This window comes from Pseudomonas sp. ITEM 17296, from assembly GCF_028895205.1.
In the GTDB taxonomy this organism is placed as follows: domain Bacteria; phylum Pseudomonadota; class Gammaproteobacteria; order Pseudomonadales; family Pseudomonadaceae; genus Aquipseudomonas; species Aquipseudomonas kermanshahensis.
In genome coordinates this window covers 57,162-113,640 of sequence record NZ_WJRS01000008.1, presented here as the reverse complement: position 1 = coordinate 113,640, position 56,479 = coordinate 57,162, and the positions used below count along the sequence as shown (strand labels likewise).

The following is a 56,479-nucleotide window of genomic DNA, read 5'->3' as shown; positions in this document are numbered from 1 at the left end:
ACCACCGGCAAGGCCCGCTGGAACTACCAGTTCACCCACCACGACCTGTGGGACATGGACGTCGGCAGCCAGCCAACCCTGGTCCACCTGAAGACCGCCGATGGCGTGAAGCCGGCGATCATCGTGCCGACCAAGCAGGGCAGCCTGTATGTGCTGGACCGCCGCGACGGCACGCCAATCGTGCCGATCCGTGAAATCCCGACCCCGCAAGGCGCCGTGAAAGGCGACCACACCTCGCCGACCCAGGCCCGCTCCGACCTCAACCTGCTCGGCCCTGAGCTGACCGAACAGGCCATGTGGGGCGCCACACCGTTCGACCAGATGCTGTGCCGCATCCAGTTCCGCGAACTGCGTTACGAAGGCCAGTACACCCCGCCGTCCGAGCAGGGTTCGCTCATCTACCCAGGTAACGTTGGCGTGTTCAACTGGGGCAGCGTGTCGGTCGACCCGGTACGCCAGTTGCTGTTCACCTCGCCCAACTACATGGCCTTCGTGTCGAAGATGGTGCCGCGCGAGCAAGTGGCCGCCGGCAGCAAGCGCGAAAGCGAGACCAGCGGCGTGCAGCCCAACACCGGCGCACCGTACGCGGTGACCATGCACCCGTTCATGTCGCCGCTGGGCGTACCGTGCCAGGCGCCTGCCTGGGGCTATGTGGCGGCCATCGACCTGTTCACCAACAAGGTCGTGTGGAAGCACAAGAACGGCACCACCCGCGACAGCACACCTGTGCCAATCGGCCTGCCGGTAGGCGTGCCGAGCATGGGCGGTTCGATCGTTACCGCAGGCGGCGTCGGCTTCCTCAGCGGCACCCTGGACCAGTACCTGCGTGCCTACGACACCAACAACGGTAAAGAGCTGTGGAAAGCCCGCCTGCCGGCCGGTGGCCAGGCCACGCCGATGACCTACAGCGGCAAGGACGGCAAGCAGTACGTGCTGGTGACCGCTGGCGGCCACGGCTCGCTGGGCACCAAGATGGGTGATTACATCATCGCTTACAAACTCGCCGACTAAGCTTCTAGCGGCAAGCTACAAGCCACAAGAGAAAGCGGGGCCTGCAGGGCCCCGTTTTTTTTTGCAGCTTGCACCTTCTAACGCAAAGCTTGAAACCCATCCCCCCGCGCCCCATCTAAGCACCATAGTCATTCACGCAGGTGCCCCATGAGCAACCAGCAGGATTTCCCCGAACACCCCGACGAACACAGCGAAGTCGAGCACGCCGATACCCAGGCCACACCCGGCCACGCCCTCGCCCTGCCCGGCCAGCAACTGCCGGACAAGGTCTATGTGATCCCGATTCACAACCGCCCGTTCTTCCCGGCACAAGTGTTGCCCGTGATTGTCAACGAAGAGCCCTGGGCAGAAACCCTCGACCTGGTCGCCAAGTCACCCGACCACTGCCTGGCGCTGTTCTTCATGGACACCCCGCCCGAAGACCACCGCCATTTCGACACCTCCGCCCTGCCGGAGTACGGCACCCTGGTCAAGGTGCACCACGCCAGCCGTGAGAACGGCAAGCTGCAGTTCGTGGCCCAGGGCCTGACCCGGGTGCGCATCCGGACCTGGCTCAAGCACCATCGCCCGCCCTACCTGGTCGAGGTGGAATACCCGCGCCAACCCACCGAGCCTACCGACGAGGTCAAGGCCTACGGCATGGCGCTGATCAATGCGATCAAAGAGCTGCTGCCGCTCAACCCGCTGTACAGCGAAGAGCTGAAAAACTACCTCAACCGCTTCAGCCCCAACGACCCGTCACCGCTGACCGATTTTGCCGCAGCCCTTACGTCGGCCACCGGCAGCCAGTTGCAGGAAGTGCTCGACTGCGTGCCCATGCTCAAACGCATGGAAAAGGTCCTGCCGATGCTGCGCAAAGAGGTCGAGGTGGCGCGCCTGCAGAACGAGATCTCGGCCGAGGTCAACCGCCAGATCGGCGAGCACCAGCGCGAGTTCTTCCTCAAGGAGCAGCTCAAGGTCATCCAGCAGGAGCTGGGCCTGACCAAGGACGACCGCAGCGCCGACCTCGAACAGTTCGAGCAGCGCCTTGAGGGCAAGACCTTGCCCGCCCAGGCGCAGAAGCGCATCGACGAAGAAATGGGCAAGCTGGCGATCCTCGAGACCGGCTCGCCAGAATACGCCGTGACCCGCAACTACCTTGACTGGGCCACCGCCCTGCCGTGGGGCGTTTACGGCAAAGACAAGCTCGACCTCAAGCACGCGCGCAAAGTGCTCGACCAGCACCACGCCGGCCTTGATGACATCAAGGAACGCATCCTCGAATTCCTCGCCGTGGGCGCCTGGAAAGGCGAGATCAGCGGCTCGATCGTGCTGCTGGTGGGCCCACCGGGTGTGGGCAAGACCAGCATTGGCAAGTCCATTGCCGAATCGCTCGGCAGGCCGTTCTACCGCTTCAGCGTCGGCGGCATGCGCGACGAAGCCGAAATCAAGGGCCACCGCCGCACCTACATCGGCGCCCAACCGGGCAAGCTGGTTCAGGCGCTGAAAGACGTCGAAGTGATGAACCCGGTGATCATGCTCGACGAAATCGACAAGATGGGCCAGAGCTACCAGGGTGACCCGGCTTCCGCGCTGCTGGAAACCCTCGACCCCGAGCAGAACGTCGACTTCCTCGACCACTACCTGGACCTGCGCCTGGACCTGTCCAAGGTGCTGTTCGTCTGCACCGCCAACACGCTCGACTCGATCCCCGGGCCGTTGCTTGACCGCATGGAAGTGATCCGCCTCTCCGGCTACATCACCGAAGAAAAGCTGGCCATCGCCAAGCGCCACCTGTGGCCCAAGCAGCTGGACAAGGCCGGCGTGGCCAAGACCAGCCTGAGCATCACTGACAGCGCGCTGCGCACCGTGATCGAGGGCTATGCCCGTGAGGCAGGGGTGCGGCAGCTGGAGAAGCAACTGGGCAAACTGGTGCGCAAAGCCGTGGTCAAGTTGCTGGAGGACCCGGATGCCAAGCTCAAGATTGGCAGCAAAGACCTGGAGGCCGCGCTCGGCATGCCGGTATTCCGCAGCGAGCAGGTGCTGGCCGGCAAAGGCGTGATAACGGGTTTGGCCTGGACCAGCATGGGCGGCGCCACGCTGCCGATCGAGGCCACCCGCATTCATACCCTCAGCCGCGGCTTCAAGCTGACCGGCAAACTGGGGGATGTGATGAAAGAGTCCGCCGAGATCGCTTATAGCTACGTCAGCTCCAACCTCAAACAGTTTGGCGGTGACCCAGGCTACTTCAACGAGGCGTTCATCCACCTGCACGTGCCCGAGGGTGCTACGCCCAAGGATGGCCCAAGCGCGGGGGTGACCATGGCCAGCGCGCTGCTGTCGCTGGCGCGGGACCAGGCGCCGAAAAAGGGCGTGGCCATGACCGGTGAACTGACCCTGACCGGCCAGGTGCTGCCCATTGGCGGGGTGCGTGAGAAGGTGATTGCCGCCAAGCGGCAGAAGATCTTCGAGCTGATCCTGCCCGAGGCCAACCGCGGCGACTTCGAAGAATTGCCAGACTACCTGCGTGAAGGGCTGACGGTGCATTTTGCCAAGCGCTTTGCCGACGTGGCGAAAGTGCTGTTCTGATCAGTCCTGGCCTGTTTGCGGCATTCGCCGTGAACAGGCCTGTACCGGTGGCACAAATTTGCACGTGCTTCGGTTATCCTCAGGTCATCGCCAGCCTACGGAGCCAACATGACCGCCCCTCGTCTGCTCGTTCCTCTGAGCCTTACCCTGCTTGCAGCCTGCGCCCAGCACCCCCTGCAAACCGTCGAACTGGACGCCGAAAGCGAATGCCCCCAGCGTTTGAAGGTGGGCCAGGCACTCACCCTGACCCTTCCAGGAAACCCCTCAACCGGCTACCGCTGGCGCATTCAGAACCCTGCCGCGAGCATCCTGCAAAGCCTCGGCCCCGAGGTCTACAGTGCCCCCGATGACACCGACGTGGTCGGCAGTGCCGGCTCCTCCACCTGGCGCTACCTTGCCAGCAGTGCCGGAGAAGCCCAACTGGTGCTGGTGTATCAACGCCCCTGGGAGGCTGAAGTCGCACCGGTGCAGAGCTTCGAGTGCAAGGTCATCGTCCGCTGACCGCGCTTAACGCCTGTCGCTGGCAACCTTGACTGCCTACTGGTACGTGCACGGGCCCCGAAGCCCTGCCATGGCAAGATGCTCCGCCTTTGGCTAAAATGCGTCTCCGTTTCACCCCGTATCGAGCCCGCCGTGAGCAAACAACCCGACCGCCTCTTCGCCCAACCTCTGGAGCAGGTACCCGACTTCGCCTTCAACGAAGACGTGGTGCGCGTGTTCCCGGACATGATCAAGCGTTCGGTGCCAGGCTACCCGACCATCGTCGAAAACCTCGGCGTGCTGGCCGCACGCTTCGCCCAGCCGAACAGCACGCTGTACGACCTGGGTGCCTCACTGGGCGCTGTCACCCAGTCGTTGCGCCGTCATGTACGCATCGACGGTTGCCGCGTCATCGCCGTGGACAACTCCGCTGCGATGGTCGAGCGCTGCCGCCAGTACCTCACCGCGCAGGACTCGATGTTCCAGGAGCTGCTGCCGGTCAACGTGCTGGAAGCCGATATCCTCGCCCTGCCCTTCGAGCCGGCCTCGGTAGTGGCGATGAACTTCACCCTGCAATTCATCGCACCCGACCAACGCCTTGAGTTGCTCGGCCGTATCCGCCAGGCCCTGCTGCCGGGCGGCGCGCTGATCCTCTCGGAAAAACTGCGTTTCGCCGACGATGACGAGCAGAACCTGCTGAATGAACTGCACCTGGACTTCAAACGGGCCAACGGCTATAGCGAACTGGAAATTGCCCAGAAGCGCAGTGCCATCGAGAACGTGATGAAGCCCGACACCCTGGATGCGCACAAGGCGCGCCTGCGCGCTACGGGTTTCTCCAAGGTCGTGCCGTGGTTCCAATGCCTCAACTTCGCCTCGCTGATAGCCCTGCCATGATCGATCTGTCTCCTCTGGTCCGCCGCCTGGCGGGCACCCCCCTGGCTTCCTGGTCGCAAGGCCTGCAAGCGCAACTGGAAGCCAAGCTGGAAAAAGGCCACGGCGACCTCGATCGCTGGCGCGGCGCGCTGGATGCCCTTCCCGCCCTGCAACCCAGCGAAATCGACCTGGTCAACGGGTTGCGCCTGGATTGCGACTGCGACGACGCCACCCGCGCGCAAATGCGTGAGGCGCTGATGGGCTTGTCGCCCTGGCGCAAAGGGCCGTTCGACCTGTTCGGCGTGCACGTGGACACCGAATGGCGCTCGGACTGGAAGTGGTCGCGGGTCAGCCCGCACCTGGACCTCAAGGGCAAGCGCGTGCTCGATGTCGGCTGCGGCAACGGTTATTACCAATGGCGCATGCTCGGTGCCGGTGCCGATATGGTGATCGGGGTCGACCCCAACTGGCTGTTCTTCTGCCAGTTCCAGGCCGTGCAGCAGTACTTGCCCGAGCTGCCAGCCTGGCACTTGCCGTTCGCCCTGGAAGATTTGCCGGCCAACCTTGAAGGCTTCGACACGGTGTTCTCCATGGGCGTGTTCTACCACCGCCGCTCCCCCATAGAGCACCTGCTGGCGCTCAAGGATTGCCTGGTCAAAGGCGGCGAGCTGGTGCTGGAGACGTTGGTGGTCGAAGGCGACGAGCAACAGGTGCTGGTCCCAGAAGACCGCTACGCACAAATGCGCAACGTCTGGTACCTGCCCTCGGTACCCGCTCTGGAGCGCTGGTTGCGCCGTGCCGGCTTCAGCGATGTACGCTGCGTCGATGTCAGCGTCACCAGCATCGAAGAACAGCGCAGCACCGACTGGATGCGCTACCAGTCACTGAGCGACTTCCTCGACCCCAATGACCAAAGCCTGACCGTCGAAGGCCTGCCCGCGCCGCGGCGCGCAACGATCGTGGCGCGCAAGTAGCGCCTAGTTGAAGACCTTCGCCATCTCCCGGGAATGTTCGCGTATCCCTGCCCACTGGGCGAGAAACTGCCTGAAGTAGTAAATGAACACCGCCAGTTGCTGGCGGGTGTTCATCTTCCCTAAGTGGCCTGCCGCGCTTTCCAGGTAGGCCTCGATGGTTTGCCAGGCCGTGTGCAGGTGACCCGCCGCAAGCACCACATCCCACAGGTCGAGCTCCAGCTGGCCCATGTTGGAGTTCACCTTCTGTACGCGCCCTTCCACCCGACGAAACTCGCTCAACTGGTGGCTGACTGCGCTGCGCCGATGCTCCAGGCGATGAAGTTCTGCGCGCGCTGACTTGGCTTTGGAGCCATATATAGAATTGCCGATCAACGCGCCGAAAGGGCCGCCGATCCAGCCGAGTGAGGATTGCCTGGAGTAACGCTCATACTCACTGCGCACCGCCTTGATGTCCTCATCCAGGCTGGCCAGCTCCCAGGCCAGGTTTTCGCCATCCGGGGCCTGTGAAAAGCGCGCTGCCGCTCGGCACTTCTCCACCACTTCCGGGCGTAGCTTGAAACGCGCCTCGTCGCGAAAGCGCTCGAAGCCTATCCGCACTTGATCGAGCTGCAGGTCGAAATCGTCGATCAGCGCATGCAAGCCCATCAGCCGGTCAGCCATCGAACTGATCAACGTGCGGTCATGCTCATCGAGCGGCACATCGGGCGCCTCGCGCAGGCTGTCCCACGAAGGTCGATTGGGCCCCAGCGCACGCGTGCGCGCGACCAGTTGCACGACCTCGGCCCCGCAATCCTCGACCTGGCTGGCGTGCGCCTCGAGCTGAAGGGTGACCGCCTGGGTGCTGCGCTCCAGATGGCTCCAGCTTTGCCCGTGTGCGCGCAACCGCTTGAACATGGCGAGCATACGCTCAGGCGTCAACTCTGGCTCGGCAATGCTGGTGTAGCCAAGCCAGCGCAAGGTCTGCGTGCGATCGCCCGGCAGCGCCAGCATGCGCTGGCTGTAGTCGCTGAGGGTCTGGCGTGATTCGCGGGTCAGGATCAGGCCCGCCCGGCCCTGTCCTTCACGATCATCCATTGCGCCGATCAAGGCGCCAGGCAGGACTATCGCCTTTTGTTGCTGCTCTTGGAAACTCAATGTCCGGGGATTCATTGTTCGACTCTCATCCACTTGGATATGGCGCAGCCGACCGCGCCCGATGAGCACGGTCGGCCTAAGCCGTTACAGCCCGCGACGGTGCTGCTCGAGCAGTTGTCGCTGATAGGCCAGCAGTTGCTTGAAGGTGTCGTCCAGGGCTTGCACCTGCGCAACGTTGCTGGGGGCCGCAGTGCCTATTCGCGGCACGAAGTTGGCCAGGGTCTGGCGCACGACATTGATGCCGGCGTCCCACTCGGAGCGTTGCTCGTGCAAACGCGGCATCGTTAGCAGTGCCGCCAGTTGCGCGCTCACCACCTGCTGACGCTGATCGAGTTCGCGCACTTGCCGCACCAGGTTCGCCACCCGCTCGCGGGCAGCCCGCCGCGCCTGCTGCAACTGGGCGTAGCGCATGCCTTCGACGACATCGCCAAGCAGGGTTTGCAGCTGCTCCACCGCCGTGTTCATGGCGTCGGCTATCGCTGCGGCTTCAGCGCCAGGCACGGCCAGTTTGGCCAGGTCTTGCGCCGAAGGTACGACACCGCCGAAGCGGGTCTGCAAGCCATTGGCCTCCAGGGTGGCAATGGCCTGCTCGATCGCCGACTGGCTGTGTACCTCGCGATCATGCTCGGCGCTTACCTGGGTGTGCAGGTTGGCCAGATCCTGCTGTTGCTTGAGCAGCCGCTGTTCGTCGCGGGCCCACGCCAGCGCTGCCAGGGTGGCCAGCGCCTGCTGTTCCTTGCCCAGGTGGGCCACCTGGGTGCCCAGTAGAGACTTCACCGTGTTGGCGACTTCTGCAGCAATTGCCAGCAGCTCCTCATCATCGCCATCCTCCAGGGCGTCGAGGATGTCGCGCAGTGGTTCATTGGAGATCTCCGCGACAACGCGCTGGGCGTTGCGCACCATCACCTCGGCGCAGTTGATGAACAGCTTCATATGGCGCTCCAGCGACTCGTGGATCACCGGCTGAAATTTCAACTCGCCGCGCTGCCAGGCTTCGGTGAAGCTTCGCGTTGCACCCAACACGCTGCCCAATTCAGGCGGATTGGCGCGGGTATGCAGCACACTGATCTTGTCATTCATGGTCATTCACCTGTTAATGGGCCGAAGCGGCGTCGTCGAAGATGCGGGTCAGTTGCAGGGAGGTCTTTTCGATCTGGATCCACTGCGCCAGGAACTGCCGGAAATAAATGACAAACCTGGCCAGCGCGCGGTTGTCGGAGATCTGTTCGAGCTTGCCGATCGACGCGTCGATGTACGCACCGACGATTTCCCAGGCGGTCTGCAGGTGGGACGCCGCAGTCACCACATCCTGCAAGCGGGTATCGAGCTCGTCGACGAAGGTCGCCATCTCTTCCATGCGGCCCTCCAGGTTGACCCGCACGCGCAGTTGCTCGCTGGTAGCACGCCGCTCTGCCTGGCGACGCTTGCGCTCCTTGCGAACCTTCTCGGCCTTGCTCCCGTATATGCCGCCGGTGATTACCGCGCCGATCGGCCCTGCGACCAGGCCGCTGAGGGCCTGCTTGACGTACTGGTCATACTCTTTGCTCAAGGCAGCGATCTCGTCGTCCAGCTCCTTGAGCTGCACGCGAAGGCGCTCCACCACACCGTCACCCTTGGTGCGCTCGACCGCTTGACCTTTCTGTTTCACCGCCGGGATCAGCTTGAAGCGCGCGGCATCGCGGAACGTCTCGGTTTCGCCGCGCACGGTGGCGACCCGCACCGCGTAGCGCTGCACATCCTCCTGAAGGATCTGCAGGTAATCGACCAGCGACGAAACCGCCCGCTGGTCGGCACGGTCCAGTTTCACCGGGGTACCCAGCACGACCTTGTCCCACGCCTTGATGTCGGAGCCCAACGCGCGAATCTGCCGGCACTCATCGACGATGGTTTCCCCGGCAGCGTTGATCGACGCGGCCGTGGACGCCAGTTCGCTGGCGAGCTTCTTGTTGCTGTCGGAAAGCGGGCCCCAACTGCGCGCATGGCCACGCAACGCATCGAACAGCGTGGTCATGCCGGCGGGGGGCCAGTTCGGGTTCGTCGATCTGCGTGTAGCCCAGCCAGCGCTGCAGGTTGTCGGGGGTCGACGGCAGGCCGAAAACAAAATTGACATACCGATTGAGGGTAATGATGTGCTCGCGGCTGAGGGTCAGCCCGCCTTCATCCTCACCATCGCGCTCGGCCATGGCCTGGATCAGCTTGGCCGGTGTCTTTGCCGCCTCCGCCTGTAGCTGATCGTACTCAGCCGTTTGTGTACTCATGGTCGTGTCTCCTCGAGTCAAGCCCTGGGAAGGCTTGGTCCGACCACGCTAAGGCAGCGACAGGAGGCACAGCAGCGGGCAGTTTTTCCGCCATTTGCAGCGGTGCACCGGGCGTTGCGCCTGGCACACGCAAAACAGGCGCCCACCTGGGGCGCCAAACGAACCGTCGTTGCGGGAGCACGCAAAGGCGGAGGTCGAAGTCAGTCCCTGGCCTAATGCCAGTCAGTTAGGGCTTAGGGGGCCGCTGCGCGGTCCATCGCAGGCAAGCCAGCTCCTACAGGAATAGTGTAGTTATTGTGAATCTCGCTCACCTGTAGGAGCTGGCTTGTCGGGGCGCCGAACCGCTGCGATGGGCTGCACAGCAGCCCCAATTACAGCCGATGACGCTTAACTGACTGGTATTAGTCCTTGGCCAGTTTTTCGGTGGCTTGCTGGGTTTTGCGCTGGCGTTCCGCCAGCGCCTTGTCCGGCTGGCCATGCAGGCGTTGCTGGTCTTCGCGGAACGCCTCCCAGAACTGCCGCGAGCGTTCTGCGCCGCCCTCCGCCAGCGCGCTGGTGCTGCCCAGCGCCAGTAGCACCCACAACACATACCGAGTCAGGTTCATCAGGGTTACCTCATCGAGTGGTTCAGATGAGGCCATCCTGGGGCACGCCAGCTAACACCAAGGTGAGGCGGACATTACAGTCCTGCAAGCTGGGCGGCAGCTGACCGGCACATGGCGACATGATTACAAATCTGTTATCCAGCGATGTGCGGGGCCCGCATGGCGTAACATTCCGGCGCTTGACCCTGTTCCCACTACAGGGCCGAGAATCGCCGTCTTTCATTCAACCGAGCCCTACCATGCGTCTACTGATCATCGAGGACGAACTGCGCACCGCCGATTACCTGCAGCAGGGGCTGCGTGAGAACGGCTACGTGGTCGACTGCGCCCACACCGGCATCGACGGCCTGCACCTGGCCCGTCAACAGGCCTACGACCTGGTGATCCTCGACGTCAATTTGCCCGAGCTGGACGGCTGGAGCGTGCTCCAGCGGCTGCGCGCCGAATCCGCCACGCGGATCATGATGCTCACCGCCCACGGTCGCCTGGCAGACCGGGTCAAGGGCCTCGACTTGGGCGCCGATGACTACCTGCTCAAGCCGTTCGAATTCCCCGAGCTGCTGGCGCGCATCCGCAGCCTGCTGCGGCGCAATGAGCAGCCGCTGCAACCCACCACCCTGCGGGTCGCCGACCTCGAACTTGACCCAGGCCGGCATCGGGCCTGGCGCGGCGCCAAGCGCATCGACCTGACCGCCAAGGAGTTTTCCCTGCTGCACCTGCTGATGCGCCAGAGCGGTGAAGTGCTGTCGCGCACGCAAATCATCTCGCTGGTCTGGGACATGAATTTCGACTGTGACACCAATGTGGTCGAGGTTTCCATCCGGCGCCTGCGGGCGAAGATCGACGACCCCTTCGAAGACAAGCTGATCCATACCCTGCGCGGCGTCGGCTATGTGCTCGAGGCGCGCCATTGAAGACTGCCAGCCTGTCGTTGCGCCTAGGCCTGAGCGTGACCCTGATGGGCGCCCTGCTGGTGCTGCTGCTGGCCTGCCTGGCGGTGTTGGCGCTCGACCACGAGCTCGACAGCCGCGCGCGCAAGGACCTCGCGCGCAAGATGTTGCAGGTGGAACATAACCTGCGTGTCGACCTGCGCAGCGAGGACCTGGGCAGTCGCGCCCACCCCCTGCTCGACCTGGTCATGGGGCACGACAACCTCAGCCTCAGCGTGCTCGCGCTCGAGGGCCGCCACCCGCACCTGCTCAGCCTGGGCCCAGCCCTGGAGTCGAGCGTGGGCGCGCTGGCGACCGGCGCCCGGCTGACGTTTCACGAATGGCGCGACAGCCGTGGTAACCAAATGCTGACTGCGACACGCCAGATGCGCTTGCGCGACGAGACACCAGTACGGGTGATGATGACGCTCGACCGCGCCGACGACAACGCCCTGCTCCAGGCCTACCTGCACTCGACCCTGCTCGCCCTGCCCTTGCTGTTGATACTGATCGGCATCGGCGCCTGGAAGCTGGTGCAACGCAGCCTGAAACCCTTGCGCCATTTTCGCCGGGTGGCCGGCCAGGTTTCGGCCCAGGACCTCAGCCACCGCCTGCCCGACAGTGGCCTGCCACAAGAGCTTGGCGAGCTGGCCAGGGCCATCAACGTGATGCTCGACCGGCTCGACCAAGGCGTGCAACAGTTGTCGCAGTTTTCCGACGACCTTGCCCATGAGTTACGCACGCCGCTAAGCAACCTGATGGGCAAGGCCCAGGTCACCCTCAGCCGCGAGCGCGACAACGCCAACTACCGGGAAGTGCTGGAGGACAGCATCGAAGAGCTCACCCGGCTCAACCGCATCATCAACGACATGCTGTTTCTCGCCCAGGTTAGCCAGCCTCAGGCGCAGGTGGCGCTCAAGCCCCTGGCGCTTGCCGATGAGGCTGCACAGGTGGTGGAGCTGTTTGCCATCAGCGCGGAGCTCGAGGACATCGAGCTTCACCTTCAGGGCTGGGGCACGGCCTTGGGTGATCGGCTGATGTTCCAGCGTGCGTTGTCGAACCTGTTGAGCAATGCCATTCGGCATGCGCCGGCAGGCAAGCGCATAGACCTCGGTATCGAGCGCCACGCAAGCGATGTCAGGGTCTGGGTGGAAAATGAGGGCGTAGGGATTGCCGCAGAGCATCAGCCGCAGTTGTTCGAGCGTTTCTATCGCGTGGGCGCTGGGCGCTCACGGCTTGAGGGGGGCACCGGGCTGGGGCTGGCGATCGTGAAGTCGATCATGCAGTTGCATGGTGGGCGGGTCGAGGTGATGAGCAGCCCGGCAGGGCCAACCCGGTTTACCCTGGTGTTCAGAGCCGAGTGACCGGCTGCTGGTACCGTCCTCATCGCCGGCACGCCGGCTCCCACATGAACTGCGTAGGCTTCAAGGCTAGCGCTGTACCTGTGGGAGCCGGCTTGCCGGCGATGAGGCCAGTTCCGTCAACCTGCGATCAGCGCGAAGCCGCCACAATCAACGCCTTCATCTCCGCCACCGCAGCCTTGAAGCCGACGAACAGCGCATGGGCCACCAACGCGTGGCCGATGTTCAGCTCATTGATGCCCTTGATCGCCGCGACTGCCTCGACGTTGTGGTAATGCAGGCCATGGCCGGCATTGACGATCAGCCCTTGGCCCACCCCGAACGCAACACCGTCCGCGATGCGCTTGAGCTCTTCAGCGACTTCAGTCGGCGTCTGTGCATCGGCGTAACGGCCGGTGTGCAGTTCGATGGCCGGCGCGCCTACGCGATGCGACGCTTCGATCTGCCGCTCGTCGGCATCAATGAACAGCGACACTTCGGCACCGGTGCGGGCCAGGCGCTCGACTGCTGCCTTGATCCGTGCCTCTTGCCCCGCCACGTCCAGGCCGCCTTCGGTGGTCAGCTCCTGACGGGTCTCGGGCACCAGGCAGATGTGCGCCGGGCGGATCTTCTCGGCGAAGGCCATCATCTCTTCGGTGACGCCCATTTCGAAGTTCATGCGGGTCTGCAGTACATCCTTGAGCACCACCACATCACGCTCCTGAATGTGCCGGCGGTCTTCGCGCAGGTGCACGGTGATGCCGTCGGCACCCGCCTCTTCGGCATCCAGGGCAGCCTTGACCGGATCAGGGTAACGCGTGCCCCGGGCCTGGCGCAGTGTCGCCACGTGGTCGATATTTACGCCGAGAAGCATGCGGTTGCTGTGAGTCACGAAAGGCTCTCCTGAAGATTAAGCCCCACAGCATACGACGTGATCAGCGCTTGCGAAACAGTTCCCGGCTGACCAGGGGTTTGGCGCCCAGGTGAACGGCCAGTGCCTGACGCATCAACCGCTTGGCTGCGAGCAGCGCCCCCGGGGCTTCCCAGTCGGCTTGCGCCAGGGCCAACAGCTCGCCCCCCAGGAACAACCCGGGCTGCAGCAACTCGACCCGCTCAAGCCCGGCATCCACGCGCAAGCGGTAGCGGCCATCGGCGGCGATCGGCAAGTCGTTCACGTCATGCTGCAACGAAAACGCATAACCGAGCTCGTCCAGCAGGCGCCATTCGAAAGAACGCAACAACGGCTCCAGAGGGCGCCCGGCGGCCAGCGCCTGCAATGTCAGGGTGTAGTGCTCGAACAGTGCAGGGTGAGGGGCTTCGGCGGGCAGCAAACGCATGAGCAGCTCGTTGAGGTACAACCCGCTGAACAGCGCATCGCCGTGCAACCAGGCGGCGATGCCAAGTGTCTCCAGGCGGCCGACATTCTTCAGCTCGCCGCGCCCGCGCAGCTCCACTTCCAGCGGCACGAACGGCCGCACCAGGCTGCCACCTTTGCCCCGCGCACGGCGCAACACGGCCCGCACACGGCCTTGCGGCGTGAGGAAGTCCACCAGTGCGCTGGTTTCCTTGTAGGCACGACTGTGCAGCACATAGGCCGGCTGGCCGACAGGTTGTTCCATGGGAGTGGCCCGAAAGCAGAGCGGCCCGGAGAGATCCGGGCCGCTATAGGGTTACAGGTCGCCGTAGCCCAGCGAGCGCAGGGCGCGCTCATCGTCGGACCAACCGCCTTTGACCTTGACCCAGAGGTTGAGCATGACCTTGGCGTCGAACAGCACTTCCATGTCCTTGCGCGCGTCGGAGCCAATGCGTTTGATACGCTCGCCCTTGTCACCGATGATGATCTTCTTCTGGCCATCGCGTTCGACCAGGATCAGCGCATGGATGTGCAACACGTGCCCTTGCTGCTTGAACTCTTCGATCTCTACGGTGATCTGGTACGGCAGCTCCGCACCTAACTGGCGCATGATCTTCTCGCGCACCAGTTCAGCGGCCAGGAAACGGCTGCTGCGGTCGGTGATCTGGTCTTCCGGGAAGAAGTGCTCGTTCTCCGGCAGGTGCTTGGCGATCAGGCCTTCCAGCGCCTCGAGGTTATGCCCCTGTTGCGCGGAGATCGGTACCACTTCCGCGTTCGGCAGTTGCTCCTGCAGCCATTGCAGGTGCGGAATCAGGTCGGCTTTTTCTTCCAGGCGGTCGGTCTTGTTGACCGCCAGGATGACCGGGCCGCTGACGTACTGGATGCGCTCGAGCACCAACTGGTCCTCGTCGGTCCAGCGGGTACGGTCAACCACGAAGATCACCACGTCGACGTCTTTCAGGGCTGCCGAAGCGTTACGGTTCATGTAACGGTTCAGGGCCTTGTCGTTGGCCTTGTGCATACCCGGCGTGTCGACGTAGATCGCCTGCACATCACCCTCGGTCTTGATGCCGAGCATGTTGTGGCGGGTGGTCTGCGGCTTGCGCGAGGTGATCGCCAGCTTCTGCCCGAGGATGTGGTTGAGCAAGGTCGACTTGCCCACGTTGGGGCGGCCGACAATGGCCACGTAGCCGCAGCGAGTCGGGTTGTTATCAGTCATTGCCATTCTCCACGCCCAGGGCGATCAATGCAGCCGCAGCGGCGACTTGCTCAGCGATACGCCGGCTCACACCCTGACCACGGCTCTTGTTGTTCAGCAGCACCACTTCGCATTCGACGAAGAAGGTACGGCAGTGCGGTTCGCCCTGGATATCCACCACCTCGTAGCGCGGCAGCTCACAGCTGCGCGACTGCAAGAACTCTTGCAGGCGGGTCTTGGGGTCCTTGTTGGTGTCGACCAGGGTCAGGCTTTCGAATTCATCGGCCAGCCAGGCCAGGATACGCTCCCGGGCGGTCTGCATGTCCGCGTCCAGGTAGATGGCGCCAATCAGCGCCTCCAGGGCATCGGCCAGGATCGATTCGCGGCGGAAACCGCCGCTTTTCAGCTCACCCGAACCCAGGCGCAGGTATTCGCCCAGATCAAAGCCTCGCGCCAGGCGGGCCAGGGTCTCACCCTTGACCAGACGCGCACGCAAGCGCGACAACTGGCCTTCACGGGCCTGCGGGAAGCGCTCGAACAGCGCCTCACCGGCCACGAAGTTGAGAATGGCGTCGCCCAGAAACTCCAGGCGTTCGTTATTGCGCCCGGCGTAGCTGCGATGGGTCAGGGCCAGAAGCATCTGGTCCTGGTTCTTGAAGGTGTAACCGAGCTTTCGCTCCAGTGCGGCGAGGGAAGCACTCATGCGGCCACCCGTTCGTTGTTCAACGCGTTGTTCAAATCAACATCCTGAAAGACTGTTTGGCTGTGGTCCGCCGCTGTACGCGGCGAAACTCTCGATCCCTGAGAACACAGCCTATGTCAGAAATGCATTCGGCGCTGTCTGCTGGACAGCGCCGAAGGGTATCAATGGATCAGGCCGACCCGCGACAGGTTGGGCATATGGCTGAGCTTGGGCTCTGGCCAGCTCATCCAGACCGCGAAGGCCTTGCCGACAATGTTCCGGTCCGGAACCATGCCGTGCAGCTCCTTGGGAATGTTCGGGTCATCCCAGTAACGGCTATCGTTGGAGTTGTCGCGGTTGTCGCCCATCATGAAGTAATGGCCAGCCGGTACGGTCCATTGCTGGTCCGGCGGCATGCGGTAACGGCTCATCTCCTTGCGGATCAGGTGTTCGGCCTCGCCCAGCTTCTCTTTGTACAGCTCGGCGCTGCCCAAGGTGCCCGGTTCGGTGCCCACCAGTTGTTCGGCAATGGGTTGGCCATTGACGTACAGCCGCTTGTCGTTGGTGTAACGGATCTGGTCGCCCGGCAGGCCAACGACACGCTTGATGTAGTTGACGTTCGGGTCGCTCGGATAGCGGAACACCATCACATCGCCGCGTTGCGGGTCACCCACCTCGATGACCTTCTTGTCGATCACCGGCAGGCGAATGCCATAGGAGAACTTGTTCACCAGGATGAAGTCGCCCACTTCCAGGGTCGGTTTCATCGACCCCGAAGGGATCTGGAACGGCTCGACCAAAAACGAGCGCAGTACCAGCACGATGAACAGCACCGGGAAGAACGACTTGCCGTATTCGACCAGCAGCGGCTCCTTGTTCAGGCGCTCGACCACCGCCATCTCGGGCGGATTGACGCGCCCCTGATAGTTGGCGATTGCCGCTCGCCGGCGCGGGGCCAGGAACAGCAGGTCGATCAAGCCCAACAGGCCGCAGACAGCTACGGCGATGACTAGCAACAGCGGGAAATTTAGCGACATAGGACCTAGCTATCCAACCTGAGCACAGCAAGGAAGGCCTCTTGTGGAATCTCCACGTTGCCCACTTGCTTCATGCGTTTCTTACCGGCCTTCTGCTTCTCCAGCAGTTTCTTCTTACGGCTGACGTCACCACCGTAGCACTTGGCCAGTACGTTCTTTCTGAGCGCCTTGACGGTTGTCCGCGCGATGATCTGGCCGCCGATAGCTGCCTGGATCGCCACATCGAACATCTGCCGAGGGATCAGTTCCTTCATCTTCTCGGTCAACGCACGGCCTTTGTAGGCCGCGTTGTCGCGGTGCACGATCAACGCCAGGGCATCGACCTTGTCGCCGTTGATCAGTACATCCAGTTTGACCAGGTTGGCCGACTGGTAGCGATCGAAATGATAGTCCAGCGACGCGTAACCGCGACTGGTTGACTTGAGGCGGTCGAAGAAGTCCAGTACCACCTCGTTCATCGGCATGTCGTAACGCACCTGAACCTGGCTGCCGAGGAACTGCATGTCGCGCTGAACGCCACGTTTCTCGATGCACAGGGTGATGACGTTACCCAGGTGCTCCTGCGGCACCAGGATGGTCGCGGTGACGATCGGCTCGCGGAAGTCGGTGACGGACGAAACATCCGGCAGCTTCGACGGGTTGTCGACGATGATGGTTTCGCCGGTTTTCAGTTCGAGCTCGTAGATCACGCTAGGCGCAGTGGTGATCAAGTCCAGGTCGTACTCACGCTCCAGGCGCTCCTGGATGATCTCCATGTGCAGCATGCCCAGGAAGCCGCAACGGAAACCGAAGCCCAGGGCGTCGGAGCTTTCCGGCATGTACTGGAGCGAGGAGTCGTTGAGCGTCAGCTTCTGCAGCGCGTCGCGGAAGTCCTCGAAATCGTCCGAGCTGACCGGGAACAGGCCGGCGTAGACCTGTGGCTGGATCTTCTTGAAGCCCGCCAGCACTTCGACTTCCGGGGTCGAGGACAGGGTCAGGGTGTCACCGACCGGTGCACCGTGAATGTCTTTGATGCTGGCAATGATGAAGCCCACTTCACCGGCCTTGAGGTCGGCGGTCTGGGTGTGTTTCGGGGTGAAGACGCCGACGCTGTCGACCAGGTGCACCTTGCCGGTGGACTTGACCAGGATCTTGTCGCCTTTCTTGACGCGGCCCTGGCGCACGCGCACCAGCGAGACAACGCCCAGGTAGTTGTCGAACCAGGAGTCGATGATCAGCGCCTGCAGCGGCGCGTCGATTTCGCCTACCGGCGCGGGGATGGTGTGCACCAGGCGCTCGAGCACCTCGTCGACGCCCATGCCGCTCTTGGCACTGCACGCCACGGCGTCGGTAGCGTCGATGCCGATGATCTTCTCGATCTCGTCCTTGACGCGGTCCGGGTCAGCCTGGGGCAGGTCCATCTTGTTCAACACCGGCATGACCTCGAGGCCTTGCTCGATGGCGGTGTAACAGTTGGCCACGGACTGGGCTTCGACGCCTTGACCGGCGTCCACCACCAACAGTGCGCCTTCACAGGCGGCCAGCGAGCGCGAGACTTCATAGGTGAAGTCGACGTGGCCGGGGGTGTCGATGAAGTTCAGCTGGTAGGTCTTGCCGTCTTGCGCCTTGTAATGAAGCGTGACGCTGTGGGCCTTGATGGTGATCCCGCGTTCGCGCTCCAGGTCCATGGAGTCGAGGACCTGGGCTTCCATTTCGCGCGCAGACAGGCCACCGCACATCTGGATGAAACGGTCGGCCAGCGTCGACTTGCCATGGTCGATGTGGGCGATGATGGAGAAATTGCGGATATGACTCAAATCACTCACGGGTCAACACTCGAAAAGGCTGCGAGCCGGGACGCCCGCCGAAAAATAGCCGGGAATTGTACCTCAAGCAGCAGGGATATGGGAGATTCCTGATCGGCTGTCTGTGCCGACAGTGTCGCTGGCAAGCCACTTCGTAACGCCGCAGCGCCTTACCTCAAACCTCCACCCCACCTGTGGGAGCCGGCTTGCCGGCGATCGGACCAGCCCATTTCCCCGTAGATTCCACGAAAAAGGGCAGCCAACGCTGCCCCTTTTCCTACCTGAAGACCCGCTTATTCAGCCAGCTTGAAGGTGATAAAGCTCGCACGCCCCTGGCGCAGCACGCGCATGGACACCGAGCGGTTCTTCGGCAGGTCCTTGGCGATCTCGGTGAATTCCTTCGCCGAGCCAATGGCCTGGTTGTTCAGGTGGCTGATGACGTCACCTGGACGCAGGCCGATCAATGCGGCCGGGCCATCCTGGACTTCCTTGATGACCACGCCACCCTTGAGTTCGAGGGCTTTCTTCTGCTCGGCGCTGAGATCAGCGACCGAAACACCCAGACGGTTGCTGCTGCGCTCGGCACTGCCATCTGCACCGGTACCCGTACCGATGTCAGCGTCATCGTCCGGCAGCGCACCGACGCTGACGTCCAGGTTCTGGCGCTTGCCGTTGCGGATGATCTCGAGCTTGGCCTTGTCGCCGTCCTTGAGGCTGCCGACCAGGTGCGGCAAGTCGGCCGACATGACGATCGGCTGGCCGTTCATGCTCAGGATCACGTCACCCACCTGCAGGCCACCTTTGGCGGCTGGGCCATCTTCCAGCACTTGGGCCACCAGGGCACCGGCCGGTTTGTCCAGGCCAAAGGACTCAGCCAGGTCCTTGTTGACCTCCTGAATCACCACGCCCAGCCAGCCACGGCTGACCTTGCCGTCTTTTTTCAGCTGATTGGATACGTCGATCGCCACATCGATCGGGATCGCGAAGGACAGGCCCATGAAGCCGCCCGAGCGGGTGAAGATCTGCGAGTTGATACCCACGACCTCGCCCTGCATGTTGAACAGCGGGCCGCCGGAGTTACCCGGGTTGATGGCAACGTCAGTCTGGATGAACGGCACGTAGGTGTCGTTAGGCAGGGTACGGCCCTTGGCACTGACGATACCTTTGGTCACCGAATGGTCGAAGCCGAACGGCGAACCGATGGCCAGCACCCACTCACCCACCTTGAGCTTCTCGGAGTCGCCCAGCTTGACGGTCGGCAGGTTCTTGCCTTCGACCTTGAGCAGCGCGACGTCGGTGCGTGGGTCGGTGCCGACCAGCTTGGCTTGCAGCTCGCTGCGGTCCGACAGGCGGACGATGATCTCGTCGGCGTCGGCCACCACATGGTTGTTGGTCAGTACGTAGCCATCGCTGGAAATGATGAAACCCGAACCCAGCGACTGGGCTTCACGCTGACGATCGCCCCGCGGCGAGCGGGGCTGCTGCGGCATGTTGCGCTCGAAGAATTCGCGGAACATCGGCGGCAGGCCTTCGAGGTCCGGCATCTGCCCTGCGGCGATGCGGCGGTCCGGCAGCTTCTGCTTGGTACTGATGTTGACCACGGCCGGCGAGGCTTGCTCGACCAACGTGGTGAAGTCTGGCAGGGCTTCCTCGGCCTGGGCGGTGAGCACCTGGCCGAGCATGAGCACGGCGGCGAACATCGATAGGTAGGATTTCAAGCGTGGTATAGACATACGGCTCCCGTCACAACGAGCGTGGTTAGCGTAAGGCCCCTGCACAAGCAGGAAAGGCCAGGCTCCAAGAAGCCTGACCTATAGAAAATTTACGGAAAGATTGCAAATGACAATGCTTTAATTTCATTTCAGGAGCATGTCTCTCACGCCGGAAACCACCTGAAAAGCGCACGCCATCATTGCCGCGCCTGGGCATCCTGAGGCCGCATCGACAGCGCAATGCGCTCTGCAGTACCCAGGGGTATTTCACCTACCACAGTAACCAGGACCTTGCCCTTCGGCGTGTTCAGACGGCGCGATACCGCCACGGTTGGGCCGAGTTGCACGCGTGTGTCGGTGCCTGAGTTGTCGTTGACTGGCTCGAGGAATACCGAAACGCGCGCCAGGCCATCGTCATACATCAGGCTGCTGACCGTGCTGTTGCGGGACGGGTCGCGGCGCACCGAGCTGTTGACCAGCTCAAAACCCGGCGGCAGCCAGTCCGAGCGCCAGCCGGCGACGGTTTCCTGGCCGGTACTGGTGCCCCGCTCCACCGGTTTGCAAGCGGCACTGGGGCGCAAGTCATCCGCGGTAGGCAGGTCATCGGTATCGAGGCGGGTCATCTGGAAGCGCTCGAGCAATTGCCCCTTGTCGTTGAGCATCAACGAGCGCAGCGGCAAGCCGGTGCTGCGGTCAAGGTGCAACTCGAACGCATAACGGTGCTGGTCGCGCGGTGTGAGGGTGACGATCACCGCATCGCGCCCGGCGACACGTGACTTGCCCGCCACAGCCAGATCGTACCAGCCCATCAACTTGAGGGGGTCCAGCGCACGCGGCGCCGCATCGGGCGGCGTCGTAACGCCGTTGACCAAGGCACCACTGACGCACGCAACCTTGCCATCCACGCGCACGATTTCCTGGGCAGTGCCATCGAGCTGCAGCAGCCGCTCGCTGACCTTGCCGTCCTCAACCCTGTGCCAGATATCGTGGGAAGAAAAGCTGCCGTTACGCTCGTAGACGAAAGAGCCTTGGTAGCTTTGCTTTTGCTCGGCCTGTGCCAGCTTGTTCAGCCACTCATTCGCCTCGGGCGAAGAGTTGGCCGCCAACGCTGGCACCGTCATGCAGCTGCCTATCAGCAGCGACAGGAGAGGTAGCGCGCGCATGATCCTCCTTACTTAGCGGGGTTATCCAGGCTGGCGGCGCGGGCATACGGCAACGCGGTTTCGCTGCCCTTGAGCGCAGATTCCTGGGCGTGCTGGCGCAGGTAACCTGGCAGACGCTGATCCCAGCCGGCCTGGTTCTGCAGCACACCGTTGGCCATCGGCCCGGTCGGTTGCTCACTGCTTTCACTATAGCCTGCCAATACCGCCGGGCCTTGAGTTTGTGGCACGCTCAGCCCCTGCTGCGCAGGTTGCTGGGAGGCAAGCTCTGCACCGGTGATTTCGTCCTGGTTGTACATGCGCACACCCGCCAGCACGGCAACCGTCACCGAGGCAGCGACTGCCAGGCGAGCGACGCTGCGCCATGGGCCTTTATTGACCTTGGCCGGTACCGCTTCGTCGGCCAACGCTGCCGACACCGCCGAGGCGATATCGAGGTTGGGCAGCAGCAGTTCCTTGTGCATCGCTGCGCGAGCGACCTGGTAACGCGACCAGGTGGCACGGGTTTCGGCATCGTCGACGGCACTCAGTACCCGACGTAATTCCAGTTCGTCCGCTTCGTTATCCATTACCGCGGACAGCGATTCCTGCAACGCTTCACGACTCATGGCGGTTCCTCTCTTGGCTGTAGCCGCTGTCTCAGGTTTCCTGCAACAACGGCTGCAGGGCTTTATCTATGGCCTCCCGAGCGCGGAAGATTCGAGAGCGCACGGTACCCACCGGACATTGCATGACACTGGCAATGTCTTCGTAACTCAATCCGTCGAACTCGCGCAGGGTCAATGCCGTGCGCAGGTCTTCGGGCAGTTGCTGGATGGTGCGATGGACCGTGCCTTCGATTTCATCCCGCAACAACGAGCGCTCTGGGGACTCGAGATCCTTGAGACCATGATCGCCGTCGTAAAACTCCGCATCCTCGGAGCTCACATCACTGTCTGGTGGCCGTCTTCCACGGGACACCAGGTAGTTCTTCGCCGTGTTGATGGCGATGCGGTACAGCCAGGTATAAAACGCACTGTCTCCGCGAAAATTGCCAAGCGCACGGTAGGCCTTGATAAAGGCTTCCTGTGCTACATCCTGGGCCTCGTGGGTGTCGTGAACGAACCGCACGATCAACCCGAGAATCTTGTGCTGATACTTCAGCACCAACAGATCGAAAGCTCGCCTGTCACCGCGCTGCACGCGCTCGACAAGCTGCTGATCCTCTTCCTGGGTTAGCATGAACACTCCTCGGTAGACTCGAAGGAGCGTTGCAACAGCCATCGTTCAGGCTTGCAAACATAGACTCGGGCTTTGCGCAAAAGTTCTCCCCTCCAAGCAAGTTTCCTGCAGCCCTTGGTCGGCTCGCACGGATGACGCGGCGCGGTCACGGCCGGCAACGTCAATAATCAGGTTTCGAATACGCAGGTGTCAGCCCGAATAGAGCTGCCGCCGTGCGTCGCCGCGACATTTGTGGCGTGCGGGCAGCCTTCATAGGATTTCCGTAGCTGTCGGAAAGTTCCCACAAGGTCGCTGCTTCCTGGCAAGTGGCATGGAAATTGGCCACCCGGGGCTGCTATAAAGGCAACCCGGCCTGGTTTAACGATAGTTTCACAATGCCATCGGCGCGTGACTATTGTGCCGTGCCCCTTCCGTAGATTACTAGTGTCCCGACATGAGCCAACAATTCCAACATGATGTCCTGGTGATCGGCAGCGGCGCCGCCGGTCTCAGCCTGGCACTGAACCTCCCCAGCCACCTGCGTATCGCCGTACTCAGCAAAGGCGACCTGGCCAATGGCTCGACCTATTGGGCCCAGGGCGGTGTTGCCGCCGTGCTGGACGACACCGACACCGTACAGTCGCATGTCGAGGACACCCTCAATGCCGGCGGCGGCCTGTGCCATGAAGATGCCGTGCGCTTCACCGTCGAGCACAGCCGCGAAGCCATCCAGTGGTTGATCGAGCAAGGCGTGCCCTTTACCCGGGATGAACAGCACGGGGTCGACGATGGGGGCTTCGAGTTCCACCTGACCCGCGAAGGTGGCCACAGCCACCGGCGCATCATCCACGCCGCCGATGCCACAGGCGCCGCGATCTTCACCACCTTGCTGGCCCAGGCCCGCCTACGCCCGAACATCCAGCTGCTGGAGCAGCGCGTGGCGGTCGACCTGATCACCGAGCGCCGCCTGGGCCTGCCCGGTGAGCGCTGCCTGGGTGCCTATGTGCTAAACCGCAATACGGGAGAAGTGGACACCTACGGGGCGCGCTTCACCGTGCTCGCCACCGGTGGCGCGGCCAAGGTCTACCTGTATACCAGCAACCCGGACGGTGCCTGCGGCGACGGTATCGCCATGGCCTGGCGCGCGGGCTGCCGGGTGGCCAACCTTGAGTTCAACCAGTTCCACCCGACCTGCCTGTACCACCCCCAAGCCAAGAGCTTCCTGATCACCGAGGCCCTGCGCGGTGAAGGCGCCCTGTTGCGCCTGCCCAACGGCGAGCGCTTCATGCCGCGCTTCGACCCCCGCGAAGAACTGGCCCCGCGTGACATCGTGGCTCGCGCCATCGACCACGAGATGAAGCGCCTGGGTGTGGACTGCGTGTACCTGGACATCACCCACAAGCCGGCCGATTTCATCAAAGGCCACTTCCCCACCGTTTACGAACGCTGCCTGGCCTTCGGCATCGACATCACCCGCCAGCCGATCCCGGTAGTCCCTGCAGCCCACTACACCTGCGGCGGTGTAGTGGTGGACGACCGCGGGCATACCGACGTGCCGGGGCTGTATGCCATCGGTGAGACCAGCTTTACCGGCCTGCATGGTGCCAACCGCATGGCCAGCAACTCGCTGCTCGAATGCTTCGTCTATGGCCGCGCCGCTGCCGCCGACATCCAGGCGCACCTGGAACAGGTCGACATGCCCAAAGCCCTGCCTGGCTGGGATGCCAGCCAGGTCACCGACTCGGACGAGGATGTGATCATCGCGCACAACTGGGACGAGCTGCGGCGCTTCATGTGGGACTATGTCGGCATCGTGCGCACCAGCAAGCGCCTACAGCGCGCCGAACACCGCATCCGCCTGCTGCTCGACGAAATCGACGAGTTCTACAGCAACTACAAGGTCAGCCGCGACCTGATCGAGCTGCGCAACCTGGCGCAAGTGGCGGAACTGATGATTCGTTCGGCGATGCAGCGCAAGGAAAGCCGCGGGTTGCATTACACGCTGGATTATCCGGGGATGCTGGACGAGGCTAAAGACACCATCCTCAGCCCGGTCTGAAAGCTGCAGCGGTCTGGTCTGAAAGCTGCAGCGCCTGTGAGACCGAGCGCCGCCCGCGCGGCGCTTCGCAGCACAAGGCTGCTCCCACATCTGTTTCGGGCCAGTAAAGCCTGTGAGAGAGGCGCGCGACCGCCTTGTTTGTTCGACTCGATATCGTGTCAGGCGCCAAGGGGCCGCGCGCCAATGCCTCAGGAATAATTGGCCCGAAACAGATGTGGGAGCAGCCTTGTGCTGCGAAGCGCCGCGCGGGCGGCGCTCGATCTCACAGGCACTGAACCTGCCACGGTGAAAACCTATCAGCCCTGAATCGCTCCCACCTCAGCCCAGCGCCGCCGGCTGAACTTCAGCCTTACCCGCAACCGCCGATGCTCATCAGCCCCGAGGGCATCCCTAGGGACGCACTGCCCCTCCCCCAGCCAACGCCCCTCCCGCACAAACCGCACGACCACCATCCCCGGCAACGCAACGCTGTCCCGGCACAAACGCACCGGCTGCCAACCCTGGGCGCGGCTGAATACCCGCCAACCAAGCAGGTCTCGGCGCAGCCCGGTAACCGCATGCGGATGCGTGAGCAAAATGCGTCGGGGGATGGCCCAGCAGGCGTGGGCGACAGACGCGGCAGTGGCCGCCAGGGACAGCCACCAGGGCAACGCGCTCACCCATACGGTGAACAGCGCCAGCACCTGGCAACTCAGATAGGCCGTCAGCAGCAGGCGCGAGCCTTGCCAACGGCTTTCGAAAAACTCACTTGGGCTGGACACGGTCCAGGATGATGCGGACCATGCGCTGCAGCTCCGGGTCTTCAGACTCGGTGCGCTCCATGAACCAGCCGAACATGTCCTGATCTTCGCAGCTCAACAGGCGTACATAGAGTTCGCGGTCGGCTTCGTTGAGGGTAGCGTAGACTTCCTGGGTGAAAGGCACCAACAGTACGTCCAGTTCCAGCATGCCGCGGCGGCTGTGCCAGAAAAGCCGGTTGAGTTCAGTTTGTTCGACCATGGGGCCCTCCTCGAATGGCCCGCCAGTATACAGCCAGGCGAGCGAAGCGGCACAGGGCGTTGGTCTAGTCACCTACCTATTTTGTTACTGGCGTTCTATGATGGCCGCCAGTCTTTAGCCACCGCGATGACCCATGGCCGATTCCGCTTTCTTCAGCCCCCTGTCCCACGAGGGCATCCTCGCCGTCCGCGGCTCCGACGCAGGCAAGTTCCTGCAGGGCCAGCTGACCTGCAACATCAACTACCTCAGCCAGGAACATGCCAGCCTCGGTGCCCGCTGCATGGTCAAAGGGCGCATGCAGTCGAGTTTCCGTATCGTGCCCGAAGGCAATGGCTACCTGCTGGCCATGGCCAGTGAGCTGCTCGATGCCCAATTGGCCGACCTCAAGAAGTACGCCGTGTTCTCCAAGGCCACCCTCAGCGACGAGAGCGCCGCCTGGGCGCGCTTTGGCCTGCAGGGCGGCGAGGCGGCGCTGCAAACCTTGGGCTTGACGCCGCCGGTCGAAGCGGGCGCCACCGTGCGCCACGAGGGCCTGATCGCCATCGCCGTGTCCGCAGGCCGTGTCGAGCTGTGGGTACCTGCCGAGCAGGCCGCCAACGTAGGCGCGGCACTCGCCGCCAGCCTGCCTGAAGGCAGCCTCAACGACTGGCTGTTGGGCCAGATCCGCGCAGGTATTGGCCAGGTCATGGGCCCTACCCGCGAGCTGTTCATCCCGCAGATGATCAACCTGCAGGCCGTGGATGGCGTCAGCTTCAAGAAGGGCTGCTACACCGGCCAGGAAATCGTTGCCCGCATGCAGTACCTGGGCAAGCTCAAGCGCCGTCAGTATCGCCTGGCGCTCGATCAACAGGACATCCCCGCGCCAGGTGCCGAGATTTTCTCGCCCACCCATGGCTCGTCGGTCGGTGAAGTGGTGATAGCGGCCAATACCGGTACCGGTTGCGAGTTGCTCGCGGTGCTCAGCGCCGATGCGGTGGCCGACGACAACCTGCACCTGGGCAGCCTGGAAGGGCCACGCCTGCACGTGCTGAGCCTGCCCTACGAACTGGACCGCGACCGGGAAATCCAGCGCTGACCAGCCTGCCCCGTCCGCGTGACGGGGCCGCACCACCACTGCGGTAGAGAAGTCCATGAACAAGCTGGCCGAGATGGTTCAAGCACAGTTGCTCGATGCCATCGAAAAGGATGACCTGGTCCTGCCGACCCTGCCCGAGGTTGCCTTGAGCATCCGCAAGGCCGCCGAGGATAGCGAGATCAGCGTGTCGGCCCTGAGCAAGGTGATCGGTCGCGACGCGGCCCTCTCGGCGCGCCTGATCAAAGTCGTCAACAGCCCACTGTTGCGCGCTGCGGTCGAGGTCACCGACCTGCATACCGCAATCACTCGCCTAGGCATCAACTACAGCTGCAACCTGGCCATCGGCCTGGTGATCGAACAGATCTTTCATGCCCGCTCGCCGGCTGTTGAGCAAAAGCTGCGCGATATCTGGGTCAACAGCCTGGAAGTGGCAGGCATCAGCTACGAAATCTGCCGCCGCTTCACCCACCTCAAACCCGACCAGGCGACCCTCGGTGGGCTGGTCAACCAGATCGGTGCCCTGCCGGTGCTGATTTACGCCGAAGAACACAACGAGCTGCTGTCCGACCCGGTCTGCCTGCACTACGTGATCGAGCAGATCCAGCCCGTGCTGGGTGACAAGATCCTCAAGGCGTGGGAGTTTCCCGAGCAATTGGTCAACCTGCCGAGCCAGGTTCAGGACCTCGACCGGCAGACCGACAAGGTCGACTATATCGACGTCGTGCAGATCGCCCGCTGCATCAGCCAACGTGGGCGTAGCCGGCCACTGGCCGCGTTGCCGGCGTACCGACACCTGGGGCTGCCGTTCGGCACCGAACTGGAAGTCGAAGAGCTGCTTGAGGCGCGGAGCCTGTTGCGCTAGGCCGCCAAAAGCCCGCGACACCTACCCTCCTGCACGATTCAGGTAGGAGCAGCCTTGTGCTGCGAAGAGGCCGGTAACAGCACAGCAAATCTTCGCTGCAGTCACTGGCCCTTTCGCAGCACAAGGCTGCTCCTACAGTGCCGACGGGCCAATGGAAATGAAACCCTAGTCAGCGATAAAACTCACCCGCACCCGCAAGCCGCCCTTCTCGCCATCGTGCAGGCTGATCTGCGCCAGGTGCGCGCGGCAGATCTCGCCGACAATCGCCAACCCCAGCCCACTGCCTTGGGCACTGCGGCGGTAGAAGCGCTCGAACACCCGTTCGCGCTCCTCCTCGGGAATACCCGGGCCGTCATCCTCGACCTCCAGCACCGCCGGCGCCAGCACCCGCAGGATCACGTTGCCACCGGCCGGGGTGTGCGCCAAGGCGTTATCCACCAGGTTGCTCAGCAGTTCGTTGAGCAAGGTCGGCTCACCCTTTAGCCACACGGGCGCCTCGGCCTCCAGGGCCAATGCCACGCCACGGTTATGCGCCAAGGGCGCCATGGCCATGCCCAGTTCGCGGGCCAACTGGCTGAGGTCCAGGCGCTGCGCGCCACCTTCGGCGATTGCCCGGGCGCCATTCTCGACCCGTGCCAATGACAACAGCTGGTTGGCCAGGTGGGTCAAGCGGTCCGTGCCTTGGGCGGCCGACTCCAACGTCTGCCGCCACTCCTGCGGCTCGGATGAACGCAAGCCCAACTCGACCCGCGCCTTGAGCGCCGCCAAGGGCGTGCGCAACTCGTGGGCGGCGTCGGCGATGAACTGGGCTTGGCGCTCGAACTGCCCGCGCAAGCGCTCGGTAAAGTGGTTCAAGGCCCGCACCAGTGGGCCCAGTTCGCGCTGCACCTGCACCACCGGCAAAGCCCGCAGATCATCGGGTTGGCGCTCTTCCACGGCGGTGCGCAGGCGCTCCAGCGGGCGTAGCGCGGCACTGACCGCAAACCACACCATCACCAAGGCGCCCAGTGCCAGCATCCCAAGGCGCAGCAGGGTATCGGCCATCAGCCCGCGCGCCATGCGCACCCGCGCTTCTTCGGTCTCGGCCACGCGAATTTCCGCCATGCCGTTCATGTTCGGCTCGCTGACCGGCTTGAGCAGGCTGACCACGCGCACGTCCTGGCCGAGGTACGTCGCGTTGTAGAACCGCGCCAGCGCCGGGTAGTCGTCGGTGCGCGGCGTGCCAGGCGGCGGCGCTGGCAGGTTCTCGTAGCCCGAGATCAAGCGCTGCTTGATGTCCAGCACCTGGTAGTAGATACGCCCGGCACTGTCGTAGGCGAAGGTATCCAGGGCCACATAGGGCACGTCCGCGCTCAACGAGCCGTCGCGTTGCGACAAGCCGGCAGCGATGGTCCGTGCCGAGGCCAGCAAGGTCCGGTCGTAGGCCGTGTCGGCGGCTTCACGGCCGTTCCAGTAGGCGCTCAGGCCGCTGGCCAGCATCAACACCACCAGCAACAGTGCCAGGTTGCCCAGCAGCCGCCCGCGCAAGCTGCCGTTGTCACGCATCACGATGCTCGAGCAGATACCCCAGGCCACGGAAGGTGACAATCGCCACCAGGTGGCCGTCGAGCTTCTTGCGCAGGCGGTGGATGTAGATTTCGATGGCGTCGGGGCTGGCTTCTTCGTCCAGACCAAACACCTGGGCGGCCAGTTGCTCCTTGCTCATCACCCGGCCTGGGCGGGCGATCAGCGCTTCGAGCACGCTCTGTTCACGCGAGGTCAGGGTCAGGTTGTCCTCGCCCAGGCTGAAGCGCCGGGTATCCAGGTCGTACACCAACGGCCCGCAACGCTGCTGGCGTTCGCCACCCAGCACGCTGCGGCGCAGCAAGGCCTTGACCCGGGCTTCCAGCTCAGTCAGTTCGAACGGCTTGGCCAGGTAATCGTCAGCCCCCAGGTTCAGCCCGTGGACCCGGTCCTTAACGTCACTGCGCGCGGTCAGCATCAGCACCGGCAGGGTCTTGCCGCGGCCACGCAAACGCGCCAGCACTTCGAAGCCATCCATGCGCGGCAAGCCGACATCGAGCACGGCAACGGCATATTCCTCACTGGCCAGGGCCAGGTCGGCAGCCACGCCGTCATGCAGTACATCCACGGTCAGGCCGTGACTTTTCAAGGCCTGGGCCACGCTTTCGGCCAGTTGCAGGTGGTCTTCGACCAGCAGCACACGCATCGGATTCTCCCTGCTCGGGTGGGGCGGTGGCGCGGAGTGTACCGCTGTCGACCGGCCTGTGAAGCCCCTTCTGACAAACCTTTCACGCTGAAAGGTTAGCGAAAGGTTCGTTACCTAGCATCGCACCACGGTCGCCCCACGCGCCGAAAAAAGCACCAGCAAGGTGCAACGAATAAGAACAATAAACGGAGTCATCGACGATGCTGTCATCGCAGCCGCAGGCATTCGTGCCTACCCGTTCCTTTGCCGCACGCCCTTCTGCCATCGCCAGCGCCCTTGCGCTCGCCGGTGTCGCGCCCATGAGCCAGGCCGCCTTCTTCGAAGACAGCACGGCGACCTTCGAAACCCGCAACATGTACTTCAACCGCGACTTTCGCGACGGCACCAGCGCGCAGCAATCCAAGCGCGACGAATGGGCCCAGGGTTTCATGCTCAACTTCGAGTCCGGCTACACCGACGGCACTGTAGGCTTTGGCCTGGATGCGCTGGGCATGCTCGGCATCAAGCTCGACTCCAGCCCCGACCGCACCGACACCGGCCTGCTGCCGACCCATGACGACGGCAAGGCCGCCGATGAATACTCCAAGCTCGGCCTGACCGGCAAGGTCAAAGTCTCCAAGACCGAATTGAAGATCGGCACGCTGATCCCCGAGCTGCCGACCCTGCAGCCCAACGACGGGCGCATCCTGCCGCAAACCTTCGAAGGCGGCCTGCTCACCTCGAAAGAAATCAGCCACCTGACCTTCACCGGCGGGCGTCTGGAAAAGGCCAAGGACCGCAACGACACCAACTGGGAAGACCTGGCCCTCAACAACAAGAACGGCCGCTTCGGTGGCACCTTCACCGCCGACAACCTCGACCTCGCGGGCCTGGACTACCAGTTCACCGATCGCATCACCGGCAGCTACCACTTCGCCCAACTCGACGACATCTACCGCCAGCACTTCCTCGGCATGGTCGCCACCCAGCCGTGGGGGCCGGGCACCTTGGGCGCTGACCTGCGCCTGGCCGTGAGTGACGATGCCGGCGCCGCCAAGGCCGGCAACATCGACAACACCACCGTCAACGGCATGCTCAGCTACGCCCTGGGCGGGCACAAGGTCAGTGCCGCCTACCAGCACCTGTCCGGCGACAGCGCCTTCCCCTACATCGATGGCGCCGACCCGTACCTGGTCAACTTCGTTCAGATCAACGACTTCGCCGGTGCCGACGAGCACTCCTGGCAGATGCGCTACGACTACAACTTCGCGGCCCTGGGCATCCCCGGCCTGACCTTCATGACCCGTTACATCAGCGGCGACAACGTCAGCCGCGCCGATGGCAGCGAGGGCAAGGAGTGGGAACGCAACACCGAGTTCAAGTACGTGGTACAAAGCGGCCCGTTGAAAAACGTCGCCGTGCGCTTGCGCAACGCCACCTTCCGCTCGAATTTTGCCCGCGACGCCGACGAAGTGCGGCTGCTGGTGAGCTACAGCGTGGCCCTGTGGTAACCCAATAACAACAACGCTCACGGAGATTGACGATGACCTTTTCACTGCGCCGCCTCGTCCTCGCTACCGGCTGCCTGCTGCTGGCCGGCAACGCCCTTGCTGCCGAACCGAAACGCCCTGAATGCATCGCCCCTGCCTCGCCCGGCGGTGGCTTCGACCTGACCTGCAAACTGGTGCAGAGCGCCCTGGTGCAGGAGAAAATCCTCAGCAAGCCCATGCGTGTCACCTACATGCCCGGCGGCGTCGGCGCGGTGGCCTACAACGCCGTGGTGGCCCAGCGCCCAGGGGATGCCGGCACTCTGGTGGCGTGGTCCAGTGGCTCGCTGCTGAACCTGGCCCAAGGCAAGTTCGGCCGCTTCGACGAGAACGCGGTCAAGTGGTTGGCAGCCGTCGGCACCAGCTACGGTGCCATCGCCGTGAAGAGCGATTCGCCCTACAAAACCCTCGACGACCTGGTTGCTGCCCTGAAGAAAGACCCGAGCAAGGTCGTGATCGGCTCCGGTGGCACGGTCGGCAGCCAAGACTGGATGCAAACCGCGCTGATCGCCAAGGCCGCCGGCATCAACCCGCGTGACCTGCGTTACGTGGCCCTGGAAGGCGGCGGTGAAATTGCCACTGCATTGCTGGGCGGGCACATCCAGGTCGGCTCCACCGACATCTCCGACTCCATGCCGCACATCCAGAGCGGCAACATGCGCATCCTCGCGGTGTTCTCCGAAAACCGCCTGGACGAGCCAGAGATGAAGGACATCCCTACCGCCAAGGAGCAGGGCTACGACATCGTCTGGCCGGTGGTACGCGGCTTTTACCTGGGGCCGAAGGTGAGCGACGAGGACTACGCCTGGTGGAAGGCCTCGTTCGACAAGATGCTGGCCTCGGAAGACTTTGCCAAGCTGCGTGACCAGCGCGAGCTGTTCCCGTTCGCCATGACCGGCGAAGAGCTGGACGGCTATGTGAAGAAGCAGGTGGCTGACTACAAGGCACTGGCCAGGGAATTCGGCCTGATTCAGTAACTCGCCGACTACCTGAACAGATCCCTGTGGGAGCGGGCTTGTCCCGCGAAGCTGGCACCTCGGTGCATGGCACCGGCTTTGCCGGTGTTCGCGGGGCAAGCCCGCTCCCACAGAGTCCGCGTCCAACGAGGATTCCCCGATGATCCTGCAACGCCTCTTCGCCCTGGTCCTGCTGGCGGTATGCGCCGCCCTGGCCGTGATGGCCTGGCCGTACCAGGCTGCGTTTTCCTACGAACCGGTTGGCCCGCGGGCCTATCCGCTGCTGATGCTCGGCCTGATGGGCCTGGGCCTGCTTTACCTGGCCATCCGCCCAACGCCCATCGTGCGCAAAGACGACGAGCCAGAACTGGACCGCGAAACCTTGATCAAGATCGCCGCCTGTGTCGGCCTGCTGATCGTCTTCGCTGCCACCTTCGAACCTCTGGGTTTCATCCTCAGCGCCATCCTGGTCGGCCTGCCCATGGCCCGGCTGTACGGCGGCCGCTGGCTGCACAGCGCCATCGTCGTGGTCGGCATGAGCCTGTTCCTCTACTGGCTGTTCGACCGCGTGATGGACGTGCCCCTGCCCCTTGGCCTGCTGAGCGTACTGGAGAACTGACACATGGATACCTTGAGCTACCTGGGCCAGGGCTTCGGCGTCGCCCTGAGCCCGTACAACCTGGTCACCGCCCTCAGTGGCACCCTGATCGGCACCGTGGTCGGCCTGCTGCCGGGCCTGGGCCCGATCAACGGCGTGGCCCTGCTGATCCCCATCGCCTTTGCCCTGGGCCTGCCGCCTGAGTCGGCGCTGATTCTGCTGGCTGCGGTGTACCTGGGCTGCGAATACGGCGGGCGCATCAGTTCGATCCTGCTGAACATCCCGGGCGAAGCTTCGACCGTGATGACCACCCTCGACGGCTACCCGATGGCCCGCCAGGGCCTGGCAGGCGTTGCCTTGTCGCTGTCTGCCTGGAGTTCGTTCATCGGCGCCTTCATCGCCACCTGCGGCATGGTGCTGTTCGCCCCGCTGCTGGCGAAATGGGCGATCGCCTTCGGCCCGGCGGAATACTTCGTGCTGATGGTGTTCGCCATTGTCGCCTTGGGCGGCATGGCCGGCGACAAACCGTTGAAGACATTCATCGCTGCGCTGATCGGCCTGTTCCTGTCGGCGGTCGGCATCGACGCCAACAGCGGCGTCTACCGCTTCACCGGTGACAGCGTGCACCTGGCCGACGGCATCCAGTTCGTGGTGCTGGTGCTGGGGCTGTTCTCGATCAGCGAAATTCTCCTGCTGCTGGAAAAGACCCACCATGGCCACCAGGCGGTCAAGGCCACTGGGCGCATGCTGTTCAACGTCAAGGAAGCAGCTTCGGTGTTCGCGGTGAACATCCGCTGCGGCCTGCTCGGCTTCATCATGGGCGTGCTGCCAGGTGCCGGCGCGACCCTGGCCAGCGCCGTGGCCTACATGACCGAGAAGCGTATCGCTGGCGAAAGCGGCAAGTTCGGCAAGGGTGATGCCCGTGGCCTGGCCGCGCCAGAAACCGCTATCGGCGCCTCCTGCTGCGGCGCCTTGGTCCCCATGCTGACCCTCGGCGTGCCAGGTTCGGGCACCACCGCGGTGATGATCGGCGCACTGACCCTGTACAACATCACCCCCGGCCCGCTGTTGTTCGAACAGCAGCCAGACATCGTCTGGGGCCTGATCGCCTCGTTGTTCATCGCCAACATCATGCTGGTGATCCTCAACATCCCGATGATCCGCATCTTCACCCGCATCCTCGCCGTGCCGAACTGGGCGCTGGTGCCGGTGATCGCAATCATCACCGGGATCGGCGTGTATGCCGTGCACGCCACCACTTTCGACCTGTTCCTGATGGTCGGCATCGGCATCATGGGCTACATCCTGCGCAAGCTGGACTTCCCGCTGTCGCCGATCCTGCTGGGCTTCATCCTCGGCGGGCTGATGGAACAGAACCTGCGCCGTGCGCTGTCGATCTCCAACGGTGAACTGGGCATCCTCTGGTCCAGCCCAATCAGCATGGGCGTGTGGGTCCTGGTGGTGTGCATGCTGTGCCTGCCGCTGCTGCGTATCTGGCGCAAGCGCAGCCTGCAGCGCCGGGCCATGGCTGATGCCTGATCGGTCGTTGCCCCTGTATTGGGCTACCGGGCTGGTCGGCCTTGCTGGCGGGTATCTCGCCAGCAAGGTCGGCTGGCCTTTGCCCTGGATGGTCGGCGCGTTGTTGGCGATCATCCTGGTGCGCTGCCTGACCCCCTGGCAGCTGTCGGAAATCCCCAATGGGCGCAAATGCGGGCAATGCATCATCGGCCTGGGCATCGGCCTGCACTTCACCCCCGCCGTGATCGAACAGGTGGGCAGCCACTTTCTGCTGATCTTCTTTGGCGCGCTGTTCACTACCCTGTCCAGCGTGATCAGCGTGTGGTTGCTGCGACGTACCGGCGAAGACCGCGCAACCGCCTTCTTCGCCAGCATGCCGGGCGGTTCGGGTGAGATGGTCAACCTGGGCGCGCGCAATGGCGCGGTGCTCAGCCAGGTGGCGGCGGCGCAAAGCCTGCGTGTGTTGGCAGTGGTGCTGTGCGTGCCGGCGCTGTTCAAGTTCTTGATGGGTGACGGTGTACCGCTCAATCATGCCGGCACTGTGAGCTGGGGCTGGCTAGCGTTGATCGCCCCGCTGGGTATAGCCGCGGGCTTCATCTGGCAACGGTTGCGCCAGCCCAACCCCTGGCTGTTCGGGCCGCTGCTGGTGGCGGCGACGGTTAGCCTGGCGGGCAATCTGCAGATCGGGCTGCCTGATGGCGCTAGTCAAATCGGCCAGTGGCTGATTGGCAGCGGCCTGGCCTGCCACTTCAACCGCGCGTTTTTCCGCCGCGCACCTTCGTTTCTGGGCCGTACGCTGCTGGCCACGGCGCTGTGCATGTTGATTGCCGGCAGCGCAGCGTGGGGGTTGAGCGTGATGACGGCGCTAGACCTGCGTTCGCTGACCCTGGGGATGATGCCCGGCGGGATTGCGGAGATGAGCCTGACGGCGGAAACCCTGCAGCTGTCGGTGCCGTTGGTGACAGCGCTGCAAGTGATGCGGTTGTTGTTCGTGTTGTTTTTGGCAGAGCCGCTGTTCCGGCTCTGGAACGCAGAAAAAGCCTGAAACACCGCGTCGCCTGCTTCGCGGTGTTTCATGCCATCAAAGCGGCGGCAAGGCCCAGTTGATCGGTGCCAGCCCACGCTGTTCGAGGAAGCTGTTGGCCCGGCTGAAGTGCCCGCAACCGAGGAAGCCCCGATACGCCGACAAGGGCGACGGATGCACCGACTTCAGCACCAGGTGCTTGGTGCCATCGATCAGCTTCTGCTTGCCCTGGGCATGCGCGCCCCACAGCAGAAACACAACGTTCGGGCACTGCTCGCTGACCACCTGGATGACCCGGTCGGTAAAGAACTCCCAGCCCTTCTTGGCATGTGAAGCCGCGTTGGCGCGTTCCACGGTCATGGTCGTGTTGAGCAACAGCACGCCTTGCTCGGCCCAGCTCTGCAGGTAGCCGTGGCTGGCGATCGGAATATTCAGGTCGCGCTGCAGCTCTTTGTAGATATTGACCAGCGACGGCGGCGTGGCAATGCCCGGCTGCACCGAGAAGCACAGGCCATGGGCCTGGCCTGGGCCGTGATACGGGTCCTGGCCGAGGATCACCACCTTGACCTGCTGCAACGGCGTCGAGTTAAGGGCATTGAAGATCAGCGGGCCCGGGGGGTAGATCTCTTTGCCGGCCGCGTGCTCCTGGCGCAGGAATTCGCGCAGCTGATGCATGTAGGGCTGGTCGAATTCGTCGCGCAATGCGGCTTTCCAGCTGGGTTCGAGTTTGATGCGATCGTCGTCAGTCATGGGGCCATCCGTAAACAATGGCGCGACACTAGGTAAGCCTCCTCCGCTTGTCAAACGATCCGACCGACGACCGGCATGATCCCGCAGGCAGGCCATACTTGTGCGATGACCTGCGAGAGGTAGTCCATGTCTATTCATTGCGAGGTACTCACCGGTGCCGATGGCGCCTGCATCGGCATCGCCACCCTGGATGCACCCAAGGCGCTCAATGCGCTGAACCTGAGGATGATAGAAGTGCTCGGCGAGCAGTTGCACGCCTGGGCCCGCGACCCTGGCGTGGTCTGCGTGCTGCTGCGAGGCAATGGCGCCAAGGCGTTCTGTGCCGGGGGCGACGTCAGGGCGCTGGCCCAGGCTTGCCGCGATCACCCCGGCAGCGTGCCGCCGCTGGCCGCCACCTTCTTCGCTGCCGAGTATCGCCTCGATTACCTGCTGCACACCTACCCCAAGCCGCTGCTGTGCTGGGGGCACGGGCATGTGCTGGGTGGCGGCATGGGGCTGCTGCAAGGCGCCAATGTGCGCATCGTCACGCCCAGCAGCCGGCTGGCGATGCCAGAGATCAGCATCGGCCTCTACCCCGACGTCGGCGCCAGCTGGTTCCTCGCCCGTCTGCCGGGCAAGCTGGGGCTGTTCCTCGGGCTGACCGGCGCCCCGATCAATGCCCGCGATGCCCTCGACCTGGGTCTCGCCGATCGTTTCTTCGGCGAGCACCAGCAGGAGGAGTTGATCGAAGAGTTGTTGCAGCTGAACTGGCAGGAGCAGACCGAGTTGCAGCTCAACAGCCTGCTCAAGGCCGAGCAGCATCGTGCCTGCGAGGAGCTACCCGAGGCGCAATGGCTGCCCCGCCGCCAAGTGATCGATGAGCTGCTGGATGTCGCCGACCCCGCCGGCGCATGGCATGCGCTGCAACGCCTGAAACATCACAACGACCCTCTGCTGGCCGAAGCGGGTGAACGCCTGCATGAGGGGTGCCCGTTGACCGCGCACTTGGTGTGGGAACAGATCCGCCGGGCCCGGCACCTGTCATTGGCGCAGGTATTCCAGATGGAGTTCGGCATGAGCCTGAATTGCTGCCGTCATCCGGAATTCAGCGAAGGGGTGCGCGCGCGCCTGCTGGACAAAGACAATCAGCCGCGCTGGCACTGGCCGGATGTGGCGCAGGTGCCAGCGGCGGTGGTCGAGGCGCATTTTACCAAGGTCTGGGAGGGGCGCCATCCACTGGCGGATTTGGATTGAGCCATAAAAAGGGGCCGCTTGGGGTAATGCTGTTCACTTAAGTTATCCATCGCCTGTATTGGGGCCGCTTTGCGGCCCATCGCGGCACAAGGCCGCTCCCACAGTGTTCGCGCATGCCCTGTAAATAGAGGCATAACGCGGTCGGTGTGGGAGCGGCCTTGTGCCGCGATGGGCCGCAGAGCGGCCCCGGCATTCTTAAGTGAACAGCATTACCGCTTGGGGCCCCCTCTGGCATCTTACCGCTGCCAGTTGCGGCCCTGCCCCCGGCCGCCATCTGGCCTGCGGTCACGGTCCCCTCGCCCATTGGAATGCCAACGATCATTCTGATACCGCTGGCTGCCATCGCGATAGTCATGGCGGTCACGGTCACGCCCATAGTCATAGCGCTGGCGATTGCCGTAGTCATACCGCGGGTTGCCATGCCACTGGTTCATGCCTGGCTGCGGGTGGGGCCTGTACTGCGGCACCGGCGCCGGGCGGTAATAACGAGGTGCGGGCTGGTAGTAGTAACGCGGCTGCGGCGTTACATAGTAGCGGTCGTATCGGTAATACCCCGGCGACACATAACGGTCGGTGGAGTAGTAATCCGATCGGTAGTAGCCCCCGCCGCCGTAGTAAGGGGCGCAGGCAGACGTCATCAGACCCAACAGGGCGATCAACAGAATTCGATAGGACATGGCGGCCTCCTGGACCGCTGGAGTGCCCGAACAGCGGCGCTGGCGAGCGTCGATGCAAAACGCGTTCATCGACACTGAATAAGACCGCCATACCGAGGTGCAGTGCCATTTTTGCAATAATTTGAAACAGGTGCGATAACCCTGAAAAACTTGCAGTCATTTACCGGTCATCTCACTAGAATGACCGCCTTGGCACACATCACGGGAAGATCATGCCTGCACGTTCCGCTCTGTTTTCGCAGCGTTCGCTGATCGTCACCCTGCTGATGCTGTTGGCCAGCGGCTTTCTCGCCACTTCCCTGCTCAGCTACTTCGCCTCACGCAGTGCCATTCGCGATGGCATCGTGAATACCGAATTGCCACTGACCTCCGACACAGTCTATTCGGAAATCCAGAAAGACCTGATCCGCCCTGTGCTGATCGCCTCGATGATGGCCCAGGACACCTTCTTGCGGGACTGGGTACTGTCCGGTGAGCAGGACACCCAGCGCATCACCCGCTACCTGGGCGAGATCATGGGCAAGCAGGACATCTTCACCTCGTTCTTCGTCTCCGACCGCAGCCTCACCTACTACCAGGCCAAGGGCGTACTCAAGCAGATCAAGCCCGGCAGCTGGCGCGATGCCTGGTACTTTCGCCTGCGCGACCTCAAGGCGCCCTATGAGATCAATGTCGACCTGGACATGGCCAACCAGGACAGCCTGACAGTGTTCATCAACTACCAGGTGCTGGACTACCAACACCGCTTCATCGGCGCGGCCGGGGTGGGCTTGAGTGTGTCGTCGGTGGTCAAGCTGATCGACGAGTACCAGCGCCGCTACCAACGCTCGGTGCTGTTCACCGATGCCAAGGGCAAGGTCCTGCTGACCGGCTCCGAAGGTGGCCCCCACGGCTTGCGCGTCGGCCAGCCGCTTAGCGACAACCCCGAGCTGAGCGACCTGCTGGCACAGCAACCGGTACCTGGCGAAGGCAGCCACGAATACCGCGACAGCGACAACCACAGCCACTTTCTCAATGTGCGGCACCTGCCCGAGCTGGACTGGTACCTGCTGGTGGACAAGCGCGAAACCGGTACCCTGGACCGCATCCGCCACTCGCTGTACCTGAACCTGGCAATCTGCGCGATGATCACCCTGGTGGTGCTGTTACTGGTGCATGCGATGGTCAAGCGCCACCAGGCCAGCACCGAGGCGCTGGCCACCCTCGACAGCCTCACCGGCCTGCCCAACCGGCGCAGCTTCGACCTGCTGGCCGCCCAGGCCCTGCATGAGGCCCAGCGCGACAGCGGCCCGCTGGTGGCCCTATTGATCGACCTTGACCACTTCAAGGTGCTCAACGACACCCATGGCCACCTGGCAGGCGACGAAGTGCTGCGCCAGTTCGCCAATGTGCTGCAGGGCAGCCTGCGCCAGTCGGATATACTCTGCCGCTGGGGCGGTGAGGAATTCATCGTGTTGCTGCGAGAGGCAGAAGGCCGGCAAGCGGTGGAAGTGGCGGAAAAAATCCGCCGCCGCACCGAACAGCTGACCTTCAGCTACGACGACCGACCGTTGCGCCTGACCACCAGCATCGGCCTGAGCAGCCTGCAACCGGGCGATACCTTGCATGCCCTGCTGACCCGCGCCGACCGTGCGCTCTATCATGCCAAGCAGGCCGGCCGCAACCGCGTCTGCAGTGAAGTTTCCGGACCCGACCATGAATGACAGCCAGCACTGCCCCGCCTGCGGCGCCCTCAACCAGTGCAGCCTGGCCGACCCCCGCAGCGCCACGCAGGCCTGTTGGTGCTACAGCGTGACCATCGACCCCGCCGTGCTCCAGGCCCTGCCTGCCGAGTTGCGTGACAAGGCCTGCCTGTGCCCGCGCTGCGCAGCGGTCGAAGCGCAACTGCAGGCAGCGCCGCCCGGCACAAAGCGCTAGACTGCGCGGCCTTTAACTTCAGCCCCCTTTGCCATGCGCCTCGACCGTTTTCTTGCCAACCTGCCCTGCTACAACCGCCAGCACGTTCGCCTGCTGCTGGTGCAGCGCCGCGTGCGGGTCGATGGCCAAGTGGCAGTCGACCCGTTGACGGAGGTGCGTGAGTTCAGCCGCGTCGAGGTGGATGAGCAACTGCTGCAGGCCGGGCGACCGGCGCGCTACCTGATGCTCAACAAGCCGACCGGGTGCGTCAGCGCCACCCAGGACCCACAACACCGCACGGTGCTCGAGTTGCTGCCCGCTGAACTGCGCGACGACCTGCACATTGCCGGGCGCCTGGACTTCAACACCACCGGCCTGCTGATCCTGACCAACGACGGCCAATGGTCGCGTCGCCTGACCCAGCCAACGACCAAACTGCCCAAGCATTACCTGGTAGAGACCGAGGACGAGATTGGCGAGCATTATGCTGCCAAGTTCCACGAAGGCCTGTATTTCGCCTTCGAAAACCTCACCACCCTGCCCGCCCAACTCGACATCCTTGGCCCCCGCCAGGCCCGGTTGGCTATCGTCGAGGGGCGGTACCACCAGGTCAAACGCATGTTTGGCCATTTCGACAACAAGGTGGTGGGGCTGCACCGCGAGAGCATGGGCGCGATTCGCCTGGATCCGGCGTTGGCACCGGGGGCATTCAGGGCGTTGACGGCCGAGGAAATCGACTCGGTCTAGGGTGTTTGCACTGGCCTCTTCGCGGGCAAGCCCGCTCCCACAGGATCTCCACAGTGCTGGAAGCCTGTGCAGTACCTGTGGCCCCCACAGGACTCCACAGCGTTGGAAGCCTGTGCAGTACCTGTGGCTCACACAGGACTCCACAGCGTTGGAGGCTTGTGCAGTACCTGTGGGAGCGGGCTTGCCCGCGAAGAGGCCAGAAAAGGCAACACTGGCAGTGTCACACGACCGCCCGGCGGCCCAAGTCACATATTTCCCCCAACGGCACTTGCAGGATCCCCAGCCCACTGCTTGAATCCAAATCGTCAGTCTGCATGTGACTCATGAGTCACGCCCGCAGTCGAAGACACCTTTTTGCCGGCCACCCAAGGCCTAGATGCCTTGGGGCACGGCAAATTGCCCGCCTAAAACAATACCGTCGACATGTGTGCCAAGGATCGACACAGGGCCCCCCGGTTACTCTTCAAGGCAAATGCCTACCTGTCATAAAGAACGTGCACCCTAGGTGACGCGAATACCCTTTTTGCGCCAGGAGTCGATGACATGAGGCCAGAAATCGCTGTACTTGATATCCAAGGTCAGTATCGGGTTTACACGGAGTTCCATCGCGCGGATGCAGCCGAGAAGACGATCATTTTGATCAACGGTTCGCTGGCCACCACGGCCTCGTTCGCCCAGACAGTGCGGAACCTGCACCCACAATTCAACGTCGTGCTGTTCGACCAGCCGTACGCTGGCAAATCCAAACCGCACAACCGCCAGGAACGGCTGATCACCAAGGAGACCGAGGCGCATATCCTCCTTGAGCTGATCGAGCACTTCCAGGCCGATCACGTGATGTCGTTTTCGTGGGGCGGTGCGAGCACGCTGCTGGCGCTGGCGCACCAGCCGCGGCGAGTGAAGAAAGCCGTAGTCAGCTCGTTCTCGCCGGTGATCAACGAACCGATGCGCGACTACCTGGACCGTGGCTGCCAGTACCTGGCCGCCTGTGATCGCTACCAGGTCGGCAACCTGGTCAACGACACCATCGGCAAGCACCTGCCGTCGCTGTTCAAGCGCTTCAACTATCGCCACGTGAGCAGCCTGGACAGCCACGAGTACGCGCAGATGCACTTCCACATCAACGAAGTGCTGCAACATGACTTGGAACGGGCATTGAGTGGTGCGCGCAACATCGATATCCCGGTGCTGTTCATCAACGGCGACCGCGATGAGTACACCACGGCTGAAGATGCGCGCGAGTTTGGTCGCCATGTGGGCAAGAGCCACTTCAGCGTGATTCGCGATGCTGGGCACTTCCTCGACATGGAGACCAAGGCGGCCTGCGAAGACACCCGCAGTGCGCTGCTCGGCTTCCTCAAGCCAACCGAGCGTGAGCCACGTCAACGCTACCAGCACGTACAGGGGCAGCATGCACTGGCCATCTGAGCGCCTCGGCGTCCTGTAGCCCTTTACCCGCAGGCTATGGGTCGCCGACAAGCTTTTTTATAACCCTTTTTATAACTTGGGCTTCTAATTCGATGAGGGTTCTGGTAAAAAGTCGAACGCAGACGCGGGTATAGTTTAGTGGCAAAACGAAAGCTTCCCAAGCTTTAGTTGAGGGTTCGATTCCCTCTACCCGCTCCACCTCGCATTCCCGCATGGCGTTCCAGCAACGTCATCGCTGTCAAAAGGAGCCTCGGCTCCTTTTTTCGTTTCTGCCTATTCGTTTTCATGCCCCTTTTGTTGATCTGGCCCATGGCCACTTCCCAGCCGTTGCGCTTGAATGCGCGGCCGGCGAATCCGCTTGTAAGCGAAACGGCTTGAAGCGCATATGCTTGATGGATTCGTGAAACATTTCGAAAGGACCGCGCATGTTTCTGTCCCGCTGGCTACCTGGCCTCGCCAACCTGTTGCACTACCGCCGTGAGTGGTTTCATGCCGACCTGCAGGCTGGGCTTTCGGTGGCGGCTATCCAGATCCCCATCGCCATCGCTTACGCACAAATCGTCGGCCTGCCGCCGCAATATGGCCTGTATGCCTGCGTGCTACCGATGATGGTGTATGCGCTGATCGGCAGCTCGCGTCAGCTGATGGTCGGCCCGGACGCCGCCACCTGCGCGATGATCGCCGGGGCCGTGGCACCGCTGGCGCTGGGCGACCCGCAGCGTATTGCCGAGCTGTCGGTAATTGTCACCGTGCTGGTGGGCGTGATGCTGATCGGGGCGGGCCTGGCCAGGGCCGGGTTCATCGCCAGCTTCTTCTCACGGCCGATCCTGATCGGCTACCTCAATGGCATTGGCCTGAGCCTGATCGCCGGGCAGTTGTCCAAGGTGGTCGGGTTCAAGATCGAGGGCGATGGGTTCATCCTGAGCCTGGTCAACTTCCTCCAGCGCCTGGGCGAGATTCATGGGGTGACCCTGGCCATCGGCCTGTCCGCGCTGGCGCTGCTGATCTGGCTACCGCAGCGCTACCCACGGCTACCGGCGGCGCTGGTGGCGGTGGCGCTGTTCACGGTTGTGGTAGGCCTGTTCGGCCTGGACCGCTTCGGTGTCGCCATCCTCGGCCCGGTACCGGCCGGCATGCCGCAACTGGCTTGGCCACAAAGCAACCTGGCAGAAATGAAAAGCCTGCTGCGCGACGCCCTGGGTATTGCCACCGTCAGTTTCTGCAGCGCCATGCTCACAGCGCGCAGTTTTGCCGCACGCCATGGCTACGCCATCAACGCCAACCATGAGTTCGTGGCGCTCGGGGTGAGCAACCTGGCGGCCGGGATGTCCCAAGGCTTTGCCATCAGTGGCGCCGACTCGCGTACCGCAGTCAACGACATGGTCGGCGGCAAGAGCCAGCTGGTCGGCATCATCGCTGCGCTGGTGATCGCCCTGATCCTGCTGTTCTTCACCGCCCCCATGGCCTGGATCCCCCAGGCGGCGCTGGGGGCCGTGTTGCTGATGGCGGGCTGGGGGCTGATCGACATCAAGTCGCTGAAGAGCATCCGGCGCCTCAGCCGCTTCGAGTTCTGGCTCTGCCTACTGACCACGGTCGGCGTGCTGGGCCTGGGCGTGCTGCCGGGTATCGTGTTTGCCGTGACCCTGGCGATCCTGCGCCTGCTGTACAGCATCTACCAGCCCACCGACGCAGTGCTGGGCTGGCTGCCGGGCACCGAGGGCCAAGTCGACATTCGCAAATTCAAGGACGCCCGCACCGTGCCGGGGTTGGTGGTGTACCGCTTCGACGATGCGATCCTGTTCTTCAATGCCGACTACTTCAAGATGCGCCTGCTGGAAGCCGTGCAGAGCCAGGCCCAGCCCAAGGTCGTGCTGTTCGATGCCGAAGCGGTGACCAGCATCGACGTCAGCGGCATTGCCGCGCTGCGCGAAGTCCGCGACACCCTGGCTGCCCAAGGCATCTTCTTCGCCATCGCCCGCGCCCGCGGCACCTTCCTGCGCATGCTGGTGCGCTCAGGGATGGCACGGGAGATGGAGGACAAACTGCTGTTCGGCTCGGTACGCGCCGGGATCCGCGCGTATCGGGTGTGGCGGAACAGGAGTCGCCACGTGTCAACACCGGAGTAAAACGCGTCAACGTGCTTACGCTGAATCCAGGCCAATCACCCTCTACTGTAGGAGCAGCCTTGTGCTGCGAAGAGGCCAGTGACAACACATACCCTTCGCTGTTTGCGCTGGCCTCTTCGCAGCACAAGGCTGCTCCTACAGGGGATGCAGGGCATCAACGGTATTCAGCGCACGCCTGGGAACTGGCCTCACCCGGCCTGCCGATCAGGCTCACCAGGCCACACGGCAGTGACCCGCGCCATTGCAGGTAATCATGCCCCGCGGGGTACTCCACCGCTTCCACCGCATAGCCCTTGGCACGCAACACATCGCGCAGGTGGCGGTTGGTATCCAGAATCGTCGGGCCTTCGAACAGCCCCGATTGCAGGTAAAAACGCAGCGGCTTGGGGGTTGCCTTGACGTACTCACGGGTCAGCCAGCCTGGCTCTTCCCCGTCCTTGGCCCACCAGTACGACCCCGACAGGCTCAGCACATTGCCGAACAACTCAGGGTGCATCAGGCCCAGGTAGGACGCGGCCAGCCCCCCGTAGCTGGAGCCGGCGATGACCGTACGGGCCGCGGGTGCACTCAAGCCGTGTTGTCGCGCCCAGGGCATTAGTTGTTCGGCCATGAAACGGGCAAACCGTGGGTTGGGTGGCAGCTCCTGCTGGCGGCTGAGGTCGCTGGGGTTGGCGATGATGATGGCTGCCGTGGGCGGGATCAGGCCATCGGCGATCAGGTTGTCGAGAAGGGTCGGCGTAGGCACTTGGCGGGTATAGGCGTGGGCGTCGAACAGCACCAGCAAGGCCTGTCCTGCAGCACCCGGGCGCCAGCCAGCCGGTCGGTACAGGTAGACATCGCGCGTGTTGCCCAGCACGTCGCTGGCCAGGCGCTTGCGTTCGAGCGTGCCACGGGCGATACCCGGCCGCTCGGCTACCCAGGGTTGCGGTGGCGCATCCGGCAATTCCAGGCGTGAACGCGACAGCCAGGCATCACCGCTGCTGTCGGCGAAGGTGGCAGGGTTGAGCGGGTCGCGGCGCGTGGTGGCAAGAATCACCCGGCGGTCATCCGACGGTGGCACATCAGGCGCCATTTGGTAGCTGAGCCGGGTGCTGGCCGGGACCTCGAAACTGGCGTACCAGACATCGCTGGTGCCAAGCCGTTGCAGCGCTTCGTGACGGCCCGAAGGCGCGCCGAACATCCGCACATTGTGCTGGGCGCCGCGCCACAGAAACGTCACCAGGCGCTGCTGCGGCTGGCCCGGTAGCCGCTCGACCAGCGGCGTGCCCTGGGCCTTTCGCGCGTTCCAGAACGCCTCGGTATCACCGCCCTGGGCAAGCTGCCCGGCCAACTCGGCCAGGGCCGGGCTGGCCAGCCGTGGTGGGCTTTGCTGCTGCTCGGCACGCGCCAGTACCTGCTCCAGGCGCAGGCTGAAAGGGGCGCCCGGGCGCCCGTCCAGTGGCTCTGCACGCAAGCCATATGCACCCGGGCTGTCGGCGACAAAGATGAACGCGCGCGGCTGGTCCTGGCCGTCGATCAACAGGCGCAAGGGCCTGCCCTGCGGGTCCAGCAGGCGCAGGCTGACGTCGCCGTCGACCCGGCCTCGCACCAGGTCGCCTGCCTTGAGCCCAACGTGCCAGACCGTGCTGCCTGCGGACATGGCCTGGCCGTTGACAGCCTGACCGGGCTGCAGCGTGGCTTCGCTTGCAGCCTGCGCCACGGCGCTGGTCAAGGCCAGCAGCAAGGCGCAACGGATGAGAGAGATGCGGTTCATGCGCACCTCAGAAGTCGACGCTGGCGGACAGCTTCAAGGTGCGCGGTTCGCTGACGGTGGCATACCCCGGGTTGAACACCCCCGCCCAGTAGGCACGATTCTCGACGTTCTCCAGGCTGGCGCGCAGGGTCACGTCCTTGCTCAGCACGCGGGTGGCGTAGCGCGCGCCCAGGTCGTAGCGCGTCCATTGTGGGATTTTCAGCGTGTTCTCGTCGTCCAGGTACTGCGAGCTGCTGTGAATGCCCAGTGCCGTCAGGGTCAGGCCATCGACCCAGGGCAGGTCCCACTCGGCGCCGAGGTTGGCCGACCAGGCCGGTACACCGCGGGCGGTGTTGCCATCCAGGGTACCGTTGGCCGTCTTGCTCAGTTCGGCGCGGGTGTAGGTCACCCCGCCCAGCAGGCGTACGCCAGGGGCGGCTTCACCGAACATGTTCCATTCCACGCCACGGTTACGCTGCTCGCCATCATCGGTGTACCAGAAGGTGTCGCCGCGGGTGTTCTTGACCATGCTGGGTTTCTCGATCTGGAACACTGCCAGGGTATGGCTGAACGTGCCCAGGTCCCACTTCACGCCCGCTTCCATCTGCTTGGCCACGTACGGCGCAAATTGCTCGTCCTTGTTCAGGGCCCCTACCTCGGTCACCGTGCCACCTTGGGTCAGGCCTTCGATGTAGTTGGCGTACAGCGACACCGGCGCATCCCAAGGCTTGACCACGATGCCAAAGGCCGGGGTCAGTTTGCGTTCGTCATAGGCCGTTGGTTTGCTCATCTTCTGCCGAACCCGCTGGGCACGCGCACCCAGGGTCAGCAACACACGCTCGTCGAAGAAACCGAGGGTGTCGGCCAGGGCGAAGCTGGACAAGGTATTGTCGCCGGTCTTGTCGTTCGAGCCGTGATCACCGGCAATCACCCCTTTGACCGGGCGATAGAGGTTGGTGTCGTAGGTGGCGCCGGTGACCGTGGGCGCTCGGCCGATGTCCTGGTGCAGCAGCGACGTCGTCAACACCAGCTGGTGGGTGACCGGCCCCGTCATGAAGTTGCCGCGCAGGCCGGCCTCGCTGGACAGGCTGTGGGTGTAGCCGGCCTGGTTGTAAGTCTGCCCCTTGGCGCTGCCATCGGCCGCCTGCACCCGGATGCGGGTGCCGTTCAGGAAGCCGTCGTAGTACGTGCGCGCCCCACCCACACTGGCAAATGCCGTCCAGTCGTCGTTGAGCTGGTACTCGCCGCGCAGCACCACTGCCTTGCTGACTTGTTTGGCATAGATGCCTTCCAGCACGTTGGTGTCGGGCTTGGGCGCCTTGGTCACGTAGCCCAGCTCGCTGAAGCCCGCCATCATCGGGCTGCCGTTGTCGAGTTTCTCATGGGTCTCGTAGGCATCCAGTTCGAGCTTGAAGTCGTCACCTCGGTAATCCAGCGCCAGGGCGGCCAGCGTGCGGTCCTTGGACTGTTCTTCGACACCCATGTCGCCACTGCCATACACCCCATTGAAGCGGACACCAAAGCGCCCATCCGCAAAGCGTCGGGCCACGTCGATGTGCTGGGCAAAGTAGCCGTCGGAAACGTAGCTTGTGGTCAGCCGGGTCAGTGGGGCATCGCCGGCACGCTTGGGTACCAGGTTGACATTGCCGCCCACCCCGCCATTGGGCGCCATGCCGCTGAGCAATGCGCTTGGGCCTTTGAGCACTTCGACCCGTTCGAGGAATTCGGTCGGCACATGGCCATCTGGCGCCAGGCCGTACAGGCCATTTACCGCCAGTTCCGAGGATTCCAGGCCATAGCCACGGATCATGAAGTTCTCGTAGGCATGGCCTTCGCCGGTGCTGAAGCGGATCGACGGGTCATTGCGCAACACGGCGCCAACCGTGCCGCTCTGCTGGTCGGCGATGGTCTTGGCGGTGTAGGCGGTGATGTTGAATGGCGTGTCCATGATGTCGCGATTGCCCAGCATGCCAAGCCGTGCACCGCGCGCCACCTGGCCGCCGCTGTAGGCCTCGGGCAGTTCACTGTTGAAACCGGCGGCGTTGACGTTGGTGGCGCCGAGGGTCAAGGCGCCGTCCTCGGCGGTGCTGCGCAGGGTCACCACGCCGTTGTGCTCCTCGGCCACCAGGTCGGTGCCGATCAGCAACTGCTGCAAGGCTTGCAGCACGCTGAAGCGCCCGTGCAGGGCAGGCGCATTGCGGCCCGCGAGTACCCGGCTGTCAGCGGCAATGGCCACACCGGACTGGCGGGCAAGCGCGTGCACCGTGGTTTCCAGCGATTGGCTAGGAAAATCCAGGGCCAGTGGCTGGCTGTCAGCCAGGGCCATGCCCGGCGACAACAGGCTGCCCAGTGCGCAGGCCAGGGCCAGGTGGCGCAGTGGCACGGATAAACGGGTGGAGGCGAACGACATGAAGGGTCCTTGCTCTTGGAGGGGTTCACCGTTGATGACGCCGCTCCAGCGGCTTACCCCTCAAAACTTTTTTCAGCGCGCCAACAGTTCCACCCTGCCCTGCCGTTCGCTCAGGCGTACCGGCAGAATGCGTGGCAACGCTTCCAGCAGTTTCTGCGGCTGATCGATAGGGAAGCTGCCGGTCAGCTTCAGTTCGGCGACTTCCGGCGCCAGCAGCACGGGCTGCGGCAGATAGGCATTGAGCTCGCCGATCACTTCGCGCAGCGACTGGTCGGTGTAAGACCACCACCCGCGTTGCCAATGGTCGACGTCCGGGCCGAGTCGCCCCTGCGCATGCAGGTTGCTCAGGTGCCCCTGACCATCGATGAAGACACGTTCGCCAGCGCCAAGGGTACGTTCGCCACCGTGCAGGTCACGCACCTGTACACGGCCGCGGGCCACCGCCACGAACACCCGGTCACCCCGGTCGCTGACCGTGAAGGCCGTGCCCAGCACCTGGACACTGCCCACACGGGTGCTGATATGGAAAGGCCGCCAGCGCTCATGGGCGACGTCGAAGAAGACATTGCCGTGCAACAGCATCACCTGGCGCTGGCCATGGTCGAAGCGGATACGCAGGTTGCTCTCGGCCGCCACCAGCAGTTGGCTGCCATCGGGCAAGGCCAGGCTGCGGGGCTGTTCGCCGTGCGCGGTCTGCAGCTCTTGCTGGAATGCAGCGGTGCGCTGCCACATCCAGCCCAGCCAGCCACCTGCCGCCAGCAGTACCGCCAACGCGCCGCCCTGGCGCAACAGGCGCCGACGGCTCGGATCATGCGGCTGCGGCTGCAGGGCGCCGCGCAATTGCGGCGCCAGGCGATGCACCAGTTGCCAGCGCTGCTCGGCCTCATGCCAGGCGCGCTCATGTTCGTCGCTCTTACCCCGCCAGCGCAGCGCCTGGCCGCTGGCTTCGCGCACACGCGTGGGGTCGTCGCCATGCATCGCCGCGAGGTAGACCAAGGCCTGTTGCACCTTGCGTGCGGCAACCGGGTCAGCCATGGCGGCTGGCCAGGCGCAGTTCGGAGAGGTCGAACACCGCGCGGGCGATGTGCAATTCCACCGACTTGGCCGACAGCGTCAGCGCCTCACACACTTCGCGATGGCTCTGGCCATACAGCCGCACCCGCACGAATACTTCGCGGCGCAGGCGCGGCATGCGCTCGATCAGTGCAATCAGTTGCTGCAACTGCTCGCGCGCGATCAGGATGTCCTCGACGCTGGGGCTCAAGCCGTCGACGCGCACCAGCCAGTCTTCCAGCGCCGCCAACTCGGTGCTGCGGCGCCGGTACTGATCGATGCACAAGTTACGCGCCGCCTGGAACAACAACGCGCGCGCATTGAGTACCGGCGCATTCAGCGCGTGGGCATAGGCCTGGGCAAAGCTGGACTGAGCGATGTCAGCGGCGTCGTCGGGGTTGCGCAGGCGCCCGCTGAGGTAGCGACGCAGGTCACTGTAGTTGGCCAGCAGATCATCGACGACCGCCTGCAAGGCCGGCGCAGGGCCGCTCCAGGGTGTGGAAAAGGATGTCATTGAAGGTGAGCGTCGCCAATAGGAATCCGTATCATTCTCACACATGACTTCTTGTCCTCGCCAGCCTCAATCACCTAGCGCTTGAATGACATGCTACAGTCGCCCCGTTTTCCGCTCCGCCCAACGGACCCCGCATGCCCGCACTTGACGCTTACCTCACCCCCTGGCCAGAACTCGACCAACGCCACCCTTGCGACGCCCTGCTGCTGGGCAACGGCGCCAGCCGTGCATTGTGGAAGCCGTTTGGCTATTTCTCGCTGTTCGAGGAAGCGCAGCGCGCGGGCCGCAAAAAAGGCCTGGCGATCAGCGACCAAGCCTTGTTCAAGTCACTCGCCACCGAATTGTTCGAGCCCGTGCTCAGCGCCCTCAACAGCACGGTACGGGTCAACGCAGCCCTGGCCATCAACTCCACTGCACCGCTGAACCGCTACTACTCGATCAAGGAGGCGCTGATTCATGCCGTGCGCACGGTGCACCTGCCATGGCCTTTGATGCCAGCCGCCACGCTGGCCATGCTGAACCAGGCCTTGCGCGGCTATCGCAACATCTACACCAGCAACTACGACCTGATCTTGCCTTGGGCCGTGCAGCACGCCCCCCAAGGTTTTGCCGAGCTGTTCGATGAGCAAGGCTTTTTCGACGTACGCCGCACCCGCAGTGAAGGCACCCGCGTGCTGCACCTGCATGGCGGCCTGCACCTGCTGAAACTGCCGGATGGCACCACCCGCCAACGCAGCGCAGAGAGCGCCGAGTTGCTCGATGGCTTTGCCGTGAACATTCCGGGGGAAGTGCCCTTGTTCGTCAATGAGGACCGCAGCGACGAAAAGCTGCGCGCCATTCGTCACTCGGACTACCTCAGCTGGGGCTTGGCGCAATTGGCGCAGGAGAGCCAGGGGCTATGCCTGTTCGGGCAGCATCTGGACAGCAGTGACCAGCACCTGGTCGAGGCGGTTCGACAGGCACAACCTCGCCATTTGTCGATTGCCATTCGGCCGTTGGGGGAGGCGTCGGTGATCAATCAGAAGCAGCACTTCATCGACCGGTTCGGAGATTTACCGGCGACTGCGCTGCACTTTTTCGATGCGAGTACGCACCCGTTGGGGTTGGCTGACTTGGCGATCGAGGTGCCGGCTGCTCGGCGTTGAGGTGGGTATCTGTTCGCCACAACATTTTTGGCGCCTTTGAGGCCGAGCGCCGCCCGCGCGGCGCTTCGCAGCACAAGGCTGCTCCTACATCTGTTTCGGGCCAATTATTCCTGTGGCATGGTCGCGCGGCCCCTTCGTGCCCGCCTCAATATCGAGTCGGACCAAGAAGGCGTTCGCGCGCCGCCTTCACAGGCGTGACTGGCCCGAAACAGATGCAGGAGCAGCCTTGTGCTGCGAAGCGCCGCGCGGGCGGCGCTCGGTCTTACAGCCGCTGCAGTACTCACGGCATGCGCACAAAAGCCCCCCCCTCAACCCGCAATCAACCCATCCCCCCGCAACAACGTCTCCAGGCAATGCTCCTGCACCCCATAAAACCCCTTGAGTTGCGCAATCTTCTCCAGCAGCGCCGCGTTATCCACCGGCTGTTTGCGCTTCACCGCGAGAATCATCTTGTTCTTGTTGGTGTGTTCCAACGAAATGAACTCGAACACCTTGGTTTCATAACCACAGGCTTCCAGGTACAGCGCTCGCAGGCTGTCGGTGAGCATCTCGGCCTGCTGCCCCAGGTGCAACCCATACTGCAGCATCGGCTGTAGCAAGCCTGGGCTGTGCAGTTGCGGGCGGATCTGTTTGTGGCAGCACGGCGAGCACATGATGATCGCGGCGTTGCAGCGGATGCCGGTGTGGATGGCGTAGTCGGTGGCGATGTCGCAGGCATGCAGGGCGATCATCACCTCGATGGCTTCGGGCACCACGCTGCGTACATCGCCGCACTGGAATTCTAGGCCCGGGTGGTCCAGGCGCGAGGCCGCGGCGTTGCACAGGTCGACCATTTCCTGGCGCAGCTCCACGCCGGTCACCTGGGCGTCGCGGCCCAGCGTGTTGCGCAGGTAGTCGTGCATGGCGAAGGTCAGGTAACCCTTGCCCGAGCCAAAGTCGGCTACGCGCAGGGCCTGTTCGGAAGGCAGCGGCGCGCTGGCCAGGGCGTGCTCGAACACCTCGATGAACTTGTTGATCTGCTTCCACTTGCGCGACATCGACGGGATCAGCGCACCTTGCGCATCGGTCACGCCCAGGTCACGCAAAAAGGGCCGCGACAGCTCCAGGTAACGCTTTTTCTCCCGGTCATGGCCACTGCTCGCAGCCGCATCACGCGGCGCCTGGGCGCCGTGGCGCTGGAGCATGGGCTTGCCTTTCTTGCTGAAGGTCAGCTGCACTTCGCCGTCCGCATCGAACAGGTGCGCATTGCGAAAGCTGTCAGGCAGCAGCTCGGCAACCAGCGCTTCGGCCTGCTCCAGTGGCAGGTTGCGGGTGATGTCACGGGTCTGGTGGCGATACACCAGTGACAGGCAGGGCTGGCCCTTGACCTGCAGTGGCTTGGCGATGATCCGCTGCAGAGACTGATCGGCACCCACATGGCGCGCCAGCACCAGTTTGACCAAGGTATTGCCGTGCAGGGCAGCGCTCAGCAGCTCAAGGAACTGGGTGCGCGCCTCTGGGGCGGTGGAAGCAGAAGGACTGGCGGACATGAAAAACGGTGCCTCGAGTTGCGGGGAGCGCGTTGCGCAATGCCACGCATTCTACAGGTGTGAGGCTGGCCCCCCAATCCATACGCCCGCTTTTGTCAGTCCAGAATCACCAAACGGTTGGGCAGTTCGTTGCGGGCATGGGTGCGCGGCACGTGCTCACTGAGCAACTCACCGCAGGCGTCGATGCAATCGACAAAGCCTTGCAAGGTCCGGCCCTGACGCACCTGTTCGGCAAAGCGCCCTACGATGGCCGCGCGGGCGCTGGCATCGAGGTATTGCTCGACCCCTTGGTCGACCAGGATTTCCACATGCCGCTCCGCTTCGCTGACGAAAATCAGCACCCCCGTGGCACCGCGGGTGCGCTGCAGGTTCTGCTCGCGAAACTGCTGGCGGGCCAGGCTCGACGCCCGCCAGCGGCGCCAGGCACGCGGGATCAGCCAGCCGGCCAGGCGCGGGTGGCGCAGCAGCAGGCACAAGCCGATGAACAGCACGACGTTGGCCACCAGCAGGCCACGGATACCGGGCCAGCCCAGCAGCATCTGCAGCAAGCCCGGTACGGCCAGCGCCAGCACCGCGGCCCAGAACAGTGGCAGGTAGGCGTAATCGTCGGCACGGCGGGCCAGCACCGTTACCAGTTCGGCATCGGTACGCCGTTCGGCACGGGCAATGGCTTCGGCGATCTGACGTTGATCGTATTCGTTGAGGGGGGTCATGCCAGCGGTCTCTCGATCGTTCTTATTGTTGTTGTCCAGGCATTCAGGGTGCCATCGGCCGCCGACATATTCAGGCATAATCCGCCGCTGGAAGAATCGCCCCCGAACTGTACAACAATAGCCGCCTGAAAACTTCGGCCGCGCGCGTATCACGGTGGATACGGCAGAGGCCCCACAACGGAATTGATGATGAAACTGTCTTTGCTGGGCCTGGCCATGGGCCTTGTCAGTCAGGCGGCCCTCGCCGCCCCTACCGCTCCGCCCCTGCAGGACAAGCAGGCGTTCATCGATCACCTGATCAGCCAGATGACCGAGGCCGAAAAAATCGGCCAGCTGCGCCTGATCAGCATCGGCCCGGAGATGACCCACGAGCAAATCCGCGAAGAAATCGCCGCAGGCCGCATCGGTGGCACTTTCAACTCGCGCACCGCGCCCGAGAACCGGCCGATGCAGGACGCCGCCATGCGCAGCCGCCTGAAGATTCCGATGTTCTTCGCCTACGACACCATTCACGGCGAGCGCACCATTTTCCCGATCGGCCTGGGCATGGCCGCGACCTGGGACATGGACGCGATTGCCAAGGTCGGCCGCACTGCCGCCATCGAGGCCGCTGCCGACGCCCTGGACATGACCTTCGCGCCGATGGTCGACATCGCCCGCGACCCGCGCTGGGGCCGCACCAGTGAAGGCTTTGGTGAAGACACCTACCTGACCTCGCGAATCGGCCAGGTGATGGTCCGCTCGTTCCAGGGCAGCAGCCCGGCCAACCCCGACAGCATCATGGCCATCGTCAAGCACTTTGCCCTGTATGGCGCGGTGGAGGGCGGCCGCGACTACAACACGGTCGATATGAGCCTGACGAAAATGTACAACGACTACCTGCCGCCCTACCGCGCCGCGCTCGATGCCGGTGCTGGCGGGGTCATGGTGGCGTTGAACTCGATCAACGGCGTGCCGGCCACCTCCAACACCTGGTTGATGAACGACCTGCTGCGCAAGGAGTGGGGCTTCAAAGGTGTGACCATCAGTGACCACGGCGCCATCCAGGAACTGATCCGCCACGGGGTTGCCCGTGACGGCCGTGAAGCGGCCAAACTGGCGATCAAGGCCGGTATCGACATGAGCATGAACGACACCCTGTATGGCGAAGAGCTGCCAGGGCTGCTCAAGGACGGTGAAGTGACCCAGGGCGAACTGGACCAGGCGGTGCGCGAAGTGCTTGGCGCCAAGTACGACATGGGCCTGTTCAAAGACCCGTACGTGCGAATCGGCAAAGCCGAAACCGACCTCAAGGACTACTACGGCAACGACCGCCTGCACCGCGATGCCGCGCGTGACGTGGCCCGCCGCAGCCTGGTCCTGCTGGAAAACCGCAACCAGACCCTGCCACTGAAGAAGGCCGGCACCATTGCCCTGGTCGGCCCATTGGCCGATGCGCCGATCGACATGATGGGCAGCTGGGCGGCCGACGGCAAACCGGTGCATTCGGTGACCGTTCGCGAAGGCCTGCGCCGCGCCGTGGAAGGCAAGGCCAAGCTGGTCTACGCCAAGGGTTCCAACGTCACCGGTGACAAGGCGATGTTCGACTACCTGAACTTCCTCAACTTCGACGCCCCGGAAATCGTCAACGACCTGCGCCCTGCCGCGGTATTGATCGATGAAGCGGTCAAGGCCGCGCAGCAGTCCGACGTGGTGGTCGCGGTGGTCGGCGAGTCGCGTGGCATGTCTCACGAGTCGTCGAGCCGTACCACCCTGGAAATTCCGGCCAGCCAGCGCGAACTGATCAAGGCCCTGAAAGCCACCGGCAAGCCGCTGGTACTGGTGCTGATGAATGGCCGCCCGCTGTCGATCGCGTGGGAACGCGAGCAGGCCGACGCCCTGCTGGAAACCTGGTTCAGCGGCACCGAAGGCGGCAATGCCATCGCTGACGTGCTGTTCGGCGACTACAACCCGTCCGGCAAGCTGGCCATCACCTTCCCGCGTTCGGTCGGGCAGATTCCGATGTACTACAACCACACGCGCATTGGCCGGCCGTTCACACCCGGCAAGCCAGGCAACTACACCTCGCAGTACTTCGAAGAGCCCAACGGGCCGCTGTATCCGTTTGGTTATGGCTTGAGCTACAGCAGCTTCGAATTGTCGGGCCTGGCCCTGTCGAGCAAGGACCTCAAGCGTGGCGCTACGCTGGAGGCCAAGGTCACGGTGAAGAACACCGGCAAGCGTGACGGCGAGACCGTGGTGCAGCTGTATCTGCAGGATGTCTCGGCCTCCATGAGCCGCCCGGTCAAAGAGCTGAAGAACTTCCAGAAACTGATGCTCAAGGCTGGCGAGTCGCGAACCTTGACCTTCAGCATCAATGAGGAAGACCTGAAGTTCTACAATGGCCAACTGCAGCGGGTTGCAGAGCCTGGGGAGTTCAATGTCCAGGTAGGGCTGGATTCCGAGGCGGTGCAGCAGAAAAGTTTCGAGTTGTTGTAAGCAGTACCAGCCTTTTGCTGGATAAACCCGCTCCCCAGGCTACATGCCATCGCTGTGGGAGCGGGTTTACCCGCGAATGGGCCGGCCCTGATCCCCCTCATCTTTCGGATCCGCCCCATGCCGTTTTCCTTTCGCGCCCTGCGTCTGGGGCTGATCGTCCTGTTCATCCTGCTCGGCACCGCGCTCAGCGCCGGCTGGGCCATGCACCAGGCCAAGCGCCAGGCCATGGCAGACGACGCCCAGCGCGCCAGCCAGCAACTGGGCCTGTACGCCAACGCCCTGCATACCCTGATCGAACGCTACCGCGCCCTGCCCGCCGTGCTGGCACTCGACCCGGAACTGATCGCAGCCCTGCGCGGCCCGGTCAGCGAGCCGGTACAAGACGCCCTGAACCGCAAGCTCGAACGCATCAACGGTGCCGCCAACTCGTCTACCCTCGAACTGCTCGACCGCACCGGGCTGGCCATCGCGGCCAGTAACTGGCGGCTGCCGAGCAGCTACGTGGGCTCCAACTACGGCTTTCGCCCCTATTTCAAACAGACCCGCAGCCAAGGCAGCGGCCGCTTCTACGCGGTGGGTGTGACCAGTGGCGTGCCCGGCTACTTCCTGGCCAGCGCGGTGAATGATGAGCATGGCCGCTTCCTCGGTGCCATGGTGGTCAAGCTCGAATTCCCCGAGCTGGAACGTGAATGGCGCCAGGGCAACGATATCCTGCTGGTCAGCGATGCCCGTGGCATTACCTTCATCGCCAACCAGGACGGCTGGCGCTACCGCGAGCTGCAGCCGCTGAGCGGCGCTGACCGTGCAGAACTGGCTGAAACCCGCCAGTACGACAAACAACCCCTGGTGCCCCTGCAGCATCAGGTTCTGACCCGTTTTGCCGACAATAGCCACCTGGCCCGCGTGCAAGGGCCGGAGGG

The 56,479-nt window shown here is 63.5% G+C and carries 51 protein-coding genes and 1 tRNA gene (2 of these 52 only partly in view); 25 read left to right on the top strand and 27 right to left on the bottom strand.

Translation table 11 applies throughout. The features are described from left to right. The 5 genes from GIB19_RS11870 to cmoB all read left to right on the top strand — a co-directional run. On the top strand, window positions 1-1,011 hold the end of the coding sequence (locus GIB19_RS11870) for a glucose/quinate/shikimate family membrane-bound PQQ-dependent dehydrogenase (RefSeq protein WP_099430282.1). 1,401 nt of this gene lie to the left of the window's left edge; the window shows 1,011 of its 2,412 coding nt (coding positions 1,402-2,412); its start codon lies off the left edge, out of view; the stop codon is at window positions 1,009-1,011. Window positions 1,012-1,158: 147 nt separating this feature from the next. Further along, the gene (lon, locus tag GIB19_RS11865; protein ID WP_027594161.1) at window positions 1,159-3,579 is read left to right on the top strand and encodes an endopeptidase La; all 2,421 of its coding nucleotides are present in this window, start codon (window positions 1,159-1,161) and stop codon (window positions 3,577-3,579) included. Between the two features lie 108 nt (window positions 3,580-3,687). Then, window positions 3,688-4,080, top strand: a complete 393-nt coding sequence (locus tag GIB19_RS11860; protein WP_099430283.1) for a protease inhibitor I42 family protein — start codon at window positions 3,688-3,690, stop codon at window positions 4,078-4,080. 132 nt (window positions 4,081-4,212) lie between these two features. Continuing rightward, window positions 4,213-4,956 carry a carboxy-S-adenosyl-L-methionine synthase CmoA gene (cmoA, locus tag GIB19_RS11855; protein ID WP_274886102.1) on the top strand — a complete coding sequence of 248 codons (744 nt, stop codon included), beginning with the start codon at window positions 4,213-4,215 and terminating at the stop codon, window positions 4,954-4,956. After that, window positions 4,953-5,909, top strand: coding sequence for a tRNA 5-methoxyuridine(34)/uridine 5-oxyacetic acid(34) synthase CmoB (cmoB, locus tag GIB19_RS11850; protein ID WP_099430285.1), 957 nt, complete (start codon window positions 4,953-4,955; stop codon window positions 5,907-5,909). Before cmoA ends, cmoB begins: the two co-directional genes overlap by 4 nt. A gap of 3 nt (window positions 5,910-5,912) precedes the next feature. Here the strand turns inward: cmoB and GIB19_RS11845 are convergent, their stop codons facing one another. From GIB19_RS11845 to GIB19_RS11825, 5 genes are all read right to left on the bottom strand, one after another. After that, window positions 5,913-6,983: an alpha-xenorhabdolysin family binary toxin subunit A gene (locus GIB19_RS11845; protein ID WP_274886100.1), complete on the bottom strand. Its 1,071-nt coding sequence runs from the start codon at window positions 6,981-6,983 to the stop codon at window positions 5,913-5,915. A gap of 144 nt (window positions 6,984-7,127) precedes the next feature. Further along, window positions 7,128-8,123, bottom strand: a complete 996-nt coding sequence (locus GIB19_RS11840) for an alpha-xenorhabdolysin family binary toxin subunit B (RefSeq protein WP_274886099.1) — start codon at window positions 8,121-8,123, stop codon at window positions 7,128-7,130. A 13-nt stretch (window positions 8,124-8,136) separates the two neighbouring features. Continuing rightward, window positions 8,137-9,033, bottom strand: a complete 897-nt coding sequence (locus GIB19_RS11835; RefSeq protein ID WP_274886183.1) for an alpha-xenorhabdolysin family binary toxin subunit A — start codon at window positions 9,031-9,033, stop codon at window positions 8,137-8,139. After that, the gene (locus GIB19_RS11830) at window positions 8,918-9,301 is read right to left on the bottom strand and encodes a hypothetical protein (RefSeq protein WP_274886098.1); all 384 of its coding nucleotides are present in this window, start codon (window positions 9,299-9,301) and stop codon (window positions 8,918-8,920) included. Before GIB19_RS11830 ends, GIB19_RS11835 begins: the two co-directional genes overlap by 116 nt. A gap of 401 nt (window positions 9,302-9,702) precedes the next feature. Then, entirely contained in the window at window positions 9,703-9,906 is a 204-nt protein-coding gene (locus GIB19_RS11825; protein WP_099430289.1) for a hypothetical protein, read from the bottom strand. A gap of 239 nt (window positions 9,907-10,145) precedes the next feature. Between GIB19_RS11825 and GIB19_RS11820 the strand changes: the two genes are divergently transcribed. Both GIB19_RS11820 and GIB19_RS11815 read left to right on the top strand, forming a co-directional pair. Further along, window positions 10,146-10,820 (top strand): heavy metal response regulator transcription factor, encoded by a 675-nt coding sequence (locus GIB19_RS11820; RefSeq protein ID WP_027594153.1) that lies wholly within the window; start codon window positions 10,146-10,148, stop codon window positions 10,818-10,820. After that, window positions 10,817-12,199 carry a heavy metal sensor histidine kinase gene (locus GIB19_RS11815; protein ID WP_099430290.1) on the top strand — a complete coding sequence of 461 codons (1,383 nt, stop codon included), beginning with the start codon at window positions 10,817-10,819 and terminating at the stop codon, window positions 12,197-12,199. Before GIB19_RS11820 ends, GIB19_RS11815 begins: the two co-directional genes overlap by 4 nt. A 127-nt stretch (window positions 12,200-12,326) precedes the next feature. Here the strand turns inward: GIB19_RS11815 and pdxJ are convergent, their stop codons facing one another. The 10 genes from pdxJ to rpoE all read right to left on the bottom strand — a co-directional run bounded on the left by pdxJ (window position 12,327) and on the right by rpoE (window position 22,323). Beyond that, entirely contained in the window at window positions 12,327-13,049 is a 723-nt protein-coding gene (pdxJ, locus tag GIB19_RS11810) for a pyridoxine 5'-phosphate synthase (RefSeq protein ID WP_446731379.1), read from the bottom strand. A 61-nt stretch (window positions 13,050-13,110) separates the two neighbouring features. Then, window positions 13,111-13,794: a DNA repair protein RecO gene (recO, locus tag GIB19_RS11805; protein ID WP_027594150.1), complete on the bottom strand. Its 684-nt coding sequence runs from the start codon at window positions 13,792-13,794 to the stop codon at window positions 13,111-13,113. Between the two features lie 51 nt (window positions 13,795-13,845). After that, on the bottom strand, window positions 13,846-14,748 hold the full coding sequence (gene era / locus GIB19_RS11800; RefSeq protein ID WP_099430292.1) for a GTPase Era: 903 nt from the start codon (window positions 14,746-14,748) through the stop codon (window positions 13,846-13,848). Next, the gene (gene rnc / locus GIB19_RS11795; protein WP_027594148.1) at window positions 14,741-15,430 is read right to left on the bottom strand and encodes a ribonuclease III; all 690 of its coding nucleotides are present in this window, start codon (window positions 15,428-15,430) and stop codon (window positions 14,741-14,743) included. Before rnc ends, era begins: the two co-directional genes overlap by 8 nt. Before the next feature lie 161 nt (window positions 15,431-15,591). After that, the gene (gene lepB / locus GIB19_RS11790) at window positions 15,592-16,446 is read right to left on the bottom strand and encodes a signal peptidase I (protein ID WP_027594147.1); all 855 of its coding nucleotides are present in this window, start codon (window positions 16,444-16,446) and stop codon (window positions 15,592-15,594) included. Window positions 16,447-16,451: 5 nt separating this feature from the next. Next, the gene (gene lepA, locus GIB19_RS11785) at window positions 16,452-18,251 is read right to left on the bottom strand and encodes a translation elongation factor 4 (protein WP_085273580.1); all 1,800 of its coding nucleotides are present in this window, start codon (window positions 18,249-18,251) and stop codon (window positions 16,452-16,454) included. Window positions 18,252-18,523: 272 nt separating this feature from the next. Next, window positions 18,524-19,930, bottom strand: coding sequence for a DegQ family serine endoprotease (locus tag GIB19_RS11780; RefSeq protein ID WP_371097684.1), 1,407 nt, complete (start codon window positions 19,928-19,930; stop codon window positions 18,524-18,526). Between the two features lie 209 nt (window positions 19,931-20,139). Then, the gene (locus tag GIB19_RS11775; protein WP_265968397.1) at window positions 20,140-21,105 is read right to left on the bottom strand and encodes a MucB/RseB C-terminal domain-containing protein; all 966 of its coding nucleotides are present in this window, start codon (window positions 21,103-21,105) and stop codon (window positions 20,140-20,142) included. A gap of 8 nt (window positions 21,106-21,113) precedes the next feature. Further along, window positions 21,114-21,710, bottom strand: coding sequence for a sigma-E factor negative regulatory protein (locus GIB19_RS11770; protein WP_099430294.1), 597 nt, complete (start codon window positions 21,708-21,710; stop codon window positions 21,114-21,116). 31 nt (window positions 21,711-21,741) lie between these two features. Then, the gene (gene rpoE, locus GIB19_RS11765) at window positions 21,742-22,323 is read right to left on the bottom strand and encodes an RNA polymerase sigma factor RpoE (protein ID WP_003252049.1); all 582 of its coding nucleotides are present in this window, start codon (window positions 22,321-22,323) and stop codon (window positions 21,742-21,744) included. Window positions 22,324-22,756: 433 nt separating this feature from the next. Between rpoE and nadB the strand changes: the two genes are divergently transcribed. Then, window positions 22,757-24,361, top strand: a complete 1,605-nt coding sequence (nadB, locus tag GIB19_RS11760) for an L-aspartate oxidase (RefSeq protein ID WP_099430295.1) — start codon at window positions 22,757-22,759, stop codon at window positions 24,359-24,361. 296 nt (window positions 24,362-24,657) lie between these two features. Here the strand turns inward: nadB and GIB19_RS11755 are convergent, their stop codons facing one another. Next, window positions 24,658-25,122 (bottom strand): protein YgfX, encoded by a 465-nt coding sequence (locus tag GIB19_RS11755; RefSeq protein ID WP_099430296.1) that lies wholly within the window; start codon window positions 25,120-25,122, stop codon window positions 24,658-24,660. Then, window positions 25,106-25,360: an FAD assembly factor SdhE gene (locus GIB19_RS11750; protein ID WP_027594141.1), complete on the bottom strand. Its 255-nt coding sequence runs from the start codon at window positions 25,358-25,360 to the stop codon at window positions 25,106-25,108. The genes GIB19_RS11755 and GIB19_RS11750 overlap by 17 nt, the downstream gene beginning before the upstream one ends. Window positions 25,361-25,493: 133 nt before the next feature. Between GIB19_RS11750 and ygfZ the strand changes: the two genes are divergently transcribed. Both ygfZ and GIB19_RS11740 read left to right on the top strand, forming a co-directional pair. Continuing rightward, entirely contained in the window at window positions 25,494-26,435 is a 942-nt protein-coding gene (gene ygfZ / locus GIB19_RS11745; protein ID WP_274886067.1) for a CAF17-like 4Fe-4S cluster assembly/insertion protein YgfZ, read from the top strand. Window positions 26,436-26,490: 55 nt separating this feature from the next. Further along, the gene (locus GIB19_RS11740) at window positions 26,491-27,297 is read left to right on the top strand and encodes an HDOD domain-containing protein (protein ID WP_274886065.1); all 807 of its coding nucleotides are present in this window, start codon (window positions 26,491-26,493) and stop codon (window positions 27,295-27,297) included. A 165-nt stretch (window positions 27,298-27,462) separates the two neighbouring features. Here GIB19_RS11740 and GIB19_RS11735 read toward each other — a convergent pair whose 3' ends face one another. Together GIB19_RS11735 and GIB19_RS11730 are read right to left on the bottom strand one after the other, a co-directional pair. Continuing rightward, window positions 27,463-28,842: a sensor histidine kinase gene (locus GIB19_RS11735; RefSeq protein ID WP_099430298.1), complete on the bottom strand. Its 1,380-nt coding sequence runs from the start codon at window positions 28,840-28,842 to the stop codon at window positions 27,463-27,465. After that, a complete protein-coding gene (locus GIB19_RS11730; RefSeq protein WP_099430299.1) occupies window positions 28,835-29,506 on the bottom strand; it encodes a response regulator in 672 nt (223 codons plus the stop codon). Before GIB19_RS11730 ends, GIB19_RS11735 begins: the two co-directional genes overlap by 8 nt. A gap of 200 nt (window positions 29,507-29,706) precedes the next feature. Between GIB19_RS11730 and GIB19_RS11725 the strand changes: the two genes are divergently transcribed. The 5 genes from GIB19_RS11725 (at window position 29,707) to GIB19_RS11705 (ending at window position 35,149) form a co-directional block, all read left to right on the top strand. Then, window positions 29,707-30,996, top strand: a complete 1,290-nt coding sequence (locus GIB19_RS11725) for an OprD family porin (RefSeq protein ID WP_027594136.1) — start codon at window positions 29,707-29,709, stop codon at window positions 30,994-30,996. A gap of 32 nt (window positions 30,997-31,028) precedes the next feature. Then, on the top strand, window positions 31,029-32,009 hold the full coding sequence (locus GIB19_RS11720; protein ID WP_027594135.1) for a Bug family tripartite tricarboxylate transporter substrate binding protein: 981 nt from the start codon (window positions 31,029-31,031) through the stop codon (window positions 32,007-32,009). Between the two features lie 139 nt (window positions 32,010-32,148). Next, window positions 32,149-32,607 (top strand): tripartite tricarboxylate transporter TctB family protein, encoded by a 459-nt coding sequence (locus GIB19_RS11715; protein ID WP_027594134.1) that lies wholly within the window; start codon window positions 32,149-32,151, stop codon window positions 32,605-32,607. Between the two features lie 3 nt (window positions 32,608-32,610). Next, window positions 32,611-34,125, top strand: a complete 1,515-nt coding sequence (locus GIB19_RS11710) for a tripartite tricarboxylate transporter permease (protein WP_027594133.1) — start codon at window positions 32,611-32,613, stop codon at window positions 34,123-34,125. Further along, window positions 34,118-35,149, top strand: a complete 1,032-nt coding sequence (locus GIB19_RS11705; protein ID WP_274886054.1) for an AbrB family transcriptional regulator — start codon at window positions 34,118-34,120, stop codon at window positions 35,147-35,149. Before GIB19_RS11710 ends, GIB19_RS11705 begins: the two co-directional genes overlap by 8 nt. A gap of 36 nt (window positions 35,150-35,185) precedes the next feature. On the opposite strand, the gene ung is transcribed toward GIB19_RS11705, so the two are convergent. After that, on the bottom strand, window positions 35,186-35,878 hold the full coding sequence (gene ung, locus GIB19_RS11700; protein ID WP_027594131.1) for a uracil-DNA glycosylase: 693 nt from the start codon (window positions 35,876-35,878) through the stop codon (window positions 35,186-35,188). 126 nt (window positions 35,879-36,004) lie between these two features. Here ung and GIB19_RS11695 point away from each other — a divergent pair, with 126 nt between their 5' ends. After that, on the top strand, window positions 36,005-37,111 hold the full coding sequence (locus GIB19_RS11695; protein ID WP_265968403.1) for an enoyl-CoA hydratase/isomerase family protein: 1,107 nt from the start codon (window positions 36,005-36,007) through the stop codon (window positions 37,109-37,111). A gap of 236 nt (window positions 37,112-37,347) precedes the next feature. Here GIB19_RS11695 and GIB19_RS11690 read toward each other — a convergent pair whose 3' ends face one another. Beyond that, window positions 37,348-37,788 (bottom strand): hypothetical protein, encoded by a 441-nt coding sequence (locus tag GIB19_RS11690; RefSeq protein WP_085273582.1) that lies wholly within the window; start codon window positions 37,786-37,788, stop codon window positions 37,348-37,350. Between the two features lie 212 nt (window positions 37,789-38,000). On the opposite strand from GIB19_RS11690, the gene GIB19_RS11685 reads away from it, so the two are divergent. From GIB19_RS11685 to GIB19_RS11660, 6 genes are all read left to right on the top strand, one after another. Further along, window positions 38,001-39,491, top strand: coding sequence for a sensor domain-containing diguanylate cyclase (locus tag GIB19_RS11685; RefSeq protein WP_274886051.1), 1,491 nt, complete (start codon window positions 38,001-38,003; stop codon window positions 39,489-39,491). Further along, window positions 39,484-39,705: a cysteine-rich CWC family protein gene (locus GIB19_RS11680; RefSeq protein ID WP_027594127.1), complete on the top strand. Its 222-nt coding sequence runs from the start codon at window positions 39,484-39,486 to the stop codon at window positions 39,703-39,705. Before GIB19_RS11685 ends, GIB19_RS11680 begins: the two co-directional genes overlap by 8 nt. A 33-nt stretch (window positions 39,706-39,738) precedes the next feature. Then, entirely contained in the window at window positions 39,739-40,431 is a 693-nt protein-coding gene (locus GIB19_RS11675; protein ID WP_274886047.1) for a pseudouridine synthase, read from the top strand. Window positions 40,432-40,974: 543 nt separating this feature from the next. Further along, complete coding sequence (locus GIB19_RS11670) at window positions 40,975-41,859, top strand: alpha/beta fold hydrolase (protein ID WP_274886045.1); 885 nt, start codon at window positions 40,975-40,977, stop codon at window positions 41,857-41,859. A 124-nt stretch (window positions 41,860-41,983) separates the two neighbouring features. After that, window positions 41,984-42,057: transfer RNA gene (locus GIB19_RS11665), tRNA-Gly, on the top strand. 227 nt (window positions 42,058-42,284) lie between these two features. Then, entirely contained in the window at window positions 42,285-43,985 is a 1,701-nt protein-coding gene (locus GIB19_RS11660; RefSeq protein WP_027594124.1) for a SulP family inorganic anion transporter, read from the top strand. A gap of 154 nt (window positions 43,986-44,139) precedes the next feature. On the opposite strand, the gene GIB19_RS11655 is transcribed toward GIB19_RS11660, so the two are convergent. The 4 genes from GIB19_RS11655 to GIB19_RS11640 all read right to left on the bottom strand — a co-directional run bounded on the left by GIB19_RS11655 (window position 44,140) and on the right by GIB19_RS11640 (window position 49,694). Then, a complete protein-coding gene (locus tag GIB19_RS11655) occupies window positions 44,140-45,738 on the bottom strand; it encodes an alpha/beta hydrolase-fold protein (protein WP_274886044.1) in 1,599 nt (532 codons plus the stop codon). Between the two features lie 7 nt (window positions 45,739-45,745). After that, complete coding sequence (locus GIB19_RS11650; RefSeq protein ID WP_274886043.1) at window positions 45,746-48,127, bottom strand: TonB-dependent receptor; 2,382 nt, start codon at window positions 48,125-48,127, stop codon at window positions 45,746-45,748. 72 nt (window positions 48,128-48,199) lie between these two features. Then, window positions 48,200-49,162, bottom strand: coding sequence for a FecR family protein (locus GIB19_RS11645; protein WP_274886042.1), 963 nt, complete (start codon window positions 49,160-49,162; stop codon window positions 48,200-48,202). Continuing rightward, window positions 49,155-49,694, bottom strand: a complete 540-nt coding sequence (locus GIB19_RS11640; protein ID WP_274886041.1) for an RNA polymerase sigma factor — start codon at window positions 49,692-49,694, stop codon at window positions 49,155-49,157. The genes GIB19_RS11645 and GIB19_RS11640 overlap by 8 nt, the downstream gene beginning before the upstream one ends. Window positions 49,695-49,828: 134 nt before the next feature. Between GIB19_RS11640 and GIB19_RS11635 the strand changes: the two genes are divergently transcribed. After that, a complete protein-coding gene (locus GIB19_RS11635) occupies window positions 49,829-50,839 on the top strand; it encodes a DUF4917 family protein (RefSeq protein WP_274886040.1) in 1,011 nt (336 codons plus the stop codon). A gap of 308 nt (window positions 50,840-51,147) precedes the next feature. Here GIB19_RS11635 and GIB19_RS11630 read toward each other — a convergent pair whose 3' ends face one another. After that, window positions 51,148-52,368, bottom strand: a complete 1,221-nt coding sequence (locus tag GIB19_RS11630) for a class I SAM-dependent methyltransferase (RefSeq protein ID WP_274886038.1) — start codon at window positions 52,366-52,368, stop codon at window positions 51,148-51,150. Window positions 52,369-52,463: 95 nt separating this feature from the next. Beyond that, complete coding sequence (locus GIB19_RS11625) at window positions 52,464-53,081, bottom strand: TPM domain-containing protein (protein ID WP_085273589.1); 618 nt, start codon at window positions 53,079-53,081, stop codon at window positions 52,464-52,466. A gap of 186 nt (window positions 53,082-53,267) precedes the next feature. Between GIB19_RS11625 and bglX the strand changes: the two genes are divergently transcribed. Continuing rightward, complete coding sequence (gene bglX / locus GIB19_RS11620; protein ID WP_099430310.1) at window positions 53,268-55,559, top strand: beta-glucosidase BglX; 2,292 nt, start codon at window positions 53,268-53,270, stop codon at window positions 55,557-55,559. Between the two features lie 117 nt (window positions 55,560-55,676). Further along, window positions 55,677-56,479, top strand: the start of a protein-coding gene (locus GIB19_RS11615) for a sensor histidine kinase (RefSeq protein ID WP_085273591.1). 955 nt of this gene lie beyond the right edge of the window; only the first 803 of its 1,758 coding nucleotides appear in the window; it begins with the start codon at window positions 55,677-55,679; its stop codon lies off the right edge, out of view.

Bases quoted from the DNA above. Each gene is read 5' to 3' on its own strand.
- lon (WP_027594161.1), top strand. From the start codon at position 1,159: ATGAGCAACCAGCAGGATTTCCCCGAACACCCCGACGAACACAGCGAA.
- GIB19_RS11860 (WP_099430283.1), top strand. From the start codon at position 3,688: ATGACCGCCCCTCGTCTGCTCGTTCCTCTGAGCCTTACCCTGCTTGCA.
- cmoB (WP_099430285.1), top strand. From the start codon at position 4,953: ATGATCGATCTGTCTCCTCTGGTCCGCCGCCTGGCGGGCACCCCCCTG.
- GIB19_RS11845 (WP_274886100.1), bottom strand. From the start codon at position 6,983: ATGGATGATCGTGAAGGACAGGGCCGGGCGGGCCTGATCCTGACCCGC.
- GIB19_RS11840 (WP_274886099.1), bottom strand. From the start codon at position 8,123: ATGAATGACAAGATCAGTGTGCTGCATACCCGCGCCAATCCGCCTGAA.
- GIB19_RS11830 (WP_274886098.1), bottom strand. From the start codon at position 9,301: ATGAGTACACAAACGGCTGAGTACGATCAGCTACAGGCGGAGGCGGCA.
- GIB19_RS11825 (WP_099430289.1), bottom strand. From the start codon at position 9,906: ATGAACCTGACTCGGTATGTGTTGTGGGTGCTACTGGCGCTGGGCAGC.
- GIB19_RS11820 (WP_027594153.1), top strand. From the start codon at position 10,146: ATGCGTCTACTGATCATCGAGGACGAACTGCGCACCGCCGATTACCTG.
- pdxJ (WP_446731379.1), bottom strand. From the start codon at position 13,049: ATGCTTCTCGGCGTAAATATCGACCACGTGGCGACACTGCGCCAGGCC.
- recO (WP_027594150.1), bottom strand. From the start codon at position 13,794: ATGGAACAACCTGTCGGCCAGCCGGCCTATGTGCTGCACAGTCGTGCC.
- era (WP_099430292.1), bottom strand. From the start codon at position 14,748: ATGACTGATAACAACCCGACTCGCTGCGGCTACGTGGCCATTGTCGGC.
- rnc (WP_027594148.1), bottom strand. From the start codon at position 15,430: ATGAGTGCTTCCCTCGCCGCACTGGAGCGAAAGCTCGGTTACACCTTC.
- lepB (WP_027594147.1), bottom strand. From the start codon at position 16,446: ATGTCGCTAAATTTCCCGCTGTTGCTAGTCATCGCCGTAGCTGTCTGC.
- GIB19_RS11780 (WP_371097684.1), bottom strand. From the start codon at position 19,930: ATGTTCGCCGCCGTGCTCATGCTCGGCCAGGTGCTCACCGCCCAGGCC.
- GIB19_RS11775 (WP_265968397.1), bottom strand. From the start codon at position 21,105: ATGCGCGCGCTACCTCTCCTGTCGCTGCTGATAGGCAGCTGCATGACG.
- GIB19_RS11770 (WP_099430294.1), bottom strand. From the start codon at position 21,710: ATGAGTCGTGAAGCGTTGCAGGAATCGCTGTCCGCGGTAATGGATAAC.
- rpoE (WP_003252049.1), bottom strand. From the start codon at position 22,323: ATGCTAACCCAGGAAGAGGATCAGCAGCTTGTCGAGCGCGTGCAGCGC.
- nadB (WP_099430295.1), top strand. From the start codon at position 22,757: ATGAGCCAACAATTCCAACATGATGTCCTGGTGATCGGCAGCGGCGCC.
- GIB19_RS11750 (WP_027594141.1), bottom strand. From the start codon at position 25,360: ATGGTCGAACAAACTGAACTCAACCGGCTTTTCTGGCACAGCCGCCGC.
- ygfZ (WP_274886067.1), top strand. From the start codon at position 25,494: ATGGCCGATTCCGCTTTCTTCAGCCCCCTGTCCCACGAGGGCATCCTC.
- GIB19_RS11740 (WP_274886065.1), top strand. From the start codon at position 26,491: ATGAACAAGCTGGCCGAGATGGTTCAAGCACAGTTGCTCGATGCCATC.
- GIB19_RS11735 (WP_099430298.1), bottom strand. From the start codon at position 28,842: ATGCGTGACAACGGCAGCTTGCGCGGGCGGCTGCTGGGCAACCTGGCA.
- GIB19_RS11730 (WP_099430299.1), bottom strand. From the start codon at position 29,506: ATGCGTGTGCTGCTGGTCGAAGACCACCTGCAACTGGCCGAAAGCGTG.
- GIB19_RS11725 (WP_027594136.1), top strand. From the start codon at position 29,707: ATGCTGTCATCGCAGCCGCAGGCATTCGTGCCTACCCGTTCCTTTGCC.
- GIB19_RS11720 (WP_027594135.1), top strand. From the start codon at position 31,029: ATGACCTTTTCACTGCGCCGCCTCGTCCTCGCTACCGGCTGCCTGCTG.
- GIB19_RS11715 (WP_027594134.1), top strand. From the start codon at position 32,149: ATGATCCTGCAACGCCTCTTCGCCCTGGTCCTGCTGGCGGTATGCGCC.
- GIB19_RS11710 (WP_027594133.1), top strand. From the start codon at position 32,611: ATGGATACCTTGAGCTACCTGGGCCAGGGCTTCGGCGTCGCCCTGAGC.
- GIB19_RS11705 (WP_274886054.1), top strand. From the start codon at position 34,118: ATGCCTGATCGGTCGTTGCCCCTGTATTGGGCTACCGGGCTGGTCGGC.
- ung (WP_027594131.1), bottom strand. From the start codon at position 35,878: ATGACTGACGACGATCGCATCAAACTCGAACCCAGCTGGAAAGCCGCA.
- GIB19_RS11695 (WP_265968403.1), top strand. From the start codon at position 36,005: ATGTCTATTCATTGCGAGGTACTCACCGGTGCCGATGGCGCCTGCATC.
- GIB19_RS11690 (WP_085273582.1), bottom strand. From the start codon at position 37,788: ATGTCCTATCGAATTCTGTTGATCGCCCTGTTGGGTCTGATGACGTCT.
- GIB19_RS11685 (WP_274886051.1), top strand. From the start codon at position 38,001: ATGCCTGCACGTTCCGCTCTGTTTTCGCAGCGTTCGCTGATCGTCACC.
- GIB19_RS11680 (WP_027594127.1), top strand. From the start codon at position 39,484: ATGAATGACAGCCAGCACTGCCCCGCCTGCGGCGCCCTCAACCAGTGC.
- GIB19_RS11675 (WP_274886047.1), top strand. From the start codon at position 39,739: ATGCGCCTCGACCGTTTTCTTGCCAACCTGCCCTGCTACAACCGCCAG.
- GIB19_RS11670 (WP_274886045.1), top strand. From the start codon at position 40,975: ATGAGGCCAGAAATCGCTGTACTTGATATCCAAGGTCAGTATCGGGTT.
- GIB19_RS11660 (WP_027594124.1), top strand. From the start codon at position 42,285: ATGTTTCTGTCCCGCTGGCTACCTGGCCTCGCCAACCTGTTGCACTAC.
- GIB19_RS11655 (WP_274886044.1), bottom strand. From the start codon at position 45,738: ATGAACCGCATCTCTCTCATCCGTTGCGCCTTGCTGCTGGCCTTGACC.
- GIB19_RS11650 (WP_274886043.1), bottom strand. From the start codon at position 48,127: ATGTCGTTCGCCTCCACCCGTTTATCCGTGCCACTGCGCCACCTGGCC.
- GIB19_RS11645 (WP_274886042.1), bottom strand. From the start codon at position 49,162: ATGGCTGACCCGGTTGCCGCACGCAAGGTGCAACAGGCCTTGGTCTAC.
- GIB19_RS11640 (WP_274886041.1), bottom strand. From the start codon at position 49,694: ATGACATCCTTTTCCACACCCTGGAGCGGCCCTGCGCCGGCCTTGCAG.
- GIB19_RS11635 (WP_274886040.1), top strand. From the start codon at position 49,829: ATGCCCGCACTTGACGCTTACCTCACCCCCTGGCCAGAACTCGACCAA.
- GIB19_RS11630 (WP_274886038.1), bottom strand. From the start codon at position 52,368: ATGTCCGCCAGTCCTTCTGCTTCCACCGCCCCAGAGGCGCGCACCCAG.
- GIB19_RS11625 (WP_085273589.1), bottom strand. From the start codon at position 53,081: ATGACCCCCCTCAACGAATACGATCAACGTCAGATCGCCGAAGCCATT.
- bglX (WP_099430310.1), top strand. From the start codon at position 53,268: ATGATGAAACTGTCTTTGCTGGGCCTGGCCATGGGCCTTGTCAGTCAG.